This window comes from Streptosporangium sp. NPDC087985 (assembly GCF_044741965.1).
Taxonomy (GTDB): Bacteria; Actinomycetota; Actinomycetes; order Streptosporangiales; family Streptosporangiaceae; genus Streptosporangium.
Genome location: NZ_JBIUTQ010000007.1, coordinates 56,458 through 114,128 on the forward strand (window position 1 = coordinate 56,458; position 57,671 = coordinate 114,128).

General features: G+C 69.3%; 52 protein-coding genes (2 of these 52 only partly in view). 40 read left to right on the top strand and 12 right to left on the bottom strand.

What is annotated here, in order from left to right:
• Positions 1–465: the 5' portion of a helix-turn-helix domain-containing protein gene (locus ACIN94_RS16400; RefSeq protein WP_400706042.1), read on the bottom strand. 387 nt of this gene lie to the left of the window's left edge; 465 of the gene's 852 nt are visible here — the first part of the coding sequence; its start codon is at positions 463–465; its stop codon lies beyond the left edge, outside the window.
• A 234-nt stretch (positions 466–699) separates the two neighbouring features.
• Between ACIN94_RS16400 and ACIN94_RS16405 the strand changes: the two genes are divergently transcribed.
• From ACIN94_RS16405 to treZ, 3 genes are all read left to right on the top strand, one after another.
• Positions 700–1,005: a hypothetical protein gene (locus ACIN94_RS16405; protein WP_400706045.1), complete on the top strand. Its 306-nt coding sequence runs from the start codon at positions 700–702 to the stop codon at positions 1,003–1,005.
• Between the two features lie 423 nt (positions 1,006–1,428).
• Complete coding sequence (gene treY, locus ACIN94_RS16410; RefSeq protein WP_400706048.1) at positions 1,429–3,612, top strand: malto-oligosyltrehalose synthase; 2,184 nt, start codon at positions 1,429–1,431, stop codon at positions 3,610–3,612.
• Positions 3,613–3,615: 3 nt separating this feature from the next.
• A complete protein-coding gene (gene treZ / locus ACIN94_RS16415; protein ID WP_400706051.1) occupies positions 3,616–5,355 on the top strand; it encodes a malto-oligosyltrehalose trehalohydrolase in 1,740 nt (579 codons plus the stop codon).
• Between the two features lie 29 nt (positions 5,356–5,384).
• On the opposite strand, the gene ACIN94_RS16420 is transcribed toward treZ, so the two are convergent.
• Complete coding sequence (locus ACIN94_RS16420) at positions 5,385–6,350, bottom strand: YbgA family protein (protein WP_400706054.1); 966 nt, start codon at positions 6,348–6,350, stop codon at positions 5,385–5,387.
• A 190-nt stretch (positions 6,351–6,540) separates the two neighbouring features.
• Here ACIN94_RS16420 and ACIN94_RS16425 point away from each other — a divergent pair, with 190 nt between their 5' ends.
• Together ACIN94_RS16425 and ACIN94_RS16430 are read left to right on the top strand one after the other, a co-directional pair.
• Positions 6,541–7,482 (top strand): hypothetical protein, encoded by a 942-nt coding sequence (locus ACIN94_RS16425; RefSeq protein ID WP_400706057.1) that lies wholly within the window; start codon positions 6,541–6,543, stop codon positions 7,480–7,482.
• Between the two features lie 89 nt (positions 7,483–7,571).
• Positions 7,572–7,973 carry a VOC family protein gene (locus tag ACIN94_RS16430; protein ID WP_400706060.1) on the top strand — a complete coding sequence of 134 codons (402 nt, stop codon included), beginning with the start codon at positions 7,572–7,574 and terminating at the stop codon, positions 7,971–7,973.
• 2 nt (positions 7,974–7,975) lie between these two features.
• Here the strand turns inward: ACIN94_RS16430 and ACIN94_RS16435 are convergent, their stop codons facing one another.
• From ACIN94_RS16435 to ACIN94_RS16460, 6 genes are all read right to left on the bottom strand, one after another.
• Positions 7,976–8,320 (bottom strand): hypothetical protein, encoded by a 345-nt coding sequence (locus ACIN94_RS16435; protein WP_400706063.1) that lies wholly within the window; start codon positions 8,318–8,320, stop codon positions 7,976–7,978.
• Positions 8,321–8,358: 38 nt separating this feature from the next.
• Positions 8,359–9,036 (bottom strand): uracil-DNA glycosylase, encoded by a 678-nt coding sequence (locus ACIN94_RS16440; RefSeq protein WP_400706066.1) that lies wholly within the window; start codon positions 9,034–9,036, stop codon positions 8,359–8,361.
• 78 nt (positions 9,037–9,114) lie between these two features.
• Positions 9,115–9,990, bottom strand: coding sequence for a carbohydrate ABC transporter permease (locus ACIN94_RS16445; protein ID WP_400706069.1), 876 nt, complete (start codon positions 9,988–9,990; stop codon positions 9,115–9,117).
• Positions 9,987–11,327: an ABC transporter permease subunit gene (locus ACIN94_RS16450; protein ID WP_400706072.1), complete on the bottom strand. Its 1,341-nt coding sequence runs from the start codon at positions 11,325–11,327 to the stop codon at positions 9,987–9,989. The genes ACIN94_RS16445 and ACIN94_RS16450 overlap by 4 nt, the downstream gene beginning before the upstream one ends.
• Before the next feature lie 12 nt (positions 11,328–11,339).
• Positions 11,340–12,668 (bottom strand): ABC transporter substrate-binding protein, encoded by a 1,329-nt coding sequence (locus ACIN94_RS16455; RefSeq protein ID WP_400706075.1) that lies wholly within the window; start codon positions 12,666–12,668, stop codon positions 11,340–11,342.
• A 171-nt stretch (positions 12,669–12,839) separates the two neighbouring features.
• Positions 12,840–14,096, bottom strand: coding sequence for an ABC transporter substrate-binding protein (locus ACIN94_RS16460; RefSeq protein ID WP_400706078.1), 1,257 nt, complete (start codon positions 14,094–14,096; stop codon positions 12,840–12,842).
• Between the two features lie 132 nt (positions 14,097–14,228).
• Between ACIN94_RS16460 and ACIN94_RS16465 the strand changes: the two genes are divergently transcribed.
• The 3 genes from ACIN94_RS16465 to ACIN94_RS16475 are packed head-to-tail and all read left to right on the top strand — an operon-like array spanning position 14,229 to position 17,767.
• A complete protein-coding gene (locus ACIN94_RS16465) occupies positions 14,229–14,735 on the top strand; it encodes a PadR family transcriptional regulator (protein ID WP_400706081.1) in 507 nt (168 codons plus the stop codon).
• Positions 14,732–15,484 carry an ABC transporter ATP-binding protein gene (locus ACIN94_RS16470; protein WP_400706084.1) on the top strand — a complete coding sequence of 251 codons (753 nt, stop codon included), beginning with the start codon at positions 14,732–14,734 and terminating at the stop codon, positions 15,482–15,484. Before ACIN94_RS16465 ends, ACIN94_RS16470 begins: the two co-directional genes overlap by 4 nt.
• A 3-nt stretch (positions 15,485–15,487) precedes the next feature.
• Complete coding sequence (locus ACIN94_RS16475) at positions 15,488–17,767, top strand: ABC transporter permease (protein WP_400706087.1); 2,280 nt, start codon at positions 15,488–15,490, stop codon at positions 17,765–17,767.
• A gap of 90 nt (positions 17,768–17,857) precedes the next feature.
• Here ACIN94_RS16475 and treS read toward each other — a convergent pair whose 3' ends face one another.
• Positions 17,858–19,546, bottom strand: a complete 1,689-nt coding sequence (gene treS, locus ACIN94_RS16480) for a maltose alpha-D-glucosyltransferase (RefSeq protein ID WP_400706636.1) — start codon at positions 19,544–19,546, stop codon at positions 17,858–17,860.
• A gap of 450 nt (positions 19,547–19,996) precedes the next feature.
• Positions 19,997–21,655, bottom strand: a complete 1,659-nt coding sequence (locus tag ACIN94_RS16485) for an asparagine synthetase B family protein (protein ID WP_400706090.1) — start codon at positions 21,653–21,655, stop codon at positions 19,997–19,999.
• 71 nt (positions 21,656–21,726) lie between these two features.
• On the opposite strand from ACIN94_RS16485, the gene ACIN94_RS16490 reads away from it, so the two are divergent.
• The 7 genes from ACIN94_RS16490 (at position 21,727) to ACIN94_RS16520 (ending at position 31,185) form a co-directional block, all read left to right on the top strand.
• Entirely contained in the window at positions 21,727–23,691 is a 1,965-nt protein-coding gene (locus ACIN94_RS16490) for a hypothetical protein (protein WP_400706093.1), read from the top strand.
• 22 nt (positions 23,692–23,713) lie between these two features.
• On the top strand, positions 23,714–24,373 hold the full coding sequence (locus tag ACIN94_RS16495; protein ID WP_400706096.1) for a DALR anticodon-binding domain-containing protein: 660 nt from the start codon (positions 23,714–23,716) through the stop codon (positions 24,371–24,373).
• A gap of 202 nt (positions 24,374–24,575) precedes the next feature.
• Positions 24,576–25,958, top strand: coding sequence for a diaminopimelate decarboxylase (lysA, locus tag ACIN94_RS16500; protein ID WP_400706099.1), 1,383 nt, complete (start codon positions 24,576–24,578; stop codon positions 25,956–25,958).
• A gap of 61 nt (positions 25,959–26,019) precedes the next feature.
• Entirely contained in the window at positions 26,020–27,312 is a 1,293-nt protein-coding gene (locus ACIN94_RS16505; RefSeq protein WP_400706102.1) for a homoserine dehydrogenase, read from the top strand.
• 175 nt (positions 27,313–27,487) lie between these two features.
• Positions 27,488–28,303 carry a polysaccharide deacetylase family protein gene (locus ACIN94_RS16510; RefSeq protein ID WP_400706105.1) on the top strand — a complete coding sequence of 272 codons (816 nt, stop codon included), beginning with the start codon at positions 27,488–27,490 and terminating at the stop codon, positions 28,301–28,303.
• A gap of 39 nt (positions 28,304–28,342) precedes the next feature.
• Positions 28,343–29,464 carry a glycosyltransferase family 2 protein gene (locus tag ACIN94_RS16515; protein ID WP_400706108.1) on the top strand — a complete coding sequence of 374 codons (1,122 nt, stop codon included), beginning with the start codon at positions 28,343–28,345 and terminating at the stop codon, positions 29,462–29,464.
• Positions 29,461–31,185, top strand: a complete 1,725-nt coding sequence (locus tag ACIN94_RS16520) for a glycosyltransferase (protein WP_400706111.1) — start codon at positions 29,461–29,463, stop codon at positions 31,183–31,185. The genes ACIN94_RS16515 and ACIN94_RS16520 overlap by 4 nt, the downstream gene beginning before the upstream one ends.
• Before the next feature lie 61 nt (positions 31,186–31,246).
• Here the strand turns inward: ACIN94_RS16520 and ACIN94_RS16525 are convergent, their stop codons facing one another.
• Positions 31,247–32,791, bottom strand: coding sequence for a glycosyltransferase (locus ACIN94_RS16525; RefSeq protein WP_400706114.1), 1,545 nt, complete (start codon positions 32,789–32,791; stop codon positions 31,247–31,249).
• A 212-nt stretch (positions 32,792–33,003) separates the two neighbouring features.
• On the opposite strand from ACIN94_RS16525, the gene thrC reads away from it, so the two are divergent.
• From thrC to ACIN94_RS16645, 24 genes are all read left to right on the top strand, one after another.
• Positions 33,004–34,062, top strand: coding sequence for a threonine synthase (gene thrC, locus ACIN94_RS16530; protein WP_400706117.1), 1,059 nt, complete (start codon positions 33,004–33,006; stop codon positions 34,060–34,062).
• A 133-nt stretch (positions 34,063–34,195) separates the two neighbouring features.
• Positions 34,196–35,185: a homoserine kinase gene (locus tag ACIN94_RS16535; protein ID WP_400706120.1), complete on the top strand. Its 990-nt coding sequence runs from the start codon at positions 34,196–34,198 to the stop codon at positions 35,183–35,185.
• Between the two features lie 465 nt (positions 35,186–35,650).
• Positions 35,651–37,684: a transcription termination factor Rho gene (gene rho, locus ACIN94_RS16540; RefSeq protein WP_400706123.1), complete on the top strand. Its 2,034-nt coding sequence runs from the start codon at positions 35,651–35,653 to the stop codon at positions 37,682–37,684.
• Between the two features lie 212 nt (positions 37,685–37,896).
• A complete protein-coding gene (locus tag ACIN94_RS16545; protein WP_400706126.1) occupies positions 37,897–39,216 on the top strand; it encodes a sensor histidine kinase in 1,320 nt (439 codons plus the stop codon).
• Positions 39,217–39,228: 12 nt separating this feature from the next.
• A complete protein-coding gene (locus ACIN94_RS16550; protein ID WP_400706129.1) occupies positions 39,229–39,873 on the top strand; it encodes a response regulator in 645 nt (214 codons plus the stop codon).
• Between the two features lie 329 nt (positions 39,874–40,202).
• The gene (gene rpmE / locus ACIN94_RS16555; RefSeq protein WP_400706132.1) at positions 40,203–40,421 is read left to right on the top strand and encodes a 50S ribosomal protein L31; all 219 of its coding nucleotides are present in this window, start codon (positions 40,203–40,205) and stop codon (positions 40,419–40,421) included.
• A gap of 111 nt (positions 40,422–40,532) precedes the next feature.
• A complete protein-coding gene (prfA, locus tag ACIN94_RS16560) occupies positions 40,533–41,585 on the top strand; it encodes a peptide chain release factor 1 (protein WP_400706135.1) in 1,053 nt (350 codons plus the stop codon).
• 9 nt (positions 41,586–41,594) lie between these two features.
• Positions 41,595–42,449: a peptide chain release factor N(5)-glutamine methyltransferase gene (prmC, locus tag ACIN94_RS16565; protein WP_400706138.1), complete on the top strand. Its 855-nt coding sequence runs from the start codon at positions 41,595–41,597 to the stop codon at positions 42,447–42,449.
• A gap of 1 nt (position 42,450) precedes the next feature.
• Entirely contained in the window at positions 42,451–43,125 is a 675-nt protein-coding gene (locus tag ACIN94_RS16570; protein ID WP_400706141.1) for an L-threonylcarbamoyladenylate synthase, read from the top strand.
• Between the two features lie 107 nt (positions 43,126–43,232).
• Complete coding sequence (locus ACIN94_RS16575) at positions 43,233–44,552, top strand: hypothetical protein (RefSeq protein WP_400706144.1); 1,320 nt, start codon at positions 43,233–43,235, stop codon at positions 44,550–44,552.
• 16 nt (positions 44,553–44,568) lie between these two features.
• A complete protein-coding gene (locus ACIN94_RS16580) occupies positions 44,569–44,949 on the top strand; it encodes a hypothetical protein (RefSeq protein ID WP_400706147.1) in 381 nt (126 codons plus the stop codon).
• A gap of 77 nt (positions 44,950–45,026) precedes the next feature.
• A complete protein-coding gene (gene glyA, locus ACIN94_RS16585; protein ID WP_400706150.1) occupies positions 45,027–46,292 on the top strand; it encodes a serine hydroxymethyltransferase in 1,266 nt (421 codons plus the stop codon).
• Between the two features lie 57 nt (positions 46,293–46,349).
• A complete protein-coding gene (locus tag ACIN94_RS16590) occupies positions 46,350–47,663 on the top strand; it encodes a glycosyltransferase family 4 protein (protein WP_400706153.1) in 1,314 nt (437 codons plus the stop codon).
• A gap of 153 nt (positions 47,664–47,816) precedes the next feature.
• Complete coding sequence (locus ACIN94_RS16595; RefSeq protein WP_400706156.1) at positions 47,817–48,233, top strand: hypothetical protein; 417 nt, start codon at positions 47,817–47,819, stop codon at positions 48,231–48,233.
• An 85-nt stretch (positions 48,234–48,318) separates the two neighbouring features.
• Positions 48,319–48,534, top strand: a complete 216-nt coding sequence (locus ACIN94_RS16600) for a hypothetical protein (protein WP_400706159.1) — start codon at positions 48,319–48,321, stop codon at positions 48,532–48,534.
• Positions 48,535–48,601: 67 nt separating this feature from the next.
• A complete protein-coding gene (gene atpB, locus ACIN94_RS16605; RefSeq protein WP_400706162.1) occupies positions 48,602–49,396 on the top strand; it encodes a F0F1 ATP synthase subunit A in 795 nt (264 codons plus the stop codon).
• A gap of 64 nt (positions 49,397–49,460) precedes the next feature.
• Complete coding sequence (atpE, locus tag ACIN94_RS16610) at positions 49,461–49,694, top strand: ATP synthase F0 subunit C (RefSeq protein ID WP_012888402.1); 234 nt, start codon at positions 49,461–49,463, stop codon at positions 49,692–49,694.
• A 31-nt stretch (positions 49,695–49,725) separates the two neighbouring features.
• Positions 49,726–50,268 carry a F0F1 ATP synthase subunit B gene (locus ACIN94_RS16615; RefSeq protein ID WP_400706166.1) on the top strand — a complete coding sequence of 181 codons (543 nt, stop codon included), beginning with the start codon at positions 49,726–49,728 and terminating at the stop codon, positions 50,266–50,268.
• Positions 50,268–51,080 carry a F0F1 ATP synthase subunit delta gene (locus ACIN94_RS16620; RefSeq protein WP_400706169.1) on the top strand — a complete coding sequence of 271 codons (813 nt, stop codon included), beginning with the start codon at positions 50,268–50,270 and terminating at the stop codon, positions 51,078–51,080. Before ACIN94_RS16615 ends, ACIN94_RS16620 begins: the two co-directional genes overlap by 1 nt.
• A gap of 23 nt (positions 51,081–51,103) precedes the next feature.
• Positions 51,104–52,753: a F0F1 ATP synthase subunit alpha gene (gene atpA / locus ACIN94_RS16625; RefSeq protein ID WP_400706172.1), complete on the top strand. Its 1,650-nt coding sequence runs from the start codon at positions 51,104–51,106 to the stop codon at positions 52,751–52,753.
• Between the two features lie 3 nt (positions 52,754–52,756).
• Positions 52,757–53,656 (top strand): F0F1 ATP synthase subunit gamma, encoded by a 900-nt coding sequence (locus tag ACIN94_RS16630; RefSeq protein ID WP_400706175.1) that lies wholly within the window; start codon positions 52,757–52,759, stop codon positions 53,654–53,656.
• A 1-nt stretch (position 53,657) separates the two neighbouring features.
• Complete coding sequence (gene atpD, locus ACIN94_RS16635) at positions 53,658–55,085, top strand: F0F1 ATP synthase subunit beta (RefSeq protein WP_400706178.1); 1,428 nt, start codon at positions 53,658–53,660, stop codon at positions 55,083–55,085.
• 65 nt (positions 55,086–55,150) lie between these two features.
• Positions 55,151–55,558: a F0F1 ATP synthase subunit epsilon gene (locus ACIN94_RS16640; RefSeq protein ID WP_400706181.1), complete on the top strand. Its 408-nt coding sequence runs from the start codon at positions 55,151–55,153 to the stop codon at positions 55,556–55,558.
• A 42-nt stretch (positions 55,559–55,600) separates the two neighbouring features.
• Positions 55,601–56,011, top strand: coding sequence for a DUF2550 domain-containing protein (locus ACIN94_RS16645; protein ID WP_400706184.1), 411 nt, complete (start codon positions 55,601–55,603; stop codon positions 56,009–56,011).
• 112 nt (positions 56,012–56,123) lie between these two features.
• Here ACIN94_RS16645 and ACIN94_RS16650 read toward each other — a convergent pair whose 3' ends face one another.
• A complete protein-coding gene (locus tag ACIN94_RS16650; RefSeq protein WP_400706187.1) occupies positions 56,124–56,714 on the bottom strand; it encodes a cob(I)yrinic acid a,c-diamide adenosyltransferase in 591 nt (196 codons plus the stop codon).
• 64 nt (positions 56,715–56,778) lie between these two features.
• Between ACIN94_RS16650 and ACIN94_RS16655 the strand changes: the two genes are divergently transcribed.
• Positions 56,779–57,671 carry the 5' end (the start) of a S41 family peptidase gene (locus ACIN94_RS16655; protein ID WP_400706190.1) on the top strand. 2,263 nt of this gene lie beyond the right edge of the window, so only the first 893 of its 3,156 coding nucleotides appear in the window; the start codon lies at positions 56,779–56,781; its stop codon lies beyond the right edge, outside the window.

The window sequence follows — 57,671 nt, forward strand, 5'->3', positions numbered from 1 at the left end:
TTCCTGGCGTCTCAGCCGGTAGGTGACCCGCTCTTCCAGCACGTCCGGATCTATCCTGGGCAGGTATCCCCTGATGACCGCGCGAGCATAGTCCTCGGTCTGGAGGAGTCCCGGGACGGTTGTCGTCTCGTATTCGGAGATCGACGTGGCATCGATCTCCAGACCGAGAAACGGGCGGAAATCGACGTCTTCCGTCTCCTGCCACCACACCTGTTGTTTGGCCTCTCGGGCCAAGGACATCAGGGCGTCGATCTGCGCCTGGTCGGTCATCCCGTAGAAGAGGCAGAGGTCGCGCACGTCCCGGGGGAGCGCGCCGCGCTGGGCGGTCTCGATCCGACTGATCTTCGCCGGCGAACACTCGAGCTGTTCGGCGGCCTCCCTGATGCTCTTCCCGGCCTGTTCACGGAGCTCGCGCAGACGGCTGGCGAGTTGTCGGCGGCGCAGAGTGGGGTTGTTACCGGCCATCGGCACTCACCTCTTTTTCCCCGATGGTGCAGGCGGCTGCCGCCTCCTCCAGGAGGTCTTCCCAGGTCGCAGCGATGGTAACAGTCAAACGGCATTCTCGTCTGGCAATCTCACAAGGTAACCGCCAAGGGTATATTCATATGGCAATTGCCAATGGCAGTCGTCGATGGCGCAGACTCGGGTAAAGGGAAAGCACGGCCCCGTAGGGGCGAACCTTCAAGGGGGTGATGGTCCTTGAAGCACAACATCGAGATACGTGACGATCGCTGGATCGGCGTAGGAAGCCTACTGATCATTTGCCTGCGGGCGCTGGACGCCCGGATTTTCGCGGAACTGGACGCGTTCATGTGGGTGCAGGAATGGGAGACCGATCGCGGCCGGCTGTTCCGGCGCACCTACCGTGATCCCAGGTTCGGCACCCTGCTGGAATGCGGCCTGTGCCACGGCGAGGACACGACCGGCAGGCGGGAGCCGTGCTCGCTCTGCGACGGCACCGGGCGGATCGACTGGCTCAGGTCGGAAGTGCACGATGAGCCGTAAGCCGGGCGCGCGGCGATCTTCCCGCCGGCGGCGTATGTCCGTGGTTGTTGATGTCATCCGTGTCGCGTCGGCACCGGGACCGATCGAGGAGTCAATGTCATCAGATGGGACCAGTTCACAGTGACAGGTGGGGGAACGTGCGCATGAGAAGGAGAACACAGGGCATGTTTCCACATCGCTGAAGGGCGGTGCGATGATCGAGGTCTGGCCGGGTTATCCCTCACCTCTCAACGACGACCCGTTCCCGTTGCTGTTCAACGCCCACCACGACGTCATCAAATTCACGGTTCCGAAGGACGAAGGACTACGGCGACATGTGGCTGACGGAGGTCGATACGGCGATGCCGATCACAGTGAACACCCGGATCTGCCGGGCAGGGGAGGACGTACCGGTGGCCGGCAGGTCAGTGAGGGTGGTGCGGCGTGTCTGAGCCGTTCACGGTGCCGACCTCGACCTACCGGATCCAGCTGACCCCCGACTTCGGGTTCGCCGAGGTGGCCGCGCTCGCTCCCTACCTGCGGGATCTGGGGGTCAGCCACGTCTATCTGTCGCCCATCCTGCAGGCCTTCCCCGAGTCACGGCACGGCTACGACGTGACCGACCACTCCCGGATCCGGGCGGAGTTCGGCGGGATCGAGGGTCTGCGGACGCTGGCGGCGACGCTGGCCGCGCACGGGCTGGGAACGGTCGTGGACATCGTGCCCAACCACATGACGATCCCGGTGCCCGAGTCGGGCAACGCGCCGCTCTGGTCGGTGCTCAAGGACGGGCAGGCGTCGCCGTACGCGCCGTGGTTCGACATCGACTGGGCCGGCGGCAAGGTGAACATGCCGGTGATCGGCGATGCCACCGAGCCGGTGGTGGACGGCGACGTGCTGCGCTACCACGACCACGAGTTCCCCTTCCCCGACACCCACTACCGGCTGGTCGACTGGCGCCAGGGACCCGGCTACCGGCGTTTCTTCGACGTGTCCTCGCTGATCGGGCTGCGCGTGGAGGAGCCGGAGGTCTTCGGCGCCACCCACGAGGTCATCCTGAAGCTGGTCGCCGAGGGGGCCGTCCACGGCCTGCGGGTGGATCATCCCGACGGGCTGGCCGAGCCCCGCGGTTACCTGTCCCGGCTCCGTGAGGCCTCGGGTGTGTGGACCGTGGCGGAGAAGATCCTGATCGGCTCGGAGCGGCTGCCCGCGGACTGGGACTGCGACGGCACCACCGGCTACGACGTGCTCAACCGGATCACCAGACTGTTCGTGGATCCCGAGGGGAGCGGACGGCTGGTGGAGCTGTTCGTCACCCACACCGGCATGCCGCACGACTACGCCACCGTGGTCCGGCGGTCCAAGCGGGAGGTCATCGACCTGTTCTTCACCGCAGAGGTCGACCGGCTGCACGCCGTTGTCGGCTCCGACCGCGAGACCCTGGTGGAACTGCTCGTCGCGATGCCGGTCTACCGGGCGTACGCGGTGCCGGGAGAGCAGGTGCCCGAGGTCGCGGCCTCGATCGTCGAGACGGCCGGGCAGGTCGCCGCCACCCGGCTGCCCGAGGGTGCCCCGGTCGCGGAGGTCGTCGGCAGGGTGCTGCGCGGTCCGGCCGACGCGGTCATCCGCTTCCAGCAGATCTGCGGACCGGTGATGGCCAAGGGGGTGGAGGACACCGCGCTCTACCGGTGGTACCCGCTGGCGTGCCTGAACGAGGTGGGCGGGGAACCGGACCACTTCGCCGGGACCGTCGGCGAGTTCCACATGTTCGCTCAGGAGATGTCACCGACCACGATGACGACGCTGTCCACGCACGACACCAAACGCTCCGAGGACGTGCGCGCCCGGCTGGCCGTGCTGTCGGAGCTGCCCGGGGAGTGGGCGGCGGCGGTCGGGGAGTGGGCGGCGAAGGTCTCCTTCGACCCGGCGCTGGACTACCTGGCCTGGCAGAACCTGATGGCCGCGTGGCCGATCAGCCAGGACAGGTTCTTCGACTACCTGTTCAAGGCGGCCCGCGAGGCCAAGACCTCGATCTCCTGGGCCGCTCCCGACCCCGACTACGAGGCGGGCCTCCGCAGCTTCGTCACCCGGGCGATCGCCGAGTGCGGCGCCTCGATCGCGGAGTTCGCCGCCGGGATCGAGCCGTACGCCCGGTCCAACTCGCTGGGCCAGAAGCTCGTCCAGCTCATGCTGCCGGGTGTGCCTGACCTCTACTGGGGCAACGAGATCACTGACTTCTCCCTGGTGGACCCGGACAACCGCCGCCCGGTGGACTTCCCGCTCCGCCGCCAGATGCTCGCCGGGGAGGGTGGGACGCCCTGGGACGAGGCCAAGCTGCTGGTCACCACCCGGGCGCTGAACCTGCGGCGGCGGCTGGATCCGGCTGCGCCGTACGTCCCGCTGGACGGCGGTGAGCACGTGGTCGCCTTCGCACGCGGGGAGCGGGCGGTGGCGGTGGCCACCCGGCTGCCGGTAGGCCTGGCGCGGCGCGGCGGCTGGGGAGACGAGACGGTCATGCTGCCGCATGGCACGTGGCGCGACCTGCTGACCGGTGCCGAGCACACCGGCCGTATCCCGCTGGCCCACCTGCTGTCGGCCTACCCTGTCGCGCTTCTGGAAGGGGAGTAGCCCGTGTTCGAAGTCTGGGCGCCGCAGGCGACCGCGGTCGACGTGGAGATCGGCGAGATCCGCTATCCGATGGACGCCAGGGTGGGCGGCTGGTGGTCGGTGGAGGTGCCGGGGGCCGGTCACGGGACCGACTACCGGTTCCGGCTGGACGGCGGCGAACCGCTGCCGGATCCCCGGACCCGGTGGCAGCCCGAGGGGATCTTCGGGCCGAGCCGGGTCTACGAGCACGACCGGTACGTGTGGGGTGACGAGCTGTGGCGCGGGCGCGGCCTGCCCGGGGCGGTGATCTACGAGCTGCACGTCGGCGCCTTCACTCCCTCAGGGACCTTCGAGGCGGCGATCGAGAAGCTGGAGCACCTCACCACGCTCGGTGTCGACTTCGTCGAGGTCATGCCGGTGCCGCCGGTGCCGGGAGAGCGTAACTGGGGCTACGACGGGGTCGATCTGTGGGCCGTCACCGACAACTACGGCGGTCCCGACGGGTTCAAACGCTTTGTGGACGCCTGCCACCGGCAGGGCCTCGGTGTGATCCTGGACGTCGTCTACAACCATCTCGGCCCGTCCGGGAACTTTCTGGCCCCGTTCGGCCCCTATTTCCACCCCAGTGCCTCCTCCTTCTGGGGCCAGGCGGTCAACCTGGACGGTCCCGGCTCCGACGAGGTGCGCCGCTACTTCGTCGGCAACGCGCTGCAGTGGCTGCGCGACTACCATGTCGACGGCCTGCGGCTGGACGCCGTGCACGCGCTGCACGACAGGCGGGCCGTGCACCTGCTGGAGGAGATGGCCGTCGAGGTGGAGGCGCTGTCGGCGGCCGTGGGCAGGCCCCTGACGCTCATCGCCGAGTCCGATCTCAACGACCCCCGGCTGGTGACCCCGCGCGAGGCCGGTGGATACGGCCTGGCCGCGGCCTGGAACGACGACGTCCACCATGCCCTGCACGTGGCGGTGACCGGGGAACGGCACGGCTACTACGACGACTTCGCCGGGGCCCTGCCCAAGGTCCTCACCTCGGCCTACTTCCACGACGGCAGCTTCTCGACCTTCAGGGGGCGCTCGCACGGCCGCCCGGCCCGCCACGTGCCCGGCTACCGCTCCGTCTGCTCCGCGCAGAACCACGACCAGATCGGCAACCGGGCCGAGGGCGACCGGATGGCGCCGGAGGCGCTGCGACTGGCCGCCGGGCTGCTGCTGACCTCGCCGTTCACCCCGATGCTGTTCATGGGCGAGGAGTGGGGTGCGCGCACGCCGTTCCTGTTCTTCACCGACCACGTCGAGCCGCGGCTCCGTGACGGCGAGGCGGACCGGCGGCGGCGGGAGTTCGTCGGCTTCGGTTACGACGACTGGGCCGACAAGGCGCCGGACCCGGGGGAGGAGCTGACGTTCCTGCGCTCCAAGCTCGACTGGAGCGAGCTCGACGACGCCGCCCACCGGGCCCATCTCGACTGGTATCGGGCTCTGATCGCGCTGCGCCGCGCGCATCCGGACCTGTCGGACCCGAGGCTGGAGCGGGTCCGGGTCGAGCATGGTGAGACCTGGCTGGTCGTCCACCGGGGAGCGTTCCGGGTCGCCGCGAATCTCGGCGCGGTCCCGCTCACGGTACGGCTGGCGCCCGGCCAGGTCCTGCTCGCCTCCGACCCGGGCGTCCGCTTCGGTGATGACCCCGTCCCCTCGGGTTTCGGTGAGGGTCTGATCCTGCCCGCCCGCTCCCTGGCGGTGATCCGGCCAGGCGGGCACGGGCTCTGACCGTCGTGCCGGTTCGGAGCGCCGGCGGCTCACACGGGGACGTGGTTCCGGAGACGGAGCCCATCAGGACAGGGCCGGAGATATGTCTGGTCCCGGATGTACCCCGCGGCCTCGCCCCGGGCGTGATGCCGGAGCAGGGTCACCGGCACACTGAGCGCCACCAGGCCGGCCTGGTAGGAGGCGATGACCTCCGCCAGGTCGGTCCGGTGGACCGGGTCGAGCCGGCCGCTCATCATGCCCACGCAGTGCTGGAGCACGTTGACGTGACGGCCGATGCTCGTCTTCCCGGCGAGGGCCGTACTGAAGACGTACGTGTACTCGGCGGCCAGTTCCGCCCGGTCGAGCGTGCCCGCGCGGGCCACGATCCGCCCGGCCTCGCGGTAGGCGGCGGGATCGTGGGAGAGCAGCTGCATCTTGTGGCGGGAGTGGAAGGCGACCAGGTCACGCGGGTGCCAGTCGCCCCCCAGCAGAGCCCGCAGCCGGGCGTGCGCGAAGATCCGCTCCACGAAGTTCTCGCGGAGCAGCGGGTCGTTCAGCCGTCCCTCGTCCTCCACCGGCAGGAGCGGATGGGCGTCGATGATCCGGGCCGCGAACACCCCCCGGTTTTTGCGGTCGACGGCCACGTCCCCGGCGTAGAGGGGGACGCCGTGCACGCCGCAGCTGGGACTTCTGGCCTTGAAGACGTAGCCGTCCACGTCGAGGGTGCGTGCCCGTTCGCCGGCCAGCATCGCAATCCTGCCGGTGAGATCCGCCCGGGTCCCGCTGGTGACCAGGCGCGGGCCCCCGGGCGAGCGCTCGAGCCGGAGGCTCTCACGCGGAGTGCCGAGGCCGATCTCCATCTCCGGGCAGATCGGCACCCAGTCGACGTAGAGGTCCAGCTCGTTGCTGATGAACCTGTCGCGGCTGTGGCCGCCGTTGAAACGCACCATCTGGCCCGTGAGGCAGCTGGACACCGCGACCCGGGGTCTGACCTGGCCGTCCGTGTCATCGTCCATGTGGTGATTCATGCCACGGACGCTCTCGTTCATGCCATGGACGCCCTCATTCAAGCCGCGATCGGAGTGAGGAGGTCCGACAGGCGGCGCAGGTCGGCCACGTCGTAGTGGCGCTATCTGTCCGAGCTGGACGCTGTGCCGCCGACGGTGCCGGGCGGAACGATTCGTCCTCTCCGCGCGTCGCAAAGGTGTGACCTCCTTCGACAGCATCGACGATGACCTGCACGCCGCCCAAGATCGGGTGCGACGGCTGGAACAGCTGACCAGGCAGCGGCAGACGGTGACCGTACAGCTCGACGAGGTCGGGCAGCTCATCAGTGACCTGGAGCACCGGCTCGTCAAGGAGGAGCGTGACGTCTCCCGGTTGGAGAGCGGGGGCTTCACGGCGTTCCTGTCCGGACTCGCCGGGTCCAAGGAAGAACGGCTTGTCAAGGAGCGGGCTGAGGCGCAGGCCGTGCGGCAGCGTCTGGACGGGCAGCGGACCCGTCTCGAATGGCTCCGGGCCGACCAGGCGGCCGTGGAGCGCGGCCTGGCCGAGATCGGTCCGGCCCATGAGGAGTTCGCCGGGCTGCTCGCACGGAAGGAACGTCTGCTTATCGAGTCGGCAGACTCCAGGGGACGCGAGCTCACCGAGATCGGCCGCCGGCTGGCCGACATCCACGCCGACCTCCGCGAACACGAGGAGGCCCACCAGGCCGGGATCGCCGCCGTCCACGCGGTCGGTCAGGTCCTGCACTGCCTCGGCAACGCCCGCGGCGCCTCCACCTGGGACATGCTGGGCGGTGGCATTTTCGCGGACATGGTGGAGCACGGGCACCTGCGCAACGCGGACGAGGCCGCCTGGTATGCCCAGCGCGCGCTGGACGCCTTCTCCCGGGAGCTCGCCGATGTCGGGGTGCGCGTCGCCCCGCAGCTGCCCCAGGTGGACACCCGCTGGTTCGTCGACGCGTTCTTCGACAACATCATCGTCGACGCGATCAAGCACCGGCGGATCGCCCGTACCGGGCAGGCCGTCGCCGAGGTGGCCCAGTGGGCGAACGACATGGTGAACGAGCTGGCCGTCCGCCGTGGCGATCTGGTGCGCCGTCGCGACTCCCTCGTCGCCCGCCGCGAGGAGGTGCTCACCGGCTGAGAAGGAGATCCGTCCGGTGGGCTGACGGGACCGGCCAACGGTGGCAAGCTCGGGGCTGAAGGCACCGCACCGTCTCGATGGAGGGCAGCATGTCGACGCCCCTTGTGGTTCCGTTCCTGCGATACCAGGATGCTCCGGCGGCCATCGAGTGGCTGGGCAAGGTCTTCGGCTTCCGGGCGGCGCTCACGGTCCCCGGGCCGAACGGTGGCATCGTCTACGCCCGGCTCGTGCTGGGAGACGCTGTGATCATGCTCGCCTCGGTCCGTGCCGGCGAGCCGTACCTGCGCAGTGCCCTGGATCTACCGGCGGTCAGTCAGGGGGTGTTCGTCGTGGTGGAGGACCTGGACGCCCACTACGAGCGGGCCGACGAGATGGGCGCGGAGATCGTGGTGGAGATCGAGGCCACCCCCGAGGGCACCAGGGTCTATCTGGCTTTCGACCTGGAAGGTCAACTCTGGGCCTTCGGGGACGGCTTCGCGGTCAACGACTGACCTCAGTGCTCGTGGCCGTGGCCCTCGTGGTCATGGTCGTCGTCCTCGTCCGAGGGGCCGTCGGAGGGCTCCACACCCAGCACGGCCTCACGGGGCTCGATCTGCTCGACGTGCTCGATCAGACCCAGGACGTGGTCCGGCTCGATGAGCCACTGCAGCGCCGTGGCGCCGGTGTCGTCGGCGGAGACCATCTCCGCCTGCTCCCGGCGCTCGTCGTCGTCCAGGTCGGCGTCCGGGTGGTTGATCTCCTTCAGTGCGGCGGCCTGGAGCCCGCCCAGGTCCTGCACCTCAACAGTAAGCTCAACCGTCAGACGCAGATAGCGTTCAGTGCCCGATTCATCACTCATGGTGGAAATCCTAGTGCCCTCGCGAAGGGGGATTGCCCCTAAGGGAGCTTCCACTCCACCGGCGTCGCGCCCTGCTGCACGAGGAGCTCGTTGGCACGGCTGAACGGGCGGGAGCCGAAGAAGCCGCTGCGGGCCGACAGGGGGCTCGGGTGGGCCGACTCGATGGCCGGGATGTCGCCGAGCATCGGGCGCAGGGAGCGGGCGTCACGGCCCCACAGGATCGCCACCAGCGGTCTGCCGCGCGCGACAAGCGCCTTGATGGCCTGCTCGGTGACCTCCTCCCAGCCCTTGCCCCGGTGCGAGGCGGGCTTGCCCGGCATGACGGTGAGCACCCTGTTGAGCAGCAGCACGCCGTGCTCGGCCCACGGGGTCAGGTCGCCGTTGCTCGGCATCGGCAGCCCGAGGTCCTCGGTGAGCTCCTTGTAGATGTTGCGCAGGCTCCCTGGGATGGGCCGTACGTCGGCGGCCACCGAGAAGCTCAGGCCGATCGGGTGACCCGGCGTGGGGTAGGGGTCCTGACCGACGATGAGCACCTTGACCTGGTCGAAGGGCTGCTGGAAGGCGCGGAGCACGTTGGGGCCCGAGGGGAGGTACTGCCTGCCTTCGGCGACCTCCTTGCGGAGGAAGTCGCCCATCGCGGCGATCCTGCCGGCGACGGGCTCCAGGGCCGTGGCCCAACCGGCTTCCACGACTTCGTTCAAAGGGCGTGTGGACATGCCGAAAACCCTATCGAGGTTTGAGGTCCGGTACGGCTTGCCCCTGAAATCTGGGCAAGCCGTACCGGGCCTGCCCCTTTATTTCACCGAGCCGGCCATCATGCCCTGCACGAAGTACCGCTGGAAGGCGAAGAACAGCACCAGCGGGATGATCAGTGACAGGAAGGCGCCCGGCGCCAGGACGTCGACGTTGGCGCTGAACTGCCGCATCTGGGACTGCAGGGCCTTGGTCATCGGCTGATTCTCGGCGTTGGCGAAGACCAGGGCGACGAGCAGGTCGTTCCAGACCCAGAGGAACTGGAAGATGCCGAGCGAGGCGACCGCGGGCTTGGCCAGCGGGAACACCACGGTCGAGAAGATCTTCCACTCGCCCGCGCCGTCCATCCGCGCCGCTTCGAGCAGCGAGCGCGGGATGCCCGCGAAGAAGTTGCGGAGCAGGAAGATGGCGAAGGGGAGTCCGAAGGCGACGTGGAAGAGCACCACGCCGGCGATGGAGCCGAAGATCCCGAGGGTGCCGTAGAGCTTCGCGATCGGGATCAGCGCGATCTGGATCGGCACCACCAGCAGGCCGACCACGACCAGGAACAGCGCGTCCCTGCCCGGGAACTCCATCCAGGCGAACGCGTAGGCCGCCATGGCCGCGATGCCGATCACCAGGACGGTGGTGGGCACCGTGATGAACACGGTGTTCCAGAACGACGCGGTGAACCCGGTGGCCAGCAGGTCGGAGTAGTTCCCGAGGGTCAGCTCGGCTGGCTTGGTGAGGGCCGTCCACCAGCCGGTGGAGTTGTTGGCCGTCTCCTCGCGGATCGAGACCACGAACAGTCCGAGGGTGGGGACCAGCCAGAACACGCCGATCAGCACCAGCGCCGCCTGGAGGACGCCACCGCCGACCTTGTCCACGATCCGGCCGAGGACACCGCGTGGCGGAGCGCCCAGGGTGGAGGTTGTCACTGGTTGTCCCTCCTGAACCGGCGGATGTTGAGAATCATGAAGGGCAGCACGAGGAGGAGCAGGAGGATGGCCAGCGCGCTGCCCAGCCCCTGGTTGCCGCCGCCGCCGAAGGAGACCCGCCACATCTCCAGCGCGATCACGTTGGCCTGCGGCTGCACCGATCCCGGTGCGATGACGAAGACCAGGTCGAAGACCTTCAGGGTATTGATGATCATTGTGACGAACACGACGAGCAGCACCGGGGAGAGCAGCGGAACGGTGATCTTGCGGAACACCTGCCATTCAGTGGCGCCGTCGATGCGGGCCGCTTCCAGCGCGTCACGGGGGATGGCCGCGAGTCCGGCCGCGATCAGCACCATGGAGAACCCGGCCCACACCCAGATGAACGCGCCGATGATCGCCGGAGTGATCAGCGTCGGGCCCAGCCAGGAGATCCCGTTGAAGGCCGCTGTGAAGTTCGACTGCGGCAGCCGTACCGTGTAGTCGCCCGGAGCGAGCCCGGCGAAGCGGAAGGTCCCATCGGCCTCCGTGGTGGCGGTGGCCCTGACGGTGCCGTCCCGCACCGCCTCGACCGTTACCCCGGCCAGGGCCTTCTCGGTGCCGTCCACCTGGTTGACCGTGCCGCCGCCGCCCTGGGTGAAGTCCACCCACACGGTCCCGGCGAGTTCGCCCGGACCCGGCTGGGCCGTCTTCGCCGCCGAGGCCGAGGCGAGGGTCTCGGGTTTCACGCCCACCAGCGGGATGAGTACGGCCTGCCCGGGTGTGGCGGCCTGCTTGGTCACCACCGCGCCCTGCTGGACGGCGACCGGCGACTGGTCGTTCTCCCGGGGACGGGCGTCCGGGTAGCCCGTGCTGGAGTCGAAGACGTCCTGGACCGAGGTGATGACGGCGTTGGCCACGCCCAGATCCGGGTCCTGCTCGTACACCAGGCGGAAGATGACGCCGGAGGCCATCAGGGAGACGGCCATCGGCATGAACACGATCAGCTTGAACGCGGTCGCCCAGCGGATCCGCTCGGTCAGCACCGCGAAGATCAGGCCGACCGCGGTGACCAGGGTGGGAGCCACCACGACCCAGATCAGGTTGTTCCTGATCGTGGTCAGGGTGGAGGTGTCGCTGAAGATCGACGCGTAGTTCTCCACGCCGACGAAGGTGTCGCCGTTGGCGTCGTAGAAGCTACGGAAGATCGAGTAGATGATCGGGTAGATCACCATCGCGCCGAGCAGGACCGCGCCCGGCAGCAGGAACCAGATCGCCAGCCTCGGCGGCGGTCCCAGCCTGGTGGCGCCGCGCGGTGGCGCCGCCGGTGCCGCGGGTCCGTCTAACCGGTCGGTCACGGCCTCCCGCCTTTACTTCCAGGCCTTCTCGGCCTCGGCCTCAAGCTTGCCCTGGATGTCCTTGATGCTGGAGGGGTCGCGCACGAAGTCCTGCAGGAGTTTCCACTCGCCCTTGCCGTCGGTGCCGCCGAAGGCGCTGGGCGCGAGGTCGGACATGTCGTAACGGACGGCGTCGCCGGCGGAGATGATCGTTTCGGCGAGCTTCTTGGTCAGGTCGGACGGGTAGTTGTCGGGCGAGACGTTGCGGTTGGGGGAGAGGTAGCCGGGCAGCTTCGCCCAGATCTCGCCGCCCTCGGCGGAGGCGAGGAACTCAAGCAGCGCCATCGCGCCCTTGGAGTCCTTCAGAGCCACCGCGATGTCGCCGCCCAGCACGACCGGCTCGGTGTCGCCGGCCTTCGGGAACGGGAAGTACTTGGCCTCCTCGCCGAGCTTCGCGCCGGACTCCTCGGCCGGGGAGGCAACGAAGTCCGCCTCGATGACCATCGCCGACTTGGCCTGGCCGTAGACCTGGGTCACGCAGGCCGGGAAGCCGGTCTGCAGGGCGCCGGAGGTGCCGCCGAGCAGGAACTCCTTCTTGCCGACGAGCTGCCCGATCTTCTCCAGCGCGGTGGTCACGCTGGGGTCGGTCCACGGGATCTCGTGCTTGGAGAGCTTGGTGTAGTTCTCCGGGCCGGCGCTGGACAGGTAGACGTTCTCGAACAGGTCGGTCAGCGTCCAGCCGGCCGCCCCGCACAGGGAGAACGGCGGGGTGCCGGAGTCGGCGATCGCCTGGGCGGTCGTGAGGAGCTCGTCCCAGGTGGCCGGCGGCTGCACCCCGGCGTCCTGGAAGGCCTTGTCGCGGTACCAGATGAGCGACTTGTGGGCCGCCTTCACCAGCACGCCGTAGGTCTGACCGCCGGCGGAGCCGAGCTCCTTCCAGTACGGGGTGTAGTTGTCGTCGATCTGCTTGAGCACCTCGGGGGTGAGCGGCTTGAGCGCCTTCTGGTCGGCATACTGCTTGACCAGGCCCGGCTGGGGCAGGATCGCGATGTCCGGCGGGTTGTCGCCCTGGATGCGCGGCCCGAGGTAGGCGCCGGTGTCCTCGCTGGTGGAGGCGTAGACGACCTTGGCGCCGGTCTTGGTCTCGAACGCCTTGAGCACTTCCTGGAAGTTGGCCTGCTCGGGGCCGGTCCACTTGGCGGCGACCTCGATGGTCACGCCCTCCAGGGTCTTGGCCGCGGGGACGGCGGAGGAGTTGTCGCCGGGGGCGGGGGAGGCGGCGGTGTCGGAAGCCTGGCCGCCGCATGCGGCGAGCGCGAGCGCGAGTCCAGCCGTCGTCACTGTCGCGATGGATTTACGCATACTGAACGAACCTCCTGTGCTGTCGGGGCTCCCGATGCCAACGGGGGACGTGGATGACAGCTCACTGTGGGTGGGGATGGGAATGACGCCCGGCCCGGACCGGGGTGGGGATGCCCCTCAGTCCGGGTCGGGAGTGGGGAGGACGGTCTCGCCCGGGGATCGCCCCCGGGGTCACCGAGCCCGGATGATCTCGTTGAGCTGGCCTTTCATGGAGGCGACGACATCGTCGCCCGCCTCCTCGAAGGGTGGGGTGAGCGCGTTGGAGACCGCACTGGCGATCACCAGGCTCACCTGGTTGTAGTTGTCACTTGCCGGTCTCGGCTGTGCGGAGAGAATGCTCTGCTTGAGAACCGGAAGGTAGGGGAAGCGTTTGATCAGGCCGGGGTCGTCGTACAGCTCGGCCCAGACGGGCGGGAACGAACCGTCGACGAGCACCCGCCGCTGGTTCTCCAGACTGGTGAAATAGCGGATGAAATCCAGCGCCGACTTCTGCCGCTTGGAGTATGCGCTGAGCGCGAGGTTGATCCCGCCGAGCGAGCTGGAACCCGGGCCGTTCAGCCCGGGAAGCCGGGTGACACCGAACTTGCCGGCGACCGCCGAAGCGGTGGCCGGGCCGTACGCGTGCGGCCAGTTGCGGGCGAAGGCGAGCCGGCCCTCCTGGAAGGCCAGCCGGGACTCCTCCTCCTTGAAGGAGAGTGACTCCTGAGGGATCCATCCCTCACGGAATCCGCCGACCAGGAAGTCCAGGCCGGTCTTCGCCTTGGTCACGTCCATGGTCACCCGGGTGCCGTCCGGGCTGAGGATCTGTCCGCCCGCCGACTGCACGGCCTCGGTGAAGTTGACGGTCAGCCCCTCATAGGCGAGGAACTGACCGGCGTAACCGCCGATGCCGTACGTGTCGTGCAGCGTGCGGGACTGCTCGCGCAGCTCCGCCCAGGTTCGGGGCGGCTTGAAGCCCTGCTTGGCGAGCAGGTCCTTGCGGTAGTAGAGCAGTCCGGCGTTGCTGGTGTAGGGCACGGCCCAGAGCTTGTCCTGGTAGACCGCGGTGTCCACCACCGGCGGCAGGAACCGGTCCAGCGGGAACATGCCGCGGTCGAGCGGCAGGATCCAGCCGGCGTCGGCGAACTCAGCGGTCCAGACCACGTCGAGGCCGAGCACGTCGTAGCGGTCGCTTCCGGCCTGCAGATTGGCGACCATCTGCGCGCGCTGCTCGTCGGCCGCCTCGGGGAGTTCGAGCAGGGTGGCACGTTCCCCGGGATGGGTCTGGTTCCACCGGTCGAGCAGTGGTTGAAGGTAGCCGGTCGTGTCGCGTCCCGTCACGAGAGTGAACGGGCCGGTCCCGCCGGACCGCTCCGTCTTCTGAGCGACCGCCCCCGAGCATCCCGCCGTCACCAGTACGGCGAGCGCGACGGAGACCAGACGGCGCATCGGTTGCCTCCAGTTCCCAGAGCGGCTACATACATGTTAGGTAGATGCATTCATGTTATGCACAGCGCTAATGTGGGCGTCAACGGATCACCACATAACGCTCACGTAACGAGCACTCCGAGGAGGTGAGGCGTGAGGCAGTCGCTGCTCGCGCTCCTCGCGAAGGAACCTGCCCACGGATACGAGCTGAAACAGGCGCTGGAACAGATATTCGGCAGTGCCTATCCGTCACCGAACATCGGACAGATCTACGTCACGCTCGGCCGCCTGGAGAAGGACGGGCTGGTGCGGGCCGTGGACGTCGAGCAGTCCAACCGGCCGAACAAGAAGGTGTACTATCTGACCGCCAAGGGCCGGGAAGCCCTCGACGTATGGGTGGACGAACCCACCGAGGGGCCTCGGGTCCGGGACGAGTTCTTCATGAAGCTCGTGCTGGCCCCCATGACCGGCATCGCGGACCGGGTGACGCTGATCAGCCGCCAGCGCCGCCACTACCTCGCGCTCATGCGCGACCTCAACCAACTCGCTGAGCGGACCGACCGGGGGAACCGCGTCGCGCTCCTGCTGATAGAGGGGGCCATGCTCCACCTGCAGGCCGACCTCGACTGGCTCGAACGCTGTCAGGAGGACCTGTCGTGAGCGCACCTCCGCACCCCGTAGTCAACACGGTCAACCTGGTGAAGATCTACCAGAACGGTGGCGTCCCGGTACCCGCCGTGCGGGGAGTGGACCTGAGGGTCGAGGCGGGGCAGTTCGTCGCGGTCATGGGGCCGTCGGGGTCGGGCAAGTCCACCCTGGTGCACATGGTCGGCGGCCTGGACACCCGCACCAGCGGCGAGATCTGGCTGAACGGCAAGCGGGCCGACACGCTGAGCGAGAGCGCCTGGGCGTTGCTGCGCCGACGGGAGATCGGCTTCGTCTTCCAGTTCTTCAACCTGGTCGCCAACATGACCGTGGCCGACAACGTCGAACTGCCCGCGCTGCTGGCCGGAGCGTCCCCGCGCGAGGCCCGCGAGCGCCGGGAGTACCTCTTGGGCGAGCTCGGCCTGACCGACCGCGCCGACGCCGCCCCCGCCCAGCTCGCGGGTGGCGAGCAGCAGCGAGTCGCGCTGGCCCGCGCGCTGGCCAACAGGCCGAGCCTGCTGCTCGCCGACGAGCCCACCGGCAACCTCGACAGCCGCAACACCCGGGACGTTCTCCGCCTCCTCGGAGAGGTCCACCGGGACGGCCAGACCATCATCATGGTCACCCACGACGCCCGGGTGGCCAGCCTTGCCGACCGGGTGGTCTCCCTGCTCGACGGAGAGATCGTCGACGACGGCGCCGTCGGTCCGGTCCGCCGGCGTCCCAGGGCCACCGCGGGCGACGTCGTCGAGCTCAGGGGGTAGCCGGTGAGCACCGTCAGGGCCTCGGCCAGATGGATCCGGGCCGACCTGAGAGCACGGCGGGGACAGGCACTGCTGACGGTGCTCGCGGTGGCGGGGATCGTCACGGCGCTCATCGCCTCGGCGACGCTGCTGGAGGACGGGACGAACCCGTGGCGGGGGCTGTTCGCGGAATCCAGGGGCGCGCATGTGTGGATCCACACCAAGGACGCTCCAGACGTGCCCGCGCTGTCGCGGCTCCATGGCGTGGTCGAGGTGGCGGGGCCGTACCGGACGGCGCCCGTGATGCTCACGCTGGACGGTAAGAAGTCGCCCGTGGCGCTCCGGGGGATGCAGGCGACGGCACCTTCCGTGGCCGCGCCGCTGGTCCGGGAGGGGCGGTGGCTACGTCCCGGCGACGTCGAGGGCGTGGTCGTCGAGCGATCCTTCGCCGAGGCGCTCGATCTGCGGGTGGGCGGACCCTTCCCCGTCACCGCGCTCAACGGCGCCTCGCACCCGTTGATCGTGGTCGGCCTGGCCGACACCGCCGACCAGGGCTTCTACCCCGAGTGGACCCCCGGCCTGGCCTGGACCCTGACCACCACCCTCGCCAGGATCGAACCCGCGCTGGGCCGCAGCGAGTCGGTCACCGGCCTGCGGCTCGCCGATGGGGAGGACACGCTGCCGGTCGTGCACGGGGCGGTCACTCTGCTGGCCGAGCAGATCCAGCGCATGTCCACCTGGCGCGAGGTCCGCGCCTCCATGGAACTGGACAACCGGCTGCTCGGGCTGCTGCTGGCGCTGTTCGGCGCCACCGGGCTGGTCGCCGCCGCGCTGGCCATCGTCAACGTGGTGGGCGGCCGGGTGCTGACCCAGACACGCGACATCGCCACCCTGAAGTCCCTCGGCTACACCCGGAGCCAGATCTTCGGCCTGCTCGTGGTGGAGCACGGCGCGCTCGGCCTGCTCGGTATCGCCGCCGGCCTGGTCTGCGGCCAGATCGCCTCCTCGTTCGCGCTGGACGGCATGCCGGTTCTGCCGCTCTCGCCGATCCCGCTGCTGTCGATCGCCGGAGGCACCGCCGCGGTGGTCCTCGTCGCGGTGGCCCTGCCCGCCTGGCGTGGCAGCCGCACACCGCCGATCCCCGCGGCGCCCGCCGCGCCGCCGAAGGGCCACCTGTCCCGGATGGCCAGGCTCGCCCTTCTCGTACGGCTGCCGCCCGCCCTCGTCCTGGGCACCCGCGACGCCTTCACCCGGCGCGTCCCCGCCCTCCTGAGCATTGTCGGCGTCGCCGTCCCGATGATGATGATCACGATCGGCCTCGGCTGCTGGGCCACCCTGGACGACTTCCTGCGCCATCCCGAAAAGATCGGTCAGGCGGCCGCGCTCACCCTCCGCCCGGACAAACTCTCCGCGGGGGACGCCGTACGGATCGCCAGGGCCGACCCCGAGGTGCTGGCCGCCTACCCGGGCACCGAGGTGTCCGCGCTGGAACCGGAGCAGACCAGGAGTGTGCTGGCCCGTGCCGTGGGCACCTCCGCGCACCCGTATCCCTTCTCGGTGGTCGAGGGGCGGATGTTCGCCGCCCGCGGCGAGGCGGTCGCCGGGCAGGGACTGCTCGACCTGCTGGAGGCGCGGATCGGGGACCGGGTGCGGATGACGGTCGGTGGCACGCCTCTGATCGTCCACATCGTCGGCCGGGTGGTGGAGCCCGACCAGGATGGTGAGGTGCTCTCCCTCGGGCTGGACAGTCTCGCCGCCAAGGACGCGATGCCGCCGCAGTTCTACAGCCTGGTTCTCCGGCCGGGAGCCGACCCGGCCGCGGTCCGGGCCCGGCTGCTGGCCGCCTCGGACGAGGCACTGGAGGTGCAGCTGGTGGTCAACCCGGCGGAACGGCTCTCGATCATCCGTGTGGTGATCGTGGCCCTGATCGGCGTGCTCTCGCTGCTCGGCCTGGCCAACCTGCTGACCGCCGGCGCCCTCGGCCTGCGTGACCACGCGCTGGACCTGGCGGTGCTCAAGGCCATGGGACTCACCCCGAGACAGGTGGCCGCGACCCTGGTCACCGGCACGGGGCTGCTCGTCGTGCTGGGCGTGGTCACGGGCACCGCCGCCGGAGCCTCCGTGGTCGCTGGTCTGATCGACCTGCAGGGCCACACCAGCGGCGTCGGCGCGGGCATCGGCCGTACCCCCTCGGCGGTGACCCTGGTCTCCGCGGTGCTGATCGCGGTGGGGGCGGCCCTGCTGGTGACGTTGATACCGGCGCGCAGGGCCGTACGCGCCCAGGTGCCGATGACCGCCAGGTGAGGGCGCCTGCCCCCGGATGGTCGCGAGACCAACGCGGAACGGTGCGGTACGGCCAGGCCGTACCGCACCGGGGGAAGCCGCGGGAAGGGATCAGCGGGTGTTGATGGAGAACCAGAAGAAACCGTGACCCGGCAGGGTCAGCAGGTAGGGCAGGGCGCCCACCTGCGGGAACGGCACGCCGCCGCGGGTCTCGACCGGCGTCATGCCCTCGAAGCGGCGCAGGTCCAGCTCCACCGGCTGCGGATACTTCGACAGGTTGTTGACGCACAGCATCACGTCGTCGCCGTCCTCGCGGACGAAGGACAGCACCGCCGGGTTGCTGGACCACAGCTCGCTGTAGACGCCGGTGCCGAAGACCGGGTGGCTACGGCGGATCTCCAGCATCTTCCTGGTGAAGTGGAGCAGTGACGCCGGGTTCTTCTCCTGGGCCTCGACGTTGACCGCCTGGAAGCCGTAGATCGGGTCCATGACGGCAGGGAGGTAGAGGCGGCCCGGGTCGCAGTCGGAGAACCCGGCGTTACGGTCCGGGCTCCACTGCATCGGGGTGCGGACCGCGTCGCGGTCCTCCAGCCAGATGTTGTCGCCCATGCCGATCTCGTCGCCGTAGTACATGACCGGCGAGCCGGGAAGGGACAGCAGCAGCGCGGTGAACAGCTCGATCTGGTCCCGGTCGTTCTCCAGCAGCGGGGCCAGGCGGCGCCGGATGCCCAGGTAGGCCCGCATACGCGGATCCTTGGCATACTCGGCGTGCATGTAGTCGCGCTCGTCCTCGGTGACCGTCTCCAGGGTCAGCTCGTCGTGGTTGCGCAGGAAGATGCCCCACTGAGCGCTGTCCGGGAGCTTCGGTGTCCGCGACATTATCTCGGAGATGGGCTCCCGGCTGCCCCGCCGCACGGCCATGAAGAGGCGCGGCATGAGCGGGAAGTGGAAGGCCATGTGGCACTCGTCGCCGCCCACCGACGGGTCGCCGAAGTACTCCACCACGTCCTCGGGCCAGCCGTTGGCCTCGGCCAGCAGCACCCGGTCGGGGTAGAGGCGGTCCACCTCGGCGCGGACCCTCTTCAGGTACGCGTGGGTCTCGGGCAGGCCGGAGCAGTTGGTGCCCTCGCGCTCGAAGAGGTACGGCACGGCGTCCAGACGGAAGCCGTCGATACCCAGATCCAGCCAGAACCGCAGGACCTCCAGCATGGCCTCCTGGACCGCCGGGTTGTCGTAGTTCAGGTCCGGCTGGTGGTGGAAGAAGCGGTGCCAGTAGTACTGCTTGCGGACCGGGTCATAGGTCCAGTTGGACTCCTCGGCGCCGATGAAGATGATCGGGGCGTCGGGGTATCCGGTGGGCTCGTCGGACCAGACGTAGAAGTCGCCGTAGGGGCCTTCGGGGTCGTGCCGCGAGGCCTGGAACCAGGGGTGCTTGTCGCTGGTGTGGTTCATCACCAGGTCGGTGATGATGCGCAGGCCCCGCGCATGAGCCGACTCGATGAGCTCCACGAAGTCGCCGAGGTCGCCGAAGTCGGGAAGGATCTTCATGTAGTCGGAGATGTCGTAGCCGCCGTCGCGCAGCGGCGACTCGTACAGCGGGAGCAGCCACAGACAGTCGACGCCGAGCCACTTGGTGTAGTCGAGCTTCTCGATCAGGCCGCGCAGGTCTCCCGTGCCGTCTCCGTTGGAGTCCTTGAATCCCCGGACCAGGACCTCGTAGAAGACCGCCCGCTTGTACCACTGAGGGTCCGCCGAGACGAAGTCTTCGGCAACGGGCTGCATATAGGGGGATGGGTTCATCGTGTTCTCGCTCACGGTGAGAAAGGGCAGGACGAAGTCACCGGATAGTCCGGCTCGTGATGTTTGGTGACCGCGCTGGCGGGAGCCGTCATCCCCACGTGCTCCATGCCCTCGGCCGGACCGGATCTGTGATTCGGTCTGTCCGTTGTGGCGCTTTCCGGGCCGAACACTACCAGCCGTTCACGCCTGTCGTAGCCCCTAAAACATCTCGTCACGTTCCCACACCGCGGAATCTCCGTAAGCATCGCGCAACCCACCCGTAATCACGCTGTCGCTTACTGCTCTCTTCCCCGAAACCCCCCTTGCGCGGTGACGATGACCTGGGTCTATGTCCGGAGGTCCGGGAGACGCGCGCACTGCGGGCGGACACCTGGATCCGGTCGTCGCGGACGCCCGGGTCGTACGCTCCGGCCCGCGGTGTGGACCGTCGGGAGGCGGCGCGGGGAGAGGTCAGTTCCAGGGCGGGGTGAGGGTGGGCAGGCGGTCCTCGTAGTCGCCCAGCCAGGCCCCGAACAGGACCAGGCTCCGTACCCAGAACCGGTCGTTCCAGCCGTTGAACCGGGCCAGGGCGTCGGGGCCCTCGGCGACCACGCCGTGAAGCTGCTCCGACAGCAGCGACGGCACGGCACCCGCGACCAGGGTCAGCATCCGGTGGCCGTACTCCCGCGCGGGCGCGGCGGCCGAGCGCAGCGGGACCCGCTGGAGCGGCTGCTTGACCACGTTGGTGGAGGGCAGCGCGGCCACCCGCGGGTTGGCGGCGTGCAGGAGCTCCCGGTAGAAGTGCCCCTTGTCCTTGCGGGCCACGCCCACCGAGAGGGCGGCGTCGAAGAAGTCCGGGTGCATGAAGGGCGCCGCGAACGACACCTCGGGACCGACCAGGTTGACCGGGGAGCGGGCGATGCCCCGGGCGGTCCGGGTGTGCAGGACGGACAGCGGCAGCTCGGCCCGGTGCCCGTTGAGCATCGAGGTCGACTGGCCGAAGGCCGCCTCGACCGAGGAGGCGATCCAGGCCGACGCCTCCTCGGACAGGAACGGGACCGAGGGGGCGCCCAGGGAGAGGGAACCGAGCAGCGCCGTCTTCCGCTCCGCCTGCGAGGAGGCCTCCAGCGCGGCCCCGCTGACCATGAAGTTCTTCAGCAGCGGACCCCCGGCCAGCCCGTCCACCAGGGTCCGGCCGGCCCGGTGCACCTCACGGGCGAACGGGGTGTACCAGGCGTGGTGCGGGGTGAGGAACTCCAGCCGCCGGGCGACGGCCAGCGCGTCGTCGGGGTAGGCGGCGGCGTCCTGGGCGATCACGCGGTGCCGTACGCCCAGCTCGCGGGTTATCGCGCGGGCGAAGGCGATGTCGGTGTCGGTGCCGTCGTCGGGGCTCGTCGTCCACGACTCCACGTCGGCGCCCCGGGTCACCGCGACCGAGCACAGCAGCCGCGAGTCGTAGCCGCCGCTTACCGGCACGAGCAGCGGCCGCCCGTCGAACCCCTTGTAGACCTCGTGCAGGATCTCCAGGATCTCCCCGGCCGTCCGTCCCGCCTCGAACGGCTCCTCACGCAGCCACCGGGGCAGCCGGCGCTCGGTCGAGATCCGGCCCGACGCCCGGTCGAAGACCAGCGCGCCGGACCCGGCCAGCCGCTTGACCTGGACGTACGGGGTGTCGTCGCGGAGTGGGAAGGTCAACTGGAGGATCGACGCCCAGGCATCCCAGTTGATCTCGTACGGCGTGCGCGCGAGGGCCAGCAGCGGCTCCAGCAGCGAGGAGAAGTAGACCGCCCCGCCCTGGGACAGGTAGTAGACGTCCACCAGGCCGAGCCCGCCGGCATGCAGGGAGATCCGGTCCCCGTCGTCGATCAGGCCGGGGGTCTCGAACTCCTCCGCCACGCTGATCCACGTCGCCGCCTCAGTCGGCCGGCGCTCTCCCCACGCGAACGCCCAGGTCTGTGCGTCCCTCCGGTAGGGCGGCAGCGGAGAGGAGCTGAACAGGGCCGCCTCGGGCGTCCGCAGCGCGGGCCTCACCCGTGGTCCGGCCCCTCGCAGCGTCTCCAGGACGGCCTCGTCGAGGTGGCCGATGCCGCCGCAGACGTACGGCCTCACATTGAACGTCGGCCACTGCACCGTGCTGACTCCTCTATGTCGCGATTGAGCAAAGGGTATCCTTTCGCCCGGCTCAGAAATCGGAGGACGGCGTGGCGGGCGAGCAACTCGAGAGCACACGGTTGGCGTTGCGGGAGGCTGTGGCTGCGGCGGAGCGGGCCGCCGAACTGGCCAGACTGCTCGACGCGGCACAGGCGAAGATCACCGAAGCGGAGCGTGCCACAGCCGAACTACGCGGAGTCCAGGAGCGCCTGAGCGAGGCCGAGGAACGGCTCGAAGCGGCGCACGCGGCGGAGGAGAGGCTCCGCAGGGACCTGGCCGAGCAGCGCTACCAGGCCGAGGTGGCGAAGTGGAAACTGTCGTCGGTGCAGGTGGCACGCTGGTCCCGGCTCGGCGACGCGATCAAGACGGGCAAGAGCAACCCGGTGCGGCTGGCGCGTGGCCTGCGCGGGGCCGCCCGGCCCGCCAAGCGCCCGGCCGCCCCGAAGCGTCAGCCCGTCCCGGTCAAGAGCGCCTCCAAGACGGCCCCCGGCGCGGCCTTCCAGGCCACCACGTTCACCCGGACCGTCGGCGGCAAGGTGGTCAGGCTCAAGCCCTTCCGCGTCCCGACCGGTCCGAACACCCGCCCGCACCTGACGGCGGCCGTCGTCGCGGAGCCGCACGCCGAGGCACTGCTGCGCTACGAGTGGCGGCAGACCACCGGCTTCACGCCAAAGGATTTCGCCCGGGTCCTGGCCTCCGAGGTCCCGCACCTGCTGCTGGTCGAGTCGGTCACCCAGGGGCCGTGGGCCGAGGAGCTGAGCGAGCCCGGCGAGGGTCTGCGAGCGCTGCTGTCCTGGTGCGCGGAGCGAGGCATCCGCACGGTCTTCTGGCACACCCGGGGGGACGTCGGCGACTTCGCGGACGCCGCGGGGTTGTTCGAGCACATCGTCACCGCGCTCCCCCGGTCCGTGGCGGCGTGGGGCGCCGCCCTGGCGTCCCGGGAGCCGGAGTCCGGCCGCCGGTCACCCTCGCTGGGGTTGCTGCCCTTCGCGATCCAGCCTCGCGTGCACAATCCGCTGCCGCTGGCCGGAGACCGGTCCGACCGGATGCTCACCATGGAGGAGCTGCTCCCCGGCCATCTGTCGTATCCGGACGTGCTCACCTCCTACCGCTGGCCCAGGGCCGTCTACTGCCCGCAGGGCACGGAGGCCTGGCGGATGGCCGAGCTGGCCGCGTGCGGTACGCCGATCTCGTCCTCGCGTTCCTCCGACCCCGCGCCGGACTCCGGGGCCGTCCCGCAGGTCCAGAACGACTCCGGGGCCGACGCCCGCAGGGCCCACGTGGCGCTCCGCCAGGCCTATGCCTCCGGCACGATGACCGAGAAGGTGGACGACCTGCTCGACGCGATCGGCCTGCCGAGTGCCCGGGCCACCCTCGACATCTCGGTGATCATGATCGACCGGGGCGACCTCGACCACACCCTCGCCCAGGTCGCGCCGCAGAAGGGCGTCGTCCAGCTGGTGCTGCTGTCGGACGTTCCGGACGCCGCGGAGCGGGCCCGTGCCGCGATGCCCGACCGGGTGGACGTCGTGGTCCGTCCCACCGATCCCGAGCTCACCACCGGCGGCATGCTCAACCGCGCCCTCGACCTGTGCCAGGGCGACCTGGTGGCGGTCATGGACGCCAGGGACATGTACGGCGAGCACTACCTGACCGATCTCGCCCGTGCCTTCCTGTTCACCACCGCCGACATCGTCGGCAAGGCGGCCTTCCACGCCCACCTGCGCGACGTCGCGGCCACGATGCTGCGCCAGTCGGCCGCCGAGTACTCCTACCTCCCCGAGATCATCGGGGCCACCCTGCTGGCCCGCCGTGCCGTCCTGAGGGGCATCGGCTTCGCCGACGTCTCGGAGGGCTGGGACGAGGTGCTGATGCGCCAGTGCCGCACGGACGGGATCAAGGTCTTCTCCGCGGACCGTTTCGGCTACGTCTGCCTGCGCGACGGCGACCGCTGGCTCCTCGGCTCGGCCCAGCTCGTCGACTACGGCCCGGCCGCCCCCCACGCCCTGGTCTGAGGGACGGATTAGGCTGCCAGGCGTGACGCCCGGTCAGCTTGGTGAGGTCCTCGGCCTGCCGCCGATCCCGCAGGGGACGTGGGCCGAGGAGGCCGTCTACGTCTCGCCGGCCGCGCTGCGCCGGCGGGAGGAGCCCGGGGAGATGGCGGCACGGCTGCGCGTGCTGCCGGGGATCGTGGACGTCCGGGTGCGGGGCGACGGGTTCCTGGAGATCGCGGTGGCCGTGCCGGGGGAGCTCGTCGCGGAGATCGGCCCGGTTCCCGCCCCGCCCTCCGGCGGGGTGTCGCCGTGGGCCGACTCCCCGAGGACCTGGAGCAATCCCGGGTTCGTCGTGAGATACGCGCATGTGCGGGCGGTCGCCGTACAGCGCTGGGCGGCGGAGCTGGGTGTCGGCGGGGAGTTCCAGCCGGAGCTACTCACCTGCCGATGGGACCGGGCGGTCCTGAGGTCGCTGGCCGAGGTGGACAGCAGGCGGGGGAGCCGGGATCCCGGGTGGGCGGCCTACGCCGAGCAGCTCGCCCTGGCCTATCACGACGCGTTCGAGCGGGCTCCCGCGCTGCCGGCGGGGGACGAGGAGCCGTCGGCCCTGCACACCGCCCGGGTACGGCAGGCCCGGGCCGTGCGTGACGTGCTGGCCGAGGGGCTGGCGGCGCTGGGTGAGGCGGCGCCAGAGGTCCTCTGACCGATCTTCCCGGAAGGGGCCGTGGACGGTGGGGGAGAGCGGTCGTGTGCCGGCGGTCCTGTCGTGCAGACCGCCAAAAAGCGTAAAAATATGGCGCCTAAGTTATAAATGGCATGAAAAGTTTGCGTCTTTCCGGTTGATCGTGTCTCGCCAGTTGGGCACTCGTCCCACGGGGATCACCGGGTCCGATAGCCTCGATCGGGTGAGTCGATTCGCCCACCCCGCCGGTGACCGGCACGCCGAAGTGCGGCCTGAGGAGCGCCCTCCGCACGCACCTGCCGACCTGAACACGCTCGATCCGACGATCTGGCCACGGACGTCGAACCGCGTCGGCGGCTCGATCACGATCGGTGGCACGGATGTCAGGGACCTGGTAAAAGAGCACGGCACCCCGCTCTACGTGGTGGACGAGGAAGACTTCCGTTCCCGCTGCCGCGACTACCGGGACGCGTTCGCCGGCGGTGAGGTCCACTACGCTGGCAAGGCGTTCCTGTGCCGCGAGGTCGCTCGCTGGATCATGCAGGAGGGCCTCGGCCTCGACGTGTGCAGCGGAGGCGAGCTGGCCGTCGCGCTGAGCGTCGGGTTCCCGCCCGACCGGATCACGCTGCACGGCAACAACAAGTCGCTCGCCGAACTGGAGAAGGCGGTCGAGATCGGGGTCGGGCACATCGTGGCCGACTCCTTCGAGGAGATCGCCCGGCTGGGGTTCCTGGCGGACAAACACGGCAGGCGTCCCCGGGTCATGATCCGGGTGACCGTGGGGGTGGAGGCGCACACCCACGAGTTCATCGCCACCGCCCATGACGACCAGAAGTTCGGCTTCTCACTGAGCTCCGGCGCCGCGGCCGAGGCGGCCCGGCGCATCCTCGCGCTGCCCCAGCTCGAACTCGTCGGCCTGCACTCCCACATCGGCTCCCAGATCACCGATACCGCCGGCTTCGAGGTGGCCGCCCGCCGCCTGGCCACGTTGCTGGTGCAGATCAAGGAGGAGCACGGCGTCGTCCTGCCGGAGCTCGACCTCGGCGGCGGTTACGGCATCCCCTACGTCGAGGGTGACACCGCGCCCGACGTGAAGGAGATCGCCGACAGCCTGCGGGAGATCGTCGCCAAGGTGGCCGAGTCCGCGGGCCTTCCGGTGCCCAAGCTCACCGTCGAGCCGGGCCGGGCCATCGCCGGGCTCGCGGGCGTGACGCTCTACGAGGTCGGCACGGTCAAGGACGTCGAGGGGCTGCGGACCTACGTCAGCGTCGACGGCGGCATGAGCGACAACATCCGCACCGCGCTCTACGGCGCCGAGTACACCGCGCGTCTCGCCTCGCGCGAGAGCTCGGCCGAGCCCATGCTCTCGCGCATGGTGGGCAAGCACTGCGAGAGCGGTGACATGGTGGTCCGCGACCTGTGGCTGCCGCAGGACCTGGCCACCGGCGACCTGGTCGCCGTCGCGGGTACCGGCGCCTACTGCCGCTCGCTCGCCAACAACTACAACTACCTTCCCAAGCCCGCCGTGGTCGCGGTCAAGGACGGGGTGTCCCGCGTGATCGTCCGCAGGGAGACCGAGGACGATCTGCTGAGAGGACAGCTGTGAAACGACCCGAAACCGCGGGCCGCCGGGTAAGCGGAGTGGACGAGAAGGGGAGTGCGGTCGGATGGCACTGAAAGTCGCTCTCCTCGGGTGTGGTGTCGTCGGTTCCCAGGTGATCCGGCTGATGCGCGAGCAGGCCGACGACCTCGCCGCGCGGATCGGGACCCCGCTGGAACTCGCCGGCGTCGCCGTGCGGCGGCTGGGCCGCAAACGGGACGCCGACGTGGACCCCGCCCTGCTGACCACCGACGCCGAGGCACTGGTCACCCGCGACGATGTGGACATCGTCGTCGAGGTGATCGGCGGTATCGAGCCCGCCAGGTCGCTCATCCTGGCCGCGATGAACAGCGGCAAGTCGGTCGTCACGGCCAACAAGGCGCTGCTCGCCGAGGACGGCGCGACCGTTCACGGCGCGGCCAGGGCCAACAACGCGGACCTGTACTTCGAGGCGGCCGTCGCGGGGGCGATCCCGCTGATCCGGCCGCTACGCGAGTCCCTGGCCGGTGACGACGTGCACCGCGTGCTCGGCATCGTCAACGGCACCACCAACTACATCCTCGACAAGATGGACGGAAGCGGCGCGTCCTTCTCCGACGCGCTTGAGGAGGCCCAGGCCCTGGGGTACGCCGAGGCCGACCCCACGGCCGACGTGGAGGGCTTCGACGCCGCGGCCAAGGCCGCGATCCTCGCCGGGATCGCCTTTCACAGCCGCGTGACGGCCGCCGACGTCCACCGCGAGGGCATCACCGAGATCACCGCGGCCGATGTGGCCAGTGCCAAGGCGATGGGGTACGTCATCAAGCTCCTGGCGATCTGCGCCCGCTCCGACGACGGCCACTCCATCGGCGTACGGGTGCACCCGGCCATGATCCCCAGGACGCACCCGCTGGCCGGGGTCCGCGAGGCCTACAACGCGGTCTTCGTCGAGGCCCGGTCCGCCGGGCAGCTGATGTTCTACGGCGCCGGCGCCGGTGGTGCTCCGACGGCGAGCGCGGTGCTGGGCGACATCGTGGCGGTGGCCCGCAACCTGCTGGCCGGCGCGCGGGGCCCCGAGGAGTCCACCTACGCGGACCTGGCCGTGCACCCGATGGGTGAGACCATCACGCGCTACCACGTCTCCCTGGACGTCGCCGACAGGCCGGGTGTGCTCGCCCGGGTCGCCGACATGTTCGCCAAGCAGGACGTCTCCATCCAGACCGTCCACCAGGAGGGCCACGGTGACGACGCCCAGCTCGTCCTGGTCACCCACCGGGCCAGTGACGCGGCGCTGTCGGCCACCATCGAGGCCCTGCGCGAGATGGACATCGTCCGCGACGTGGTGAGCGTCATGCGGGTGGAGGGTGAGGACGGCTCGTAGGACCGCCGGCCGGGTGAGGGCGCCCTCCGGTCTGCGAGGGCGCTCTGGGCTCCGTTCCGCCGGGGGCCCTACGGTGTGGAGTTCCTGAGTGTTTGGTAACGGACGGCTTAACGGGCTTTCTGGCTTATATGGTCTTGTTGTGCCCCCGTTCCCTCGCTCGAAAGGACAACTCACCTTGAAGATTGTTCGTCGGGCGGGAGCGTTGTCGGCGGTGCTGGTCGTCCTGGCGGCGCAGGCACAGACGCCGGTCGCCCACGCGGGGACCGTCGAGCCCTCGAAGAAGGCCGAGACGGTCGTCTCACTCACCTTCGATGACGGAGACGTCACTCATCCGTCCGCGGCCCGCATGCTGGAGAGACGAGGCATGCGGGGGACGTTCTACGTCAATACCGAGACCGTCGGGCGCGACCTCAAGCTGACCCGCCGCCAGCTCGCCGCGATCGCCAAGGCCGGCCACGAGATCGGCGGCCACACGCTGACCCACCTCCGCCTCACCGAGCTGACCCGGAGCGAACAGCGGGTGCAGATCTGCGACGACCGCAGAACGCTGGTGGCGTGGGGTTACCGGCCCACCACCCTCGCCTACCCGTTCGGCGCGGTGGACTCCGACGCCAAGTCGGTGGCGCGGCAGTGCGGCTACGACGCGGCCCGCGCGGTCGGCGGGCTCAGGCAGTGGAAGTGCCCCGACTGCCCGGCAGGCGAGGACCTGCGCCCGAAGGACCGCTACGCGATCCGCACACCGGGTTCGGTCCGGGAGGACACGCTGCTGCGGCAGATGAAGCAGCAGGTCCTCAACGCGGAGAAGGGCGGCGGCGGACTCGTCACCCTGGTGTTCCACCGTGTCTGCGACGGCTGCGGCGTCTACTCGGTGTCTCCCGGGACCCTGAACGAGTTTCTCGACTGGCTGGCGAGCCGCAAGGCCCACGGCACGGTCGTCAGGACCTTGCACGACGCGATCGGTGCCCGCTACCTGCCCCTGCCCTCGGAATAGAGGCCATCCGGCCTCGTTACCTGTCACTGAATGTCATTGATGCCTGTGCAGCCCTCTTCTCTCTCCCAGACCCCCCTCGCCACTCCCGCGGGCTTCCTGCGCCCGGCAGCCGGGGAGACGGCCGAGCTGTCCTGGACCGGTCAGGGATGGCTGGCGGACGGCGAGCCGCTCGGCGACCGCCCGGACGCCGCCCAGGTCGCCCGCCTGAGGCCGCTGCGGGGCCTGACCGTCCGTTTTCCCTCCGCAGAGGTTCCGATCGGCGCGATCACCGGCCTGGCCGCGGCCGGGGTGCCGCTGCACGCCGCCGGCTCGCCGGACTGGGCGGAACCCGAGCTGGCCCGCCTGCTCGCGGCCTGGACGCCCGAGGAGGGCGACGGCGGGCCCCGGTCGGTGACCGCCCTGCGCAGGGAGGAGCACAGTGTGCGGCTACGCCGCCACGGGCTGCGGAACCGGGCAGGGACGGTCACGCCCAAGGTCAGCGTCGTCATGTCCAGCATGCGACCGCACCTGCTGGGCTCGGCGCTCGCGCAGATCGCCCGGCAGCGGCGGGTGGAGGTGGAGGTCCTGCTGGCCCTGCACGGCGTCCCCGCCGATCACGGGGCGGTACGGCGGGCCCTGGAGGAGTGCGGCCTGCCGATCACGGTGGTCGAGGCCGGCGCGGAGGTCCCCTTCGGGGAGGTCCTCAACATGGCCGCGTCCCGGGCGGCCGGCGACCACATCGCCAAGTGGGACGACGACGACTGGTACGGCCCCGAGCACCTGGCCGACCTTCTCCTCGCGAGGTCCTACTCCGGCGCGGACATCGTGGGCACCGCGGCCGAGTTCTTCTACCTGGAGCCTCTGAACGTCACGATCCGCCGTACCGACTACACCAGCGAGGTCTGGTCCGATCACGTGGCCGGCGGCACGATCCTGCTCGACAGAGCCAGGTTCGCCGAACTCGGCGGGTTCCCCGCGCTGCCACGCGGGGTGGACGCCGGACTCCTGAAGGCCGCCCACGCCGCCGGGGCGCGCATCTACCGCACCCACGGCCTCGGCTACGTGCTGCGGCGTTCGGTGAGCACCGAGCACACCTGGCGGCTCTCGCTCGCCCATTTCCTACGTGTCGCGTCAAACCAGTGGCGTGGCTTCCGCCCAAGCCTGATTCTGGAAACGCCATGACAGCAAGGATCGTCGGCAACAACTACCGGTGCCTCATCCCTCCCGAGCTCGGAGCCTGGACGCCGTCGCTGCGGGTCAGCGTGGTCGTGCCCGCCTACGGTGACCAGGACAAGCTCGACCTGGCGCTCGCCGGACTGGCCGGCCAGACCTACCCCGCCGGCCTGACCGAGGTCATCGTGGTGGACAACGGCAGCGAGCCGCCGCTGCGCCTGCCCGAGATCCGGCCCGCGGACACCCGGCTCATCGGCTGCCCCACCCCGGGCCGGGCCCACGCCCGCAACGCCGGCCTCCGGGCCGCCACCGGCGACGTGATCCACTGGCTGGACTCCGACGTGGTCCTGGACCGCCGGTCGGTCGAGGCGCACATGCGCTGGCACCACGCGGCGCCGTACCTCGTGGTGGCCGGCTACCTGCGCTTCACTCCGGCAGAGCTGCCCGATCCCAGGGTGGTGGCCGGCGCCGACGACCTGGCCGAGCTCTTCGAGCCCGCCGAGCCGCACGCATGGCTGCTGGACCTGATCGAGCGGACCGGCGGTCTCACCGACAACCCGCACCGCGCGTTCAGTCTCCACGTGGGCGGCGCCACCTCGGTCAATGCCGCGCTGCTGGCCCAGGCCGGGCCGATGGACACCGAGCTCATCCTCGGCCAGGACACCGAGATGGGCTACCGGCTCGCCCAGGCGGGCGCGGTCTTCGTGCCCGAGCCGCTGGCCCGCGCCTTCCACCTGGGCCCGACCATGCGGATGCGCGACAAGGCGCCGATCGACCGGGTCAGTCACGCGTTCGTGGCCGACAGGATCCCGTCCTACCGCTGGCTCCGCTCCCACCCGGCCCGGCAGTGGAAGGTGCCCTACCTGGAGGTGGTCGTCGAGCCCGCCGGGCAGCCGGGCGGGGAAGGCGAGCGCGGTCCTGGTTACGGAGAGGTCCGCGCCACCGTGGACGCCGTCCTCGCGGGCACGCTGCCCGATGTCGTGGTCACCGTCGTCGGCCCCTGGGACCACATCGCGGCCGAGGGCCGCGCGCCGCTGAAGAACCCGGACCTGGACCTGGCGCTGATCCGCGGACACTACGCCCATGAGGCCCGGGTGAGGTTCACGCTCGGCTCCCCCCGCGTGGCGCGGACGGCTCCGCCGTACCCGGTGCCGGAGGAGACGCGGCCGGAGGCCGGGATGGCCGTGCCGTACCGGCTGAGGCTGCCCGCCGGGTGGGTGCCGGAGGAGGACAGCCTCGCGCGGCTGCTCGACCTTGCCGGGGACGAGGGGTACGGCCTGGTCTCGGTGCTGCTGGCGGAGAACTCGGACCGGGGGATCGTCACGGCCAGGCTGGAGCGCACCGCCGCGTTCGCCCGTGCCGCGATCGTCGTCCGGGAGGGCGAGGATCTGGACGACGCCGTGGACGACACCTTCGGGGTGCTCTGGGTGGACGGCGAGACCTACGGCTTCCTGCCCGAGGCCCAGCCGATCACCGGCCGTCGCGGCGCGTACGAGGCCAGGGCCGAGGTGGCCCGCCTCACCAAGGAGGCCGAACGGCTCCGCGGTGAGGTGACCAGGTGGCGGGCTGAGGCGGGCCGCTGGCGGGATGAGGCGGGCCGCTGGCGCAAGAGCGCGGTCGCGCTGCGGCGCGAGGTCGGCGGCCTGCGCAAGGAACTGGCCGCCGTCAGGAAGCTCCTGCGGTCCGGCCTGCTCTCCTCGGTCAAGCGGGCGCTCACCCGCCGCAGGTAACGGCTCCGGCCCCCAGAAAGGGACACAGGAGCCGGTGTGCCCTCCGCGACGGGGAACCGGCTCAGTCCGGTTGGACCGTGGAACGCAGTCTGTTGATCCAGGACTTCGGCTTGGCCGGGGGCGCCGCAGGCTCTCTGTCACCAGGCGTGGACGTGGCCCGAGGGGCGGCCGCCGGGGCATCACCTGGCGGCGCGGTCCGGACCGGAGAGGCGGCCTTCACCGGCCAGAACTCCGCCCGGTCGCCGTGCCGTACGCCATGGGTGGCCCTGATCGAGGCGGCGACGTCGTCGGCGTCCAGCAGTCTCGCCCGGCCCAGGGCCTCCGCCCGCTCCAGCGTTGCCGAGCCGTCGTCGCCGAGGTCGACGACGAGCATGCCGGACCGGTCGTCCTGCACCGCGGCGATCATCCGCTCCAGCGAGTCATGCCCCAGCGGCACCGAGACCGGGCCCGTGTAGCGGAACGGGGTCGGCGCGGGGGTCGGGGAGACCTCGTCGGCCAGCCGTACCCGCTGATCGTGGGCGAAGTGCTCGCGTAGCAGCCGCAGCTCGAAGAAGGGGTCGTCGAGCACCGGGCGGCGGCCTTCGGGCAGCTTCGACCAGGGGGCGACCAGGGTGACCAGCACGTCGGTCACCGACCCTTCGAGGGCCGCGCTCACCGTCCCCCGCACCTGCTCCTGGCCGGTGTCGGCGTCGATGTGGAGCACGACCTCCACGTACGGCACCAGCCACCGCCGGCCCCGATCCTTGCGCAGGTCGCGACGGAGCGGCACGCGATGGGCGAAATAAGGGGCGACCGCGCGGACCGCCCGCTGCTGGTTGCGGCGCTGCGTGGGGAGCCCCAGGTGCACGGCCTCGGCCGCCATGTCGGGGATGAAGACCACGCCGTGCGTGGCCAGCCGGTAGGCGAACTCGGTGTCGGAGCCCCTGAGCACGTCCGGGTCGACCCCGCCCACGGCATGGAAGATCTCCCGCCGCATCGACAGCGTCGGCCCGGTGCACACGTGGTAGGGGTTGCGGCTGGTCCGCAGGCCGTCGGTGCGGAAGATCGTCTGCTCGGTGGAGCTGGACAGCGCCTCCGACAGGTCGAAGACGGCCTCCAGCGAGCCGGTGCGCAGGCTGGCGTTCAGCGCGGCGGGGGAGAGCGCCGGCTCCTCGATGAACTTCTTCGCGCCGATGGTGACCAGGTAGTCGGTCAGGTGGTGCCAGCGGGCCAGTGCCTCGATGTGCTCGCGGCAGACGACCATGTCGGCGTCCAGGCGCTGGATGATCTCGCCTCCGGCGACGGCGGCTCCGGTGTTGACCGCGTGCGCGATGCCCCAGCCTCCGGGGGCGGCCGGCACGATCCTGGTGTCCGGTGGGGAGATCTCCGGCAGCCGCAGCGGCGGGTCGCTGCCGTCGTCGACCACGATCACCTCCATGAGGTGGCCGGGGTAGCTCTGCGCGGCCAGGGCCGCGAGGACAAGGTCGAGGCGGTGCTGGCTGCCGTGCGCGGGGATGATCACGCTGACCGAGAGCGCCGGATCCCATTCGCCGAGCGCGGGCGGGGCCAGGGGTGAGTAGTCGTTGTGCCGGATCAGGGGCAGGTCGGCCGCTGCGCCATCCGTCATTATGTGATACCCCTCGTCCGCGCTACCGCTTGTCAAGCCGCGTCAACCCTACCCGGACTTGCTGGGGTTTTTCTGTGGAAATCAGACCAGACCTGTCCACCTGATGGACAGCGAATCTCGCTGTGGAAGTCGTTGCCCGTAGACTCGTTGCCTAACACCGCAGCTAGCAGGTTAGGGCGCGCATGGTGTATTCCTGCGCGGGAGGAGCAATCATGACCAGGGCGTGGCGTGGCCTCATCGAGGAGTACCGTGACCGACTTCCGGTGACCACGGCGACGCCCGTCGTCACGCTCCTGGAGGGGGGCACACCGCTCGTGCCGGCGCACCGGGTCTCGGCGCTGACCGGCTGCGACGTCTATCTCAAGGTCGAGGGCGCCAACCCGACCGGCAGCTTCAAGGACCGCGGCATGACCATGGCCATCAGCAAGGCGGTCGAGGACGGCGCGAAAGCCGTCATCTGCGCCTCCACCGGTAACACCAGCGCCTCTGCGGCCGCCTACGCGGTCCGCGCGGGCATCACCTGCGCCGTGCTGGTGCCCCGCGGCAAGATCGCGATGGGCAAGCTGGCCCAGGCGCTGGTCCACGGGGCCACGCTGCTCCAGGTCGAGGGTTCCTTCGACGACTGCCTGGAGATGACCAGGAAGCTGTCGGACAACTACCCCATCGCGCTGGTCAACTCGGTGAACCCGTTCCGGCTCCAGGGTCAGAAGACCGCGGCCTTCGAGATCGTGGACGCGCTCGGCGACGCACCCGACATCCACTGCATCCCGGTCGGCAACGCGGGCAACATCTCGGCCTACTGGATGGGCTACACCGAGTACGCCCGGGACGGCGTCGCCGCCCGGACACCCCGCATGTTCGGTTTCCAGGCCAGCGGTGCCGCGCCGATCGTCAACGGCGCGCCGGTGACCCACCCGCACACCATCGCCACCGCGATCCGCATCGGCAACCCCGCCTCATGGCAGCTCGCCGAGGCCGCCCGCGACGAGTCCGGCGGCGTCATCCAGGCCGTCACCGACCGCCAGATCGCCGCCGCCTACAAGCTGCTGGCCCAGGAGGAGGGCGTGTTCGTCGAACTCGCCTCCGCCGCCGCCGTGGCGGGCCTCCTCCAGGCCCATGAGCAGGGCCTCGTCGAGCCCGGCCGGCGTGTCGTCTGCACGGTTACCGGAAACGGGCTCAAGGATCCCGACTGGGCCATCTCCGGCGCGCCCACGCCGGTGACGGTCCCCATCGACGTCCGCGCCGCGGCCGCGGCCCTCGGACTCGAATAGATTTCCAGGCCCCTGACGGTCCCGGCCTGCGGGACGCGTCCAGTGGCCGCCCGGGCACCCCACCGAACAAGGTAGATAGGAGGAGGGGCTCCCTCCCCATGGCTAAGCCAGGGGCTCGCGCCCCAGAATCTCGATGATCGACACCAGCAAGGTCGTCGTCCGGGTCCCGGCGACGTCCGCCAACCTCGGCCCCGGGTTCGACACGCTGGGACTGGCCCTCGGTCTCTGTGACGAGATCGAGGTCAGCCTGGTGGACCCCTCCGGAAGTCCCCACCCCCGGAGCGTCGTCATAGAAGTCGAGGGCGAGGGGGAGGGCGAGCTCGACCTGGACGAGAGCCACCTCATCGTGAAGACGATGCGGACGACCTTCGACCGGATGGGAGCCCCGCAGCCGCGAGGCATCCGGCTGCACTGCCTCAACCGCATCCCGCACGCGCGAGGTCTCGGATCTTCCTCCGCGGCGATCTGCGCGGGGATCCTCGCCGCCCGCGCACTGGCCGGCATGCCGTATCCGGCCGTGCCGGGCCCGGACGGTGCCGTCTCCGGCCATCCGCAGCCGAGGCCCTTTACCGACGACGACGTCTTCGCGCTGGCCACCGAGATCGAGGGGCATCCGGACAATGTGGCGCCGTGTCTCGCGGGTGGGCTGACCATCTCCTGGATGGACCAGTTGGATACACCGCATATGGTGAAACTGATTCCACATGCCGATATTCGGCCCGTGGCCATCATCCCCAGGCACCGGCTCTCCACGGAGGTCGCACGGGGGCTGCTCCCCAGGGAGGTGCCCCACGCCGACGCGTCCGTGAACGCCGGGCGGGCCGCGCTGCTTGTCGCGGTACTGACCGGACGGCCGGAGCGGGAACTGCTGCTGGCCGCCACCGAAGATCGGTTGCATCAGAACTACCGCGCGCCTGCGATGCCGCAGAGTGCGGATCTGGTACAACGTCTGCGCGGGATCGGCGTCCCTACAGTTGTTTCGGGAGCAGGTCCCACAATTCTTGCGTTTTCGACTGTGGATACGCAGGATTTGATCGCACCAGAAGTGGGTACTGATTGGCACATCCAGCCACTGGATGTCGAAACCCGCGGTGCGTGCGTTGTCTCCTCCGAGACACGCTGATACCTCTTCGACCTTCAGGGAATAGCTGTGTGCGCTGGTGATGTTAGGCTGATAGCCGCACCAGGTGCCCCCTTGTTGGGTGCGTGCTTGTCAGCCACGCATCGCTGCATCGTGTCTCGCTCCGTGAGGCACGAGTGCCGCAGTGGCCTCCCCGAATCCGTCCCCTCCGAATGCTCCACATTCGGTTGGGGCAACGAGAGGCGGCGTTTGAGGGGACATGCGCGTTCGAACTACCTCGACACCTGGTTGCCGGTAGCAATCCGGGGGGTGTCTTCCAGGCCCCACCGTCGACGAACCTCGATGGTGACGGCATGGATGTGCCCTTCTCCAACAGTGGCGACGGCCCGCGAGGACCGTCGAGGATCGCAACGTGCAACCCGGCCCGGTCTGTCCCACTGGGCCGATCGCACCACCGGGACGATTGGCTGATCATGGCCACGCCCGACCCCTGGGAAGGACCCATTAGTGAGCGACACCACCGAACTCCTCTCCGACACCGCCGGCACAACGCCGACGGTCGGCGACACCCCCACCCGCGCCGCGGCCAGGCCGCGCCGTCGCTCCGGCACCGGCCTGTCCGCCATGGTGCTGCCCGAGCTGCAGGCCATTGCCTCCGGGCTTGGCATCAGCGGGACCGGGCGGATGCGCAAGAGCCAGCTCATCGCGGCCATCCAGGAGAAGCAGGGCGTGTCAAGTGAGAGCGCCCCTGCTCCCGCCGCCGTCAAGGAGGCTCCGGCAGCGCCGGCGGCCCAGGCGGCCCCGCCCCTCGCGGCCGAGCCGGTCGCCGAGCGTCCGGCCCGCAGCCGCAGGGAACGTTCCCGTCCCGCAGCCGCCGAGCCCGTGACCGAGCAGGCGCCCTCGGCGCCCGAGCCCGTGGCCGTGGCCGCTCCCGTTGTGGAGCAGCAGGCCGACGCCGGTCAGCCCGACAGCCGCGCCGAGCGCGGTGAGAGCCGTCGCGAGCGCGGTGACCGCCGTAGCCGCAACACCGACCGCGGCGAGCGTACAGGCGACCGCCGCGAGCGTGGCGACAGCCGTACCGACCAGCGCGCCGCCGACGCGGGCCAGAACCGCGGCGAGCGTGCAGGCGACCGCAACGACCGCAACGACCGCGGTGAGCGCGGCGAGCGCGGCGAGCGCGGCGAGCGCGTCAACGACCGTGGCGACCGCAGTGACCGCAGTGACCGCAGTGACCGCGGCGACCGCGGTGACCGCGGCCCGCAGAACCGGGGCCCGCAGGACCGGGGCGACCAGCACGGTATGGGCGACGACGATGACCGCCGTGGCCGCCGTGGCCGGTTCCGGGAGCGCAACCGTCGCGGCCGTGACCGCTTCGACAGCAACGAGCCCGTGGTCGCCGACGACGACGTCCTGATCCCGATCGCCGGCATCCTGGACATCCTCGACAACTACGCCTTCGTTCGGACCAGTGGCTACCTGCCGGGTTCCAACGACGTCTACGTCTCGCTGGCCCAGATCCGCCGCAACGGCCTGCGCAAGGGTGACGTCGTCACCGGCGCCGTCCGCCAGCCCCGCGACGGTGAGCGCCGCGAGAAGTTCAACGCGCTCGTCCGCCTCGACACGGTCAACGGCATGGACCCGGAGCAGGCGAGGCAGCGGCCCGACTTCAACAAGCTCGTCCCGCTCTACCCGCAGGAGCGGCTCCGCCTGGAGACCGAGCCGAACGTCCTGACCACCCGGATCATCGACCTGGTGGCGCCGATCGGTAAGGGCCAGCGTGGCCTCATCGTCTCCCCGCCCAAGGCCGGCAAGACGATGGTGCTCCAGTCGATCGCCAACGCGATCACCCGCAACAACCCCGAGTGCCACCTGATGGTCGTCCTGGTCGACGAGCGTCCGGAAGAGGTCACCGACATGCAGCGGTCGGTGAAGGGCGAGGTCATCCACTCGACCTTCGACCGCCCCGCCGAGGACCACACCACGGTCGCCGAACTCGCCATCGAGCGGGCCAAGCGTCTGGTGGAGCTGGGCCACGACGTCGTCGTGCTGCTCGACTCGATCACCCGTCTGGGCAGGGCCTACAACCTGGCGGCTCCGGCCTCCGGCCGTATCCTGTCCGGTGGTGTCGACTCGACCGCGCTCTACCCGCCGAAGCGCTTCTTCGGCGCCGCGCGCAACATCGAGAACGGCGGCTCGCTGACGATCCTCGCCACCGCGCTGGTCGAGACCGGCTCCAAGATGGACGAGGTCATCTTCGAGGAGTTCAAGGGCACAGGAAACCTGGAGCTCAAGCTCAACCGCTCGCTCGCCGACAAGCGGATCTTCCCCGCGGTGGACGTCGACGCGTCCGGCACCCGTAAGGAAGAGATCCTTATGTCGAAGGACGAGCTGCAGATCACCTGGAAACTGCGGCGCGTGCTACACGCCCTGGACATGCAGCAGGCTCTGGAGCTTCTCCTGGAGAAGATGAGGGAGACCAAGTCCAACGCGGAGTTCCTCCTCCAGGTTCAGAAGACAACGGTCAGTTCCGACCGCGACTGATCACCTGGTTGTACGGCTCACGCCCCGGCCCATCGGCCGGGGCGTCTGTCGTCCCCGGGCTCTTGCGCGACCGTCCTCCCCGGGATATCCATACCTCAGGACGCCCGACCGTTCCGTTCCACCGCGTCCTGGGCTCCGGCATGCCTGACCGACCTGGCACGGCGCCCCGGGTGCGGACCGTGATCGCAGCGCGTTGAGCCGGAGGGGGGCTCATGACGGCCGAGACGGCAGTCGGCCGACGGGTGGCGCGCCCGCCACTGCGTCGGCGTGTGCCGCTGGGGCCCAACGGGCCGCTGGGCATGCTCGTCGACCCGATGACCTGGCGTGCCGTGCCGTACATGCTGGTGAGCATGTTCTACGGCATCGCCTGCTTCACCTTCCTGGCGTCGGCGATCCCGATCTCGCTCGCCCTGGTGATCGTGTGGGTGGGGGTGCCCCTGCTCGCGCTGACCATGTTCGTCTGGCGCGGCGCGGCGATGCTGGAGCGCAGGCTGCTCCGGCTGGCCTTCGGCGTCAGGATCCGCGACCCCTACCGCCCCTTTCAGGGTAAGAACCTGTTCCTGCACTGGAAGGACGTGCTCGTCGATCCGGCGACCTGGAAAGACCTTCTGTACGTGCTCCTGTTGCTGCCGATCGGGACCGTGGAGTTCATCGTCTCGATGGTCCTGTGGTGCCTGGCGTTCGGCCTGATCGTCGCCCCCGCGTCCCTGTTGCTCGGTGGCGGTCCGCTGTCGATCACCGACGGGCTGCTGATCGACACCGTGCCGAAGGCGCTGATCTGTCTGCCCATCGGGCTGGGGGTCTTCTTCGTCGCGATCTACGCGACGCGGGGGATGGCCTGGCTGCACATGCTGCTCGGTGTCGCACTGCTGGGCACGGGGGAGAAGAGCCTGCTGGCGGCCCGGGCAGCCCACCTGCGGGCCAGCCGGGCGCGTGGGGTCGACGCGGCCGAGGCGGAACGGCGCAGGATCGAGCGCGACCTGCACGACGGCGCCCAGCAGCGGCTGCTCGCCGTCGCCATGGACCTGGGCCGGGCTCAGGCCAAGATGGACTCCGACCCCCAGGCAGTCCGAGAGCTCCTCGCCCAGGCCCATGCCGGTACCAAGGCGGCCATCGCCGAACTGCGTGACCTCGCGAGGGGCATCCACCCGGCGATCCTCACCGACCGGGGACTGGGTGCGGCGCTCTCCTCGCTCGCGGCCCGGGCACCCGTACGGGTGGACCTGTCGGTGGAGATCTCCCACCGCCCTCCGGCAGCGGTGGAGAGCATCGCGTACTTCATCGTGGCCGAGTCCCTGACGAACCTGGCCAAGCACTCCGAGGCGACCGAGGCATCCATCCGGGTCAGCCGCCAGGACCAGCGGGTGGTCGTCGAGGTGTACGACAACGGGGTCGGCGCCGCGGTGCCGAGCGTGGGAGGAGGCCTGGCGGGCCTGGCGGACCGGGCCGCGACCATCGACGGCACCCTGAACGTGGACAGCCCGCCCGGCGGCCCCACGCTGATCCGCGCCGAACTGCCCTGCGAGTGGTGAACACTTGAGCCCATGCGGGTGGTGATCGCCGAAGACTCGGTGCTGTTACGTGAGGGGCTGGCCCGGCTGCTGGCCGACGGCGGGATCGAGACGGTCGGGGTGGCGGGAGATGGCCCCGGACTGGTGACCGCGGTGGCCGAGCACGGTCCCGACCTGGCCATCGTGGACGTGCGGATGCCACCGAGCCACACCGACGAGGGGTTGCGTGCCGCCCTGGAGGTCAGGTCGCGGCGGCCGGGCCTGCCGATCCTGGTGCTGTCGCAGTACGTCGAGCAGCAGTACGCCACCGAGCTGATCGGCGGGGGAGCGGCGGCGGTCGGTTACCTGCTCAAGGAGCGGATCGCCGACGTGGCGGAGTTCCTCGACGCGGTGCGCCGGGTGGCGTCAGGGGGGACGGTCATCGACCCCGAGGTGATCGCGCAGCTTCTGAGCCGCCACCGCCGGGACGATCCGCTGGACTCCCTGACCGCCAGGGAACGGGAGGTCCTGGCCCTGATGGCCGAAGGCCGCTCCAACGCGGCGGTCGCCGCGCGCCTGGCCGTCACCGATGGCGCGGTGGAGAAGCACATCTCCGGCATCTTCGCCAAGCTGGGCCTCGAACCCGCCTCCGACACCCATCGCCGGGTCCTGGCCGTGCTCGCCTACCTGGGGAGTTGAGAGCGCCCGGCGCCGGAAGCCCTTGTTGCGGGGCCGGAGGCGACCGGGCTCCCTCCCTCGTCCGGCTCCTGCCAAGGTGAAGGCTGGGTAAAGCCATGACTGGGCCACCGGGGCTAGGTGGGCCGCCGTTCCCCGGCTATGGGCCCAGGTCGTGCGGGCGGGGAATGTCTTGTGGCCTGGGATGGTTGGAGCATCTGGCACACTGGTAGCCGAACCGTAGCGGTTCCGGTTCCCGCCCGCGCGCACCTCAGTGTGCACACCGCGCGCAAGCCTGACAGGCGAGAGACAGTGGCGACCCGGCGACCGCGCTTTGGAGAGGAACTGAAGCCATGAAGCCCGACATTCACCCGGAATACCTGACCACCGAGGTGACCTGCACCTGTGGTAACACCTTCACCACTCGTAGCACCGCCAAGAACGGCGTGATCCACGCCGACGTGTGCTCCGCCTGCCACCCGTTCTACACGGGCAAGCAGAAGATCCTGGACACCGGCGGCCGGGTGGCGCGCTTCGAGAAGCGCTTCGGCAAGAAGACCGCGGGCCAGTAGCCCCCACTCGACGCCGGCCCGGAACCACCCCCCCGTGTTCTACGAGGGGTGCGCCTGGGTCGGCGTTCGTGGTGATGAGGCAGGTTCCGTAGGTTTCAGGAAGGACGCACGGTGAATCTCGACGAGCTGCTCAGTGAGTACGCCGAGCTGGAACTCAAGCTCGCCGACCCCGCCGTGCACGCCCACCCGACGCAGGCACGTAACTTCGGCAGGCGCTACGCCGAGCTGACCCCGATCATCACCACCCATCGGGAGCTCGAAGGGGTCCAGAACGACCTGGCCACGGCCAGGGAGCTGGCGCCCGAGGACGAGGCCTTCGCCGAGGAGGCCAGAGAGCTCGAGCGCCGCGTCCCCGAGCTGGAGGACAAGCTCAGACACCTGCTCATCCCGCGTGATCCCAACGATGACAAGGACATCATCATGGAGATCAAGGCGGGCGAAGGCGGTGAGGAGTCGGCGCTGTTCGCCGGTGACCTCCTGAGGATGTACCTGCGGTATGCCGAGCGGGTGGGCTGGAAGACCGAACTCATCGACGCCACCCACTCCGACCTGGGCGGCTACAAGGACGTCACGGTCGCGCTGAAGGCCAGGGGCGACGACGGCGTCTGGTCGAAGCTGAAGTTCGAGGGCGGAGTGCACCGCGTTCAGCGGGTGCCGGTCACCGAGTCGCAGGGCCGCATCCACACCAGCGCCGCGGGCGTCCTGGTCTATCCGGAGGCTGAGGAGGTCGACGTCCAGATCGACCCGAACGACCTCCGTATCGACGTCTACCGGTCCAGCGGTCCCGGAGGCCAGAGCGTCAACACGACCGACTCGGCCGTGCGGATCACGCACATCCCGACCGGCGTGGTCGCCTCCTGCCAGAACGAGAAGAGTCAGCTCCAGAACAAGGAGTCGGCCATGCGCATCCTGCGGGCCCGCCTGCAGGCCATCGCCGAGGAGGAGGCCAACGCCGCCGCGATGGCCGAGCGCAAGTCCCAGATCCGGACGGTCGACCGCTCCGAACGCATCCGTACCTACAACTTCCCCGAGAACCGCATCTCCGACCATCGTGTCGGCTTCAAGGCCTACAACCTTGATCAGGTGCTGGACGGCGACCTCACGGCCGTCATCCAGTCCCTGCTCGACGCCGAGATGGCGGAGAAACTCGCCGCCCACTCATAGAACGCGCCCATGACCTTTCTGCTGGACGAGATCGCCCTCGCCACCGCCCGGCTCGCCGAGGCAGGTGTGCCGTCGCCACGCACCGACGCCGAGGAGATCGCCGCGTTTGTCCATGGTGTACGGCGCAGCGAGCTGCACACCGTGACGGACGCGGACTTCGACGCGCTGTTCTGGGAGGGTGTCGCCCGGCGTGAGGCCCGCGAACCGCTCCAGCACATCACCGGGCGTGCCTACTTCCGTTATCTGTCCCTGGAGGTCGGGCCCGGCGTGTTCGTGCCACGGCCGGAGACCGAGGTCGTGTCGGGGTGGGCCATCGAGCGGCTGCGGGAGATGGACGTCGCCTCTCCGGTCGTCGTGGACCTCGGCACCGGCTCCGGCGCCATCGCGCTGTCCATCGCCCAGGAGGTCGCGCTGGCCACGGTGCACGCGGTCGAGGTCGACCCCGACGCCTACCGCTGGGCCAAGCGCAACATCCTGGAGCACGGTCAGGGCCGGGTCCATCTGCACCCGGAGGACCTGGCCGACGCCCTGTCCGAGCTGGACGGCCGGGTGGACCTGGTCATCTCCAATCCGCCCTACATCCCGCCCGGCGCGATCCCCCGTGATCCCGAGGTGCGTGACTACGACCCGCACCGGGCGCTGTACGGCTCCGGCAGCGACGGCCTCGACGAGGTCAGAGCGGTGGAACGGACCGCCAGGCGGCTGTTGCGCGCCGGAGGGTTCGTCGCCGTGGAGCACGCCGACGAGCAGGGCACCCCGGTTTATCTCATCTTCTCCGAGGAGAACGGCTGGCGCGACGTCCGCAGCCGCCAGGACCTCACCCGCAGAGACCGCTTCGTCACCGCCCGATTCGGCCAGGAATAGGATGGCACGCGTGAGTCGACGTTATGACTGCACAGACGCTGAGCAGCGAGCCGCCGGGTTGACCGACGCCGCGTCAACCGTACGGCGGGGCGAGCTGGTGGTGCTCCCGACCGACACCGTCTACGGAATAGGCGCCGACGCCTTCACGCCGGCCGCCGTCACCTCGCTGATCGTGGCCAAAGGGCGTGGCCGGGACATGCCGGTGCCCGTGCTGGTCGGCACCGTGCGCGCCGCCGGCGCCCTCGTGGAGAACTTGGGCCCGTACGGTCAGGACCTCATCGACTCCTTCTGGCCTGGCCCGCTCACGCTGATCTGCCGCGCGAACCGGTCGCTGTCGTGGGACCTGGGTGACACCAAGGGCACCGTCGCCCTCCGGATGCCGCTGCACCCGATCACCCTGGAGCTGCTCAAGGAGACCGGCCCGATGGCCGTGTCCAGCGCCAACCGCTCCGGTGCCCCTGCCGCCACCACGGCGGCGGACGCCGAAAAGCAGCTGGGTGACTCGGTCGCGGTCTACCTCGACGGTGGCCCGTGCGCCGACAACGTTCCCTCGACGATCCTCGATCTGACCACGGCGGTGCCCAGGCTGCTGCGCCGTGGAGCCATCCCGGTGGAGAAGCTGCGCGGCATCATCGGCTACGTGGCGACGGACGCGGGTCCGGAGTCCGACGACTGAGCGGTGGATCATGGCTTAGGCCATGATCCATGCTGTCTGATTATCCCCGTGACGCGAGGCGGTCTCCCCGGTACCGTAAAGTCCGCCGACACTTCCGGGAGACCTCCATGGGCAAGTTCGACGGAATGGACCCCAAACTGGTCCGTGATCTGCTGTCCGAGGTAAAACAGGCGTCCGCGCAGATGCGGGAGGTCGAGGCCCAGGTCACCCAGCTGATGAGCCGGGCGGGTCTCTCCTCGCACTCCTCCCACCGTCCGTCGCGGATCGCCGACGCGTGCGACGTGATGGTCCGCGATGTCACCGGCCGTGTGACGCTGCTGGAGAAGAAGATCAAGCACGAGGTGAGGCCTCCGGCCGAGCCGCAGGCGGGGGGGCCGAAGGCCGAGGACCCGAAGGTGGATTCCGGGTCGCATGGTAAGTCTGATGCGAAGGTGGATTCCGGGTCGCATGGTAAGTCTGATGCGAAGGTGGATTCCGGGTCGCATGGTAAGTCTGATGCGAAGGTGGATTCCGGATCGCACGCCAGACCGGATTCAGTCGCGGACACCAGATCGGACGCCAAGCCGGACACCGGTTCCAAGGGCGACGAGACATCTCCCCGTGACAGGGGCTCCACCCCCGACGCGCCCCAGGACAACCCCGCGCCCCGCAACGAGAGCGTCTCCGGTGGCGATCCGGACCCCAAGGGGGATACCGGCTCCAAGGGCGACGAGCGCTCGCCCAGGGGCGGCGGCAACACCGCCGGCATCGAGATCCTGGACACCTGGCAGAAGGACCACCCCGACGACATCGACCAGCGTGGCGACATGAAGCCGAGGGTCGTGGCGGTGGACGGGGTGAGGGTGTTGCAGATCCCGCTCGACTCGCCCACGGCGGCGGAGGTCACCGAACTGCTGAAGAAGATCGAGGGCATCCCGCCGCTGGACACGCCCGCGACCGGCGGCGTCTCCGACCTCGCGGGCCTGCCGTCCGGTCAGATCGAGCCGGCTCAGGCACCGACGTGGACCGACTCCGGAATCTCCATCCCCGACACGGTCGAGCCCGTCCCCGACCAGACGATCCAGCCGCCGGGCACGGGAGGGGAGACGGACATCCCCTCAACCGGCACTCTCCCTGAGAGCGGTGAGACGCGGCACTCCGAGGCGACGGTCGGGAAGTCGGCCGCGTGGTGGGCGGACGACGGCACCGAAGCGGTCTCGGTCCGGACGGCCTCTCCGGACATGGACGCGGCTAAGACGCTCACCGGCAACGCGCGCGGCATCGAGCCGATGGATATGCCCGGCGTGTGGGTGTCTGACGGGGAGACATGGGGCGAGGGTGTGTGGACGCCCCTGGACATCGAGCCCGGCGGTCAGGCGGCCGACGTGGATCCGGGAGACCCGCTGCGGCCGATTCCGCCACCCGGTGGACAGCCGGGCGGGCAGTGAGCGTGAGGAGTATGTGATGTTCGTGGATCCGCCCGCACCGCAGCCGCTGCAGCAGGGGGAGATGCCGCCCACTCCGGCGAGCACCGCTCTGCCGTCTCCGGACAGGGCCACGGCATGGGAGTTCAACCCCGACTACCAGAGGCTGGTCACCACCTGGCAGCAGGTGCTCCCCATGCTCGACGCCCTGGCCGCCAGTATGGAAAAAGCCTATGCGCGGGCCACGGACAGAGAAGTGTGGGACGCCCCGGTGTCGGGGCGTTACGTGGAGGAGATGGCCCAGTGGCGCACCGGCCTCCGCCTCTACCGGCAGGCGATTCTGACCTCGATCAACGAACAGGAGCAAAGGACCGAGAGATGGGTGCCCGTGAACGCCGGGGCCCCGCACGCATTCTCGTGACGACGCGCCCCTGACTTCGGAAAACCGGGGCGGCCGGGCTTACAGTGGGGTGAGTCGTCGTCCCCGGGATGTGAGCCATGGGCGCAGAACCGTACTACGGGCCCGACTTCGGGCTGCTGCAGAGGCAGGACCCAGAGGTCGCACGCATGCTCCTCGACGAGCTCGATCGGCTCCGCGGCGGCATCCAGCTCATCGCGAGCGAGAACTTCGCCTCGCCCGCCGTGCTCGCCACGCTCGGATCGACGCTCACCAACAAGTACGCCGAGGGATATCCCGGCCGGCGCTACTACGCGGGTTGCGAGGTCGTCGACCGGGCCGAAGAGCTCGCGATCGACCGCGCCAGACAGTTGTTCGGCGCCGACCACGTCAACGTCCAGCCCCACTCGGGCGCCTCGGCCAACCTGGCCGCCTATGCCGCGCTGCTCCAGCCCGGTGACACGGTGCTGGCCATGGCGCTGTCCCACGGCGGCCATCTCACCCACGGCTCCAAGGTCAACTTTTCCGGCCGGTGGTTCGACGTCGTCGCGTACGGCGTGCGCAGGGACACCGAGCTGATCGACTACGACGAGGTCAGGGAGCTGGCGCTCCGGCACCAGCCCAAGATGATCATCTGTGGCGCCACGGCCTACCCACGCGAGATCGATTTCGCCGCATTCCGGGGGATCGCGGACGAGGTCGGTGCCTGGCTGCTCGCCGACGTCGCCCACACCATCGGCCTGATGGCGGGGAAGGCGATGCCTTCCGCCGTGCCGTACGCCGACGTGGTCACCTTCACCACGCACAAGGCGCTGCGTGGCCCGAGAGGCGGCGCCATCATGTGCACGCAGGAGCTGGCGGCCAGGATCGACCGGGCGGTCTTCCCGTTCACTCAGGGAGGTCCGCTCATGCACGCGGTGGCTGCCAAGGCGGTGGCGTTCGGTGAGGCACTCCAGCCGGAGTTCGCCGACTACGCGCATCAGGTGGTGGCCAACGCCCAGGTGCTGGCCGCCGCGCTGGCCGCGGAGGGCATGCGGCCCGTCTCGGGAGGCACCGACAGCCATCTGGCCCTGATCGACCTACGGGACATCGGGATCTCCGGTGCGGTGGCCGAGCAGCGGTGCACCGCAGCGGGGATCACCCTGAACCGCAACGCGATCCCCTACGATCCCGAGCCCCCCACGGTGACGTCCGGCATCCGGGTGGGCACCCCCTGCGTCACGACCCAGGGGATGGGGCCCGAGCAGATGAAGGAGGTCGCCTCGATGGTGGCCCAGGTCATCCGCAACCCTGACACGATGGGTGAAATCAGGGAGCGGGTGGCGGCGCTGACAGAGATCCATCAGATTTATCCCAGCGAACTATGAGCTGTTCTGTGTCGTTTTCCGGTCACAGTTGGCCGGACTATCCGCGAAACTAGGTCCGTGCGCGAATATCTACTCATGGCGCTGATGGCGGCGGCGGTGACCTATCTGCTGGTCCCGTTGGTCCGCGTGTTCGCCATCCGCATCGGTGCGATGCCAGAGGTCCGTGACCGTGACGTGCACACCATCCCGACGCCCAGACTCGGTGGTCTGGCCATGTACGGCGGGCTCGTCGCCGGCCTGCTGATCGCCAGCCAGCTGCCCTACACGGGGAGCAAGCTGGCCGAGGGTAAGACCGTGATCGCGCTGATCGCAGCGGGCGCCCTGATCACCCTGACGGGCTTCCTGGACGACTGGTGGGGCATGGACGCCCTCATCAAGCTCGCCGGGCAGATCGGCGCCGCGGGCGTGCTCGTCGCCTTCGACGTCAGCCTGCCGTGGCTCCCCCTGCCCACCGCGCTGGGCGGCCAGGTCATCCTCGACTCCACGCTGAGCCCGCTGCTCACGATCCTGATCGTGGTCGTCATGATCAACGCGGTGAACTTCGTCGACGGGTTGGACGGCCTGGCCGCCGGGATCGTCGGCATCGCGGCCATGGCCACCTGGACCTACTCCATCGTCCTGTCCAAGGACTACTCCGACACCAGTATAAATGCCACGGCGGCGATCGCCTCGGTGCTCATCGGCATGTGCCTCGGCTTCCTGCCGCACAACTTCCACCCGGCCAAGATCTTCATGGGGGACACCGGGGCGATGCTGCTGGGCCTGGTCCTCGCGTCCACGATGATCACCATTACGCCGCTCGACTCGACCAGCATCAACCGCTTCCCGGTGATCCTCCCGCTGCTGGTGCCGATCGCCATCCTGGTGCTGCCGCTGCTCGACCTGATCATGGCGGTGATCCGGCGCACCTCCAACGGCCTGTCGCCGTTCGCGCCCGACCGGGGGCATCTGCATCACCGGCTGATGGACATCGGTCACTCGCACCGGAGCAGCGTGCTGATCATGTATACCTGGACGTTCCTGTTCGCCTTCGCGGTCGTGGCGATGTCCGTCGAGGGTGTGCCGCTCATCCTGTTCCCGCTCACCGTGCTGCTGGCCGTCGGGGTGCTGGTGATGATGGCGCTGCCGCGCTGGCGGGCGCGGAGGGGCGGTAGCGGTGGCGGTGGCGGTGGTGGTGGGACCCGCGCCGCGGGACGTCAGGTTCACCCTGACGGAGGCCCGGTTCAGGAGCGGGCCCGTCAGTTCCCGCCGGAGACGGGTGGCCCCTGGCCGGCCCCCGGCGGCGACGACAGGGCGGGACTGTCCGTGCCGCCGGACATGTCACTCACCGCTCCCCGTCCGGGCTTCCCAACCTCTGAGACGCCGCGCTGAACGCGCTCCGGAAAACCCCTTGATCCTTTACTTGAAACGGCAGGTAAAGGCGTCCTTCCGTGAGCTTGTGATAGCTTTCACTAGCAGTCGCTCAACAGGATGAGCCCTGCGAGGTAGCAATCGCTCGCTTGATGGAAGTTACTTGGAGTGCCGATGCAGGCCAACGACGTACGCCTTCTGAAAGGGGCTGCTCTACCCACGCTGCTGGTGGGCGTGGTCGTGGTCGTCATCGCCGCCTTGGTGGCCGGAGGCAAGGGAGCGCTCGGCGCGGCGATCGGGACACTGGTCGTCTGTGTCTTCTTCACCCTCGGCATCGTCGCGATCTCCTACGCCAGCCGGGTCTCCCCCATGGCGATGATGACCGCGGCAGTCGTGGGCTATGCGGTGAAAATCCTGCTCGTCATGGCCTTGCTGAAAGCGTTCGAGAACGTCACCGTGTTCGAGCCCAAGGCGTTCGGCTGGGGGGCCGTCGCGTCCACCGTGGCCTGGACCGTCGGTGAGATGCGCGGGTTCATGAAGCTCAAGATGCTCTACGTGAACCCGGACGGCGAAACTCCCGGGTCTGGGTGATTCCCGATGAGTTGTATGATCTCCGCCCGCGTGACGGGGCTCGATATGACTAGTCCTCACCAGGCCTGCTATCCTCGGGGCCGCGATGAGCGAGAAGAAAATCCGGCCCGAGGACGACGGCCGAGACTTTGCCAGCGCCGCTTGGTCGATTCCCAGTTATCTCCTCTCCGGGATGATTCTGTACGGCGGTGCGGGCTGGTTGCTGTCCAAATGGACTGGTGTGGTCGCCTTCACCCCGATCGGATTGATTCTCGGAGTCACTCTCGCCGTCTACCTGGTCTACCGGAAGTACGGTCGCTAGCCCTCGGCGGCGGTCGCTTCGCTGACGAAGCCATTTCGATCCACTACCACGCTGAAGGGAACGCCGCGTGAGCACGCTGACGCTCCTCGCTTCCGGGGACGACAAGTTCACGCCTCCGGGCCTCGAACTCTTCAACTCCCCCCCGATCATTCAGGGCGTCGCCTGGTTCACGAAGCCGGTGCTGCTGGCGATCCTGAGCACGCTCATCGTCGTCGCCTTCTGCTGGTCGGCCTTCGCCAACCCCAAGTTGGTGCCCCGGGGCGTCCAGAACGTCGCCGAGATGGGCTACATGTTCGTCCGCGACCAGGTCGCCCGGCCGTTCCTCGGTAAGGACGCCGACCGGTGGATGGGCCTGCTGCTCAGCATCTTCTTCCTGGTCTGGATCTGGAACCTGATGGGTGTCGTGCCCCTCCTGCAGTTCCCGGTGGCCTCACACATCGCCTTCCCGATCGTGCTGGCGGTCAGTATCTACCTCCTCAAGATCTACCTGGGCATCAAGCATCAGGGTCCGATCGGCTTCTTCAAGAACATGATGTTCCCGCCGGGGCTGCCCAAGCCGATCTACGTGCTGCTGGCCCCGATCGAGTTCCTCTCGAACATGATCATCGCGCCCTTCACCCACGCGGTGCGACTGTTCGCCAACATGTTCGCCGGCCACATCATTCTCGCGTTCTTCAGTCTGGTCGGCTTCTGGTTCCTTTTTGAGAAGCTCACACCGCTGGGCGCCCCGCTCGGCGTGGTCGGTGTCGTCATGACCATCGCCATGACCGGCTTCGAGATGTTCATCCAGTTCCTGCAAGCGTTCCTCTTCTCGATGCTCGCCGCGATGTACATCGGCAACTCGCTCCACGCCGAGCACTAAGACCACCCTCGAATAGTCCAGACCGGTGGGACGTCCCACCGGCCGACCGTAAAGGAATACAGGAATGTCCGTCCTCGCTGAGGTCACCGGCTCCCTCAACGCTCTCGGCTCGATCGGTTACGGTCTTGCCGCCATCGGCCCCGGCATCGGTGTCGGCATCATCTTCGGTCAGGGTGTGCAGGCCATCGCCCGCCAGCCTGAGGCCTACGGCCTGATCCGCCAGAACATGCTGCTCGGCTTCGTTCTGACCGAGGCCCTCGCCCTGATCGGCCTCGTCGCGCCGTTCATGTTCCGCTAAGACGCAACAGACCTGACGGAAGGCTGCACCAATGATTCAGGCAGCTTCACTCTTGGCGGAGGGGGGAAACCCTCTCCTCCCACACACCTACGAGCTTGTCGTCGGCATCTTCTCGTTCGCTGTCGTCGTCATCGTCGTCGGTAGGATCCTCACCCCGCGCATCCAGAAGACCCTGGTCGAGCGGACCGAGGCCATCGAAGGCGGAATCCAGAAGGCGCAGGACGCCCAGGCCGAGGCCCAGGCGCTGCTCAAGCAGTACAAGGACCAGCTCGCCGAGGCTCGTCACGAGGCTTCCCGCCTGCGTGAGGAGGCTCGCGAGCAGGGTGCGCAGATCAAGGTCGAGCTCCGTGAGGAGGCGCAGGCCGAGGCCCGGCGCCTCATCGAGGCCGCGCACGCCCAGATCGAGGCGGACCGCCAGCAGGCGTTCGCCCAGCTGCGCTCCGAGATCGGTCGCCTCTCGACCGACCTGGCCGGCCGCATCGTCGGTGAGTCCCTTGAGGACGAGGCGCGCCAGCGCCGCACCGTCGACCGGTTCCTTGAGGAGCTCGAGTCGAGCAGCGCGGCGGTCCGCTGATGCTGAGAGGTCTGAGCAGGGCTTCGCTGGCCGGGGTCGAAGAGCGCTTCAACGCCGTGGCGGGAAGCGCTGACCTCGGCTCGCTGGCCGACGAGCTCTTCGCGGTCGCCGACCTGTTCGACCGCGAGCACGGGCTCCGCCGCAACCTGTCCGACCCGGCCCGCCCGGCGGCCCAGAAGGCGCAAGCCGTACAGGTCCTGCTGGAGGGCAAGGTCAGCAACGCCGCACTGGAGACGGCCCTCGCGGCCGTGTCCGCGAAGTGGGCACGCTCGGGTGACCTGGCCGACGTGATCGAGCGTCTCGGCGTCATCGCCGCCGCGGCCGAGGCCGAGGCGCAGGGCAAGCTCGACGACGTCGAGGACGAGCTGTTCCGGTTCGGGCGGATCGTCGCCTCGAACCTGGAGCTGCACCGGACTCTGACCGGCGTCGGCGCGCCCGCGCAGGCCAAGCGGGAGCTGCTCGGCTCCCTGCTCGCCGGCAAGGTCGCCCCCGCCACCCTCCGCCTGGTCACGCAGCTCGTGGTACATCCGCGAGGACGTAGCCTGGACAGAGGACTGGAAGAGTTCGGCAGCCTGGTCGCTGCCCAGCGGCAGCGCCTCGTCGCGGTGGTGCGCAGTGCGGTCGAGCTCTCCGAGGAGCAGAAGCGACGTCTCGCCACGTGGCTGCGCACCTCGTATGGCCGAGACGTTCATCTGAACGTCGAGGTGGATCCGCGAGTGCTCGGAGGGTTCTCGGTCCGTATCGGGGACGATCTCATCGACACCACCATCGCGGGACGAATCGAAGAAGTCCGCCGCCGGTTGGCCGGCTAGGCGAATAGGGAGACTGAAGAGAGATGGCGGAGCTTACGATCCGGCCGGACGAGATCCGGGACGCGCTTGAGCGCTTCGTCCAGGCGTACGAGCCGGAAGGCGCCGCGCGCGAGGAGATCGGGACCGTCGTCGACTGCGGCGACGGTATCGCCCATGTCTCCGGCCTTCCCTCGGCGATGGCGAACGAGCTGCTTGAGTTCGAGGACGGCACGCGTGGCCTGGCACTGAACCTGGACGTCCGGGAGATCGGTGTCGTTGTTCTGGGCGACTTCAGCAAGATCGAGGAGGGCCAGTCGGTCCGCCGGACGGGCGAGGTCCTGTCCGTGCCGGTCGGCGACGCCTTCCTCGGCCGTGTGGTCGACCCGCTGGGTGTTCCGATGGACGGCAAGGGCGCCATCGAGTCCGAGGGCCTGCGTGCCCTTGAGCTCCAGGCCCCGTCCGTGGTCCAGCGCCAGCCGGTGAAGGAGCCGCTGCAGACCGGTCTCAAGGCGGTTGACGCCATGACGCCGATCGGCCGTGGCCAGCGCCAGCTGATCATCGGTGACCGTGGCACCGGCAAGACCGCCATCGCCGTGGACACCATCCTCAACCAGCGGGAGAACTGGCTCTCCGGCGACCCCGACAAGCAGGTCCGCTGCGTCTACGTCGCGGTCGGCCAGAAGGGTTCCACGATCGCCCAGGTCAAGGGCCGCCTCGAGGAGGCGGGCGCGATGGAGTACACCACCATCGTCGCCGCTCCGGCGTCCGACCCGGCCGGTTACAAGTACCTCGCCCCCTACACCGGTTCGGCCATCGGCCAGCACTGGATGTACCAGGGCAAGCACGTTCTCATCGTTTTCGACGACCTCACCAAGCAGGCCGACGCCTACCGCGCCGTCTCGCTGCTGCTGCGCCGCCCGCCGGGCCGTGAGGCGTTCCCCGGCGACGTCTTCTACTTGCACTCCCGTCTGCTGGAGCGCTGCGCGAAGCTCTCCAAGGACATGGGCTCGGGCTCGATGACCGGTCTGCCGATCATCGAGACGAAGGGTAACGACGTCTCCGCGTTCATCCCGACCAACGTCATCTCCATCACCGACGGCCAGTGCTTCCTTGAGACCGACCTGTTCAACTCGGGTGTGCGTCCGGCCATCAACGTCGGTGTCTCCGTCTCCCGAGTCGGTGGCTCGGCGCAGGTCAAGGCGATGAGGAAGGTCGCCGGCACGCTGCGCCTGTCGCTGTCGCAGTTCCGTGACCTGGAGGCCTTCGCCTCCTTCGCCTCCGACCTGGACGCGGCCTCCCGTGCTCAGCTGGAGCGCGGCCAGCGCCTGGTCGAGCTGCTCAAGCAGGCCCAGTACAGCCCGCTCCCGGTTGAGAAGCAGGTCGTTTCGGTCTGGGCCGGCACCACCGGCGAGCTCGACGACGTCCCGGTCGAGGACATCCGCCGGTTCGAGGCGGACTTCCTGGACTACCTGTCGCGCGAGAACAAGGGCGTCTTCGACAGCATCCGTGAGACCAAGGACCTGTCGGACGACACGGTGACGACCCTCAAGGACGCCATCACCGAGTTCAAGAAGACCTTCGAGACCGCCTCGGGTGAGCTGCTGATCCGCGACGAGCCGGTCGCGGCCCTCGGGGCCGACGCGGTCGGCCAGGAGAAGATCACCAAGCGCGTCCGCGCGGTTGAGAAGAAGTAGCCGATGGGTGCCCAGCTAAGACTGCTGCGGCGGCGGATCAAGTCGGTCAGATCCACGGCGAAGATCACGCGCGCCCAGGAGCTCATTGCTTCGTCGCGCATCGTGAAGGCTCAGCTGCGGATGCAGGCGGCCGTGCCGTACGAGCACGAGATCACTCGTGCCGTCACCGGTGTCGTCAGCAACACCGCCAGCGTCGACCACCCGCTGACCGTGGCGAAGGAGCAGGCCACCAAGGCGGCCGTGCTCATCGTCACCAGCGACCGCGGGTTCTGCGGCGGCTTCAACGCGAACATCCTGCGTGAGGCCGAAGCGCTCAGCAACCTGCTGAAGAGCAAGGGCATCACGCCCACGCCCTTCGTGGTGGGTCGCAAGGGCATCACCTGGCACACTTTCCGTGGCCGCGAGATGGGCGGGCAGTGGTCGGGATTCTCCGACAACCCCTCCTACACCAACGCCAAGGAGATCGCGGACACGCTGATCCAGGCGTTCTCGGCCGAAGACGGCGTGGACGAGATCCACATCGTCTCCACCGGGTTCGTGTCCATGCTCACGCAAGAGGTCATGGTCAAGCGCATCCTGCCGCTGGAGGTCGAGGAGACCGCCGAGGTTTCGGACACGCCGCTGCCGTACTTCGAGTTCGAGCCCACCGCGGGCGACGTGCTCGACAGCCTGCTGCCGCGCTATGTGGAGTCGCGTATCTTCAGCGCGCTGCTCCAGTCCGCGGCCTCGGAGCACGCCTCGCGTCGCCGGGCCATGAAGTCGGCGACCGACAACGCCAACGAGCTGATCCGTGTGTTCACCATGCAGATGAACCAGGCTCGCCAGGCCGAGATCACCCAGGAAATCAGCGAGATCGTCGGTGGCGCGAACGCGCTGGCTGACGCCGCAGCGGGGAAAGAGTGAAATGACTGCACAGACTGTTGAGACCGGCGTGGGCCGCGTCGCGCGGGTCACCGGTCCCGTCGTCGACGTGGAGTTCCCCGTCGAGGCGATGCCCGATATCTACAACGCCCTCAAGGTCGAGGTCGCCCTTGGCGGGGAGACCAAGACCCTGACCCTGGAGGTCGCCCAGCACCTGGGTGACAACCTGGTCCGAGCCATCTCCATGCAGCCCACCGACGGCCTCACCCGTGGTGCCGCGGTGTCCGACACCGGCGCGGCCATCTCGGTGCCGGTCGGCGACGTCGTCAAGGGCCACGTCTGGAACACGCTCGGCGAGTCCCTGGACGTGCCGACCGCGTCGCTCAAGGTCGAGGAGCGCTGGGGCATCCACCGCCCGTCGCCCTCCTTCGACACCCTTGAGTCGCGCACCGAGATGCTGCCCACCGGCATCAAGGTCATCGACCTGCTCACCCCGTACGTGAAGGGTGGAAAGATCGGTCTGTTCGGTGGCGCCGGTGTCGGCAAGACCGTTCTGATCCAGGAGATGATCCGCCGAGTCGCGCTGAAGTTCTCGGGCACCTCGGTGTTCGCGGGCGTCGGCGAGCGTACCCGTGAGGGTAACGACCTCTGGCTGGAGATGGACGAGGCCGGCGTCCTCAAGGACACCGCGCTCGTCTTCGGCCAGATGGACGAGCCCCCGGGCACGCGTCTGCGCGTCGCGCTCTCCGCCCTCACCATGGCGGAGTACTTCCGTGACGTGCAGAAGCAGGACGTGCTTCTGTTCATCGACAACATCTTCCGGTTCACCCAGGCCGGTTCCGAGGTCTCCACCCTGCTCGGCCGTATGCCGTCCGCGGTGGGTTACCAGCCGACCCTGGCCGACGAGATGGGTGTCCTCCAGGAGCGCATCACCTCGACCCGCGGTCACTCGATCACCTCGATGCAGGCGATCTACGTCCCCGCGGACGACATCACCGACCCGGCCCCGCACAACGCGTTCGCGCACCTCGACGCGCAGACCGTTCTGTCCCGGCCGATCTCGGAGAAGGGCATCTACCCCGCGGTGGACCCGCTCGACTCCACCTCGCGGATCCTCGACCCGCTGATCATCGGCGAGGAGCACTACCGCGTGGCCCAGGAGACCAAGCGGATCCTGCAGAAGTACAAGGAACTGCAGGACATCATCGCGATCCTCGGTATCGACGAGCTCTCCGAAGAGGACAAGGTCACCGTCAACCGGGCCCGTCGTATCGAGCGCTTCCTCTCCCACCCGATGTACGCCGCTGAGGCGTTCACCGGTCAGCCGGGTGAGTTCGTGCCGCTGGACGAGACGATCGCCTCGTTCAAGGGTCTGTGCGCCGGTGAGTACGACCACCTGCCCGAGCAGGCGTTCTTCATGGTCGGTGGCATCGAGCAGGCCATCGCCAAGGCCAAGGACCTCGCCCGCTAGTCGCCTTCGGCACCGGTACGGCGCGAGCCGTACCGGTGCCTGGTTCGAAAGGAACTGGAGAGAACGTGGCGAAGCTGCGAGTAGGCGTCGTCTCGCCGGAGCGTGAGATCTGGTCCGGCGAGGCCGACATGGTGATTGCCAAGACCATCGACGGCGAGATCGGTATCATGCCTAAGCATGCGCCCGTGCTCGGTGTTCTCGTCGAGGGCGGCGTGCTGACGGTCAAGCGTGGAGACGGTGAGAGCGACCTCATCGCCGCGGTCCACGGCGGGTTCCTCTCGGTGGCCGACGACGAGGTGTCGATCCTGGCCGAGATGGCCGAGCTCGGCTCCGAGGTGGACGTCGCCGCGGCCAGGGACGCGCTTCAGCGTGCGCAGGCCTCGATCGAGGCCAACCAGGAGGACGCGGACGCCGCTGTCGAGGCCAAGCGTGCCAGGGCCCGGTTGCGAGCGGCCGGCGAAGAAGTCGGATAAATTCTGCTTCTGAGCGGTACGGCTTTTTTGGGGGCGGCAGACGTGGTGCTGGACGTACTCATCGTAGTGGCGCTGCTTGTCGCCCTCCTTGCCTCCCGAGTGCTGATCCTGAGCCGCTTCCGCGGCTCGGTGCTGTGTTGTCTGCGCCCGATGTCGGGAGAGCGAGGCTGGCGGGTCGGGGTAGCCCGTTACGCCGACGGCCAGCTCAACTGGATTCCACTTGTAGGTCTGCTCCCAAGGCCGCGCCACGTGATCGTGAGGCGCGGCCTTGTGGTTTCCGGGCGCCGTAAGGTCGGGTCCGGCGAGTTCTACGGCTTCATCGAGGGTGTGACGGCGCTGGAGTGCCGGAACGGGCAGAGCGCGTTCGAGCTCGCCATGGGATACCGCGCCCTGACCGGCTTCGTCGCCTGGCTGGAGTCCGCCCCGCCCGGCGCCTACCTCGACGTCGCCTGACCTTCCCCGGCGGACCCCGCCTCCGGTTCGGCTCTCCGCGCGCCCCCGTCGGTCCCTGGCCGGCGGCGACGGGCGAGCCGTACGAGGAGGGGGGTCTGCGTGAACGCCGGGATCAGCGGGTGCCGCCGGGCTTCCAGAGGATCTCGTCGCCCTTGGCGGCGATCCGGCAGAGGATGAACATCAGATCGCTCAGCCGGTTGAGGTATTTGGCGGTCAGCGGGTTGACGTCGTCGTGGGCCTCCAGAGCCGACCAGGTGGTCCGCTCGGCCCGCCGGGCCACCGTCCTGGCGACATGGAGCTGGGCGACGGCCGGGGTACCGCCGGGGAGGATGAAGCTGCGCAGCGGCTTGAGCCGTCCGTTGAACTCGTCGCAGCGTGCCTCCAGCCATTCGATGTAGGAGGGTTCGACCCGCAACGGCGGGAACTCGGGGTTCTCCGTGACAGGGGTGCACAGGTCGGCGCCGACGTCGAACAGCTCGTTCTGGATCCGGACGAGGACCGCCGCGATGTCCTCGTCGAGGGAGCCTGTGGCCAGGGCCACGCCGATCGCCGCATTGGCCTCCTCAACGTCCGCGTAGGCGGCCAGCCGGGGGTCGGTCTTGCGGGTGCGGCTCATGTCTCCGAGCGCGGTCGTACCGTCGTCACCGGTCCGTGTGTAGATCTTGGAGAGCACTACCGGCTTGTCCCTGTCAGCTCGCGTCATGCGGCCCAGCGTAGCGGGCAAAAATTCTTCGGTTTATCGCGGTATCGGACAATATGATCTATCGATGGTTTCTGGTTCGTACCTGCGATTCCCCCACATCTCCCGCGAGACCCTCACCTTCGTCGCCGACGACGACGTCTGGGCGGCCCCCGCGGACGGCGGCCGAGCCTGGCGCCTCTCCTCCGACCGGGCGCCCGCCGGTCATCCCCGACTCTCCCCCGACGCCACAGAGGTCGCCTGGACCAGCGTCCGCGACGGCGCTCCCGAGGTGTTCCTGGCCGACCTGGAGTCCGGTTCCACCGAGCGGCTGACCCACTGGGGCAACCACCGGACCCGCACGCGTGGCTGGACGCCGGATGGCAGGGTGCTCGCGATCAGCGCGACCGGCCAGCCGTTCGCCGCGCGGACCTGGGCCTATGCGCTCGGTGACGGCCAGGCCGAGCAGCTGCCCTACGGCCCGGTGACCGACCTGGCGGTCACCGGGGAGGCGGTGGCGTTGCTCACCGCCTCCCTCTCCCGTGACCCGGCGACCTGGAAGCGCTACCGGGGCGGTACGGCGGGGCGTCTCTGGGTCCAGCGGGCCGGGGGTGACTTCACCCGGCTCCTGGCGGATGTGAAGGGCCACTTCGCCAATCCGATGCTCGTCGGCGGACGCCTGGTCTTCCTCTCCGACCACGAAGGTATCGGCAATCTCTACTCCTGCGCCCTGGACGGCACCGGCCTGAGCCGGCACACCGACCACGACGTCTTCTACGCCCGGCACGCCACCACCGACGGGACCCGGATCGTCTACCAGAACGCCGGTGACCTCTACCTGCTGGACGGCCTGGACGCCGAGGCGCGCAAGCTCGACGTCAGGCTCGGTTCCCCGGTGCGGGGGCGGCAGCCGTACCAGGTCAACGCGGGGCACAGGCTGCACGACCTGGCAGTGGACGCGACCGGGCGGGCCAGCGCGGT

Excerpts from the sequence above, each read along its gene's own strand:
- ACIN94_RS16420 (WP_400706054.1), bottom strand. The coding sequence starts at position 6,350 with ATGGACGATGACACGGACGGCCAGGTCAGACCCCGGGTCGCGGTGTCC.
- ACIN94_RS16430 (WP_400706060.1), top strand. The coding sequence starts at position 7,572 with ATGTCGACGCCCCTTGTGGTTCCGTTCCTGCGATACCAGGATGCTCCG.
- ACIN94_RS16435 (WP_400706063.1), bottom strand. The coding sequence starts at position 8,320 with ATGAGTGATGAATCGGGCACTGAACGCTATCTGCGTCTGACGGTTGAG.
- ACIN94_RS16440 (WP_400706066.1), bottom strand. The coding sequence starts at position 9,036 with ATGTCCACACGCCCTTTGAACGAAGTCGTGGAAGCCGGTTGGGCCACG.
- ACIN94_RS16455 (WP_400706075.1), bottom strand. The coding sequence starts at position 12,668 with ATGCGTAAATCCATCGCGACAGTGACGACGGCTGGACTCGCGCTCGCG.
- ACIN94_RS16460 (WP_400706078.1), bottom strand. The coding sequence starts at position 14,096 with ATGCGCCGTCTGGTCTCCGTCGCGCTCGCCGTACTGGTGACGGCGGGA.
- treS (WP_400706636.1), bottom strand. The coding sequence starts at position 19,546 with ATGAACCCATCCCCCTATATGCAGCCCGTTGCCGAAGACTTCGTCTCG.
- ACIN94_RS16505 (WP_400706102.1), top strand. The coding sequence starts at position 26,020 with ATGGCACTGAAAGTCGCTCTCCTCGGGTGTGGTGTCGTCGGTTCCCAG.
- ACIN94_RS16515 (WP_400706108.1), top strand. The coding sequence starts at position 28,343 with ATGCCTGTGCAGCCCTCTTCTCTCTCCCAGACCCCCCTCGCCACTCCC.
- ACIN94_RS16520 (WP_400706111.1), top strand. The coding sequence starts at position 29,461 with ATGACAGCAAGGATCGTCGGCAACAACTACCGGTGCCTCATCCCTCCC.
- ACIN94_RS16525 (WP_400706114.1), bottom strand. The coding sequence starts at position 32,791 with ATGACGGATGGCGCAGCGGCCGACCTGCCCCTGATCCGGCACAACGAC.
- thrC (WP_400706117.1), top strand. The coding sequence starts at position 33,004 with ATGACCAGGGCGTGGCGTGGCCTCATCGAGGAGTACCGTGACCGACTT.
- ACIN94_RS16535 (WP_400706120.1), top strand. The coding sequence starts at position 34,196 with ATGATCGACACCAGCAAGGTCGTCGTCCGGGTCCCGGCGACGTCCGCC.
- ACIN94_RS16545 (WP_400706126.1), top strand. The coding sequence starts at position 37,897 with ATGACGGCCGAGACGGCAGTCGGCCGACGGGTGGCGCGCCCGCCACTG.
- ACIN94_RS16550 (WP_400706129.1), top strand. The coding sequence starts at position 39,229 with ATGCGGGTGGTGATCGCCGAAGACTCGGTGCTGTTACGTGAGGGGCTG.
- rpmE (WP_400706132.1), top strand. The coding sequence starts at position 40,203 with ATGAAGCCCGACATTCACCCGGAATACCTGACCACCGAGGTGACCTGC.
- prmC (WP_400706138.1), top strand. The coding sequence starts at position 41,595 with ATGACCTTTCTGCTGGACGAGATCGCCCTCGCCACCGCCCGGCTCGCC.
- ACIN94_RS16570 (WP_400706141.1), top strand. The coding sequence starts at position 42,451 with ATGGCACGCGTGAGTCGACGTTATGACTGCACAGACGCTGAGCAGCGA.
- ACIN94_RS16575 (WP_400706144.1), top strand. The coding sequence starts at position 43,233 with ATGGGCAAGTTCGACGGAATGGACCCCAAACTGGTCCGTGATCTGCTG.
- ACIN94_RS16580 (WP_400706147.1), top strand. The coding sequence starts at position 44,569 with ATGTTCGTGGATCCGCCCGCACCGCAGCCGCTGCAGCAGGGGGAGATG.
- glyA (WP_400706150.1), top strand. The coding sequence starts at position 45,027 with ATGGGCGCAGAACCGTACTACGGGCCCGACTTCGGGCTGCTGCAGAGG.
- ACIN94_RS16595 (WP_400706156.1), top strand. The coding sequence starts at position 47,817 with ATGCAGGCCAACGACGTACGCCTTCTGAAAGGGGCTGCTCTACCCACG.
- ACIN94_RS16600 (WP_400706159.1), top strand. The coding sequence starts at position 48,319 with ATGAGCGAGAAGAAAATCCGGCCCGAGGACGACGGCCGAGACTTTGCC.
- atpE (WP_012888402.1), top strand. The coding sequence starts at position 49,461 with ATGTCCGTCCTCGCTGAGGTCACCGGCTCCCTCAACGCTCTCGGCTCG.
- ACIN94_RS16615 (WP_400706166.1), top strand. The coding sequence starts at position 49,726 with ATGATTCAGGCAGCTTCACTCTTGGCGGAGGGGGGAAACCCTCTCCTC.
- ACIN94_RS16620 (WP_400706169.1), top strand. The coding sequence starts at position 50,268 with ATGCTGAGAGGTCTGAGCAGGGCTTCGCTGGCCGGGGTCGAAGAGCGC.
- atpA (WP_400706172.1), top strand. The coding sequence starts at position 51,104 with ATGGCGGAGCTTACGATCCGGCCGGACGAGATCCGGGACGCGCTTGAG.
- ACIN94_RS16630 (WP_400706175.1), top strand. The coding sequence starts at position 52,757 with ATGGGTGCCCAGCTAAGACTGCTGCGGCGGCGGATCAAGTCGGTCAGA.
- atpD (WP_400706178.1), top strand. The coding sequence starts at position 53,658 with ATGACTGCACAGACTGTTGAGACCGGCGTGGGCCGCGTCGCGCGGGTC.
- ACIN94_RS16650 (WP_400706187.1), bottom strand. The coding sequence starts at position 56,714 with ATGACGCGAGCTGACAGGGACAAGCCGGTAGTGCTCTCCAAGATCTAC.